This is a genomic window from Streptomyces sp. NPDC090083 (genome assembly GCF_044747445.1).
Lineage (GTDB): Bacteria > Actinomycetota > Actinomycetes > Streptomycetales > Streptomycetaceae > Streptomyces.
The window spans coordinates 400,856-458,526 of sequence record NZ_JBIVED010000001.1 but is presented as its reverse complement, the minus strand read 5'-3'; the positions used below and the strand labels follow the sequence as shown (position 1 = coordinate 458,526).

47 protein-coding genes and 1 pseudogene (2 of these 48 running past the window's edge) are annotated in these 57,671 nt (G+C 72.1%); 31 read left to right on the top strand and 17 right to left on the bottom strand.

Annotated features, from left to right (window positions below; translation table 11 throughout):
- The 7 genes from ACIPTO_RS01915 to fusA form a co-directional block, all read left to right on the top strand.
- Positions 1-372, top strand: partial view of an ABC transporter permease gene (locus tag ACIPTO_RS01915; protein WP_366311424.1) — the final stretch only. Its footprint begins 474 nt before the window's first position; 372 of the gene's 846 nt are visible here — the last part of the coding sequence; the start codon falls outside the window, past its left edge; the stop codon is at positions 370-372.
- A 91-nt stretch (positions 373-463) separates the two neighbouring features.
- Positions 464-1,783: a sensor histidine kinase gene (locus tag ACIPTO_RS01910; RefSeq protein WP_366311422.1), complete on the top strand. Its 1,320-nt coding sequence runs from the start codon at positions 464-466 to the stop codon at positions 1,781-1,783.
- On the top strand, positions 1,780-2,472 hold the full coding sequence (locus ACIPTO_RS01905; RefSeq protein ID WP_401188587.1) for a response regulator: 693 nt from the start codon (positions 1,780-1,782) through the stop codon (positions 2,470-2,472). Before ACIPTO_RS01910 ends, ACIPTO_RS01905 begins: the two co-directional genes overlap by 4 nt.
- Positions 2,473-2,681: 209 nt before the next feature.
- On the top strand, positions 2,682-3,059 hold the full coding sequence (locus tag ACIPTO_RS01900) for a hypothetical protein (RefSeq protein ID WP_366311418.1): 378 nt from the start codon (positions 2,682-2,684) through the stop codon (positions 3,057-3,059).
- 168 nt (positions 3,060-3,227) lie between these two features.
- Positions 3,228-7,094: a helix-turn-helix domain-containing protein gene (locus ACIPTO_RS01895; RefSeq protein ID WP_401188584.1), complete on the top strand. Its 3,867-nt coding sequence runs from the start codon at positions 3,228-3,230 to the stop codon at positions 7,092-7,094.
- Positions 7,095-7,249: 155 nt separating this feature from the next.
- Positions 7,250-8,095: an NlpC/P60 family protein gene (locus ACIPTO_RS01890; protein WP_401188581.1), complete on the top strand. Its 846-nt coding sequence runs from the start codon at positions 7,250-7,252 to the stop codon at positions 8,093-8,095.
- Positions 8,096-8,365: 270 nt separating this feature from the next.
- A complete protein-coding gene (gene fusA / locus ACIPTO_RS01885; protein WP_401188579.1) occupies positions 8,366-10,420 on the top strand; it encodes an elongation factor G in 2,055 nt (684 codons plus the stop codon).
- Positions 10,421-10,541: 121 nt separating this feature from the next.
- Here fusA and ACIPTO_RS01880 read toward each other — a convergent pair whose 3' ends face one another.
- On the bottom strand, positions 10,542-12,314 hold the full coding sequence (locus ACIPTO_RS01880) for a coagulation factor 5/8 type domain-containing protein (RefSeq protein ID WP_401188578.1): 1,773 nt from the start codon (positions 12,312-12,314) through the stop codon (positions 10,542-10,544).
- Between the two features lie 210 nt (positions 12,315-12,524).
- Here ACIPTO_RS01880 and ACIPTO_RS01875 point away from each other — a divergent pair, with 210 nt between their 5' ends.
- The 5 genes from ACIPTO_RS01875 to ACIPTO_RS01855 all read left to right on the top strand — a co-directional run bounded on the left by ACIPTO_RS01875 (position 12,525) and on the right by ACIPTO_RS01855 (position 19,150).
- Entirely contained in the window at positions 12,525-13,841 is a 1,317-nt protein-coding gene (locus tag ACIPTO_RS01875; protein ID WP_366311408.1) for a sugar ABC transporter substrate-binding protein, read from the top strand.
- A gap of 8 nt (positions 13,842-13,849) precedes the next feature.
- Positions 13,850-14,845 carry a carbohydrate ABC transporter permease gene (locus tag ACIPTO_RS01870; RefSeq protein WP_401188576.1) on the top strand — a complete coding sequence of 332 codons (996 nt, stop codon included), beginning with the start codon at positions 13,850-13,852 and terminating at the stop codon, positions 14,843-14,845.
- Positions 14,838-15,707 (top strand): carbohydrate ABC transporter permease, encoded by an 870-nt coding sequence (locus tag ACIPTO_RS01865; protein ID WP_266774173.1) that lies wholly within the window; start codon positions 14,838-14,840, stop codon positions 15,705-15,707. Before ACIPTO_RS01870 ends, ACIPTO_RS01865 begins: the two co-directional genes overlap by 8 nt.
- A gap of 38 nt (positions 15,708-15,745) precedes the next feature.
- Positions 15,746-17,104: a GH1 family beta-glucosidase gene (locus ACIPTO_RS01860; RefSeq protein WP_366311404.1), complete on the top strand. Its 1,359-nt coding sequence runs from the start codon at positions 15,746-15,748 to the stop codon at positions 17,102-17,104.
- Positions 17,105-17,275: 171 nt separating this feature from the next.
- Positions 17,276-19,150: a discoidin domain-containing protein gene (locus ACIPTO_RS01855; protein WP_401188573.1), complete on the top strand. Its 1,875-nt coding sequence runs from the start codon at positions 17,276-17,278 to the stop codon at positions 19,148-19,150.
- A 43-nt stretch (positions 19,151-19,193) separates the two neighbouring features.
- Here the strand turns inward: ACIPTO_RS01855 and ACIPTO_RS01850 are convergent, their stop codons facing one another.
- A complete protein-coding gene (locus ACIPTO_RS01850; protein ID WP_401188571.1) occupies positions 19,194-19,586 on the bottom strand; it encodes an SCO5389 family protein in 393 nt (130 codons plus the stop codon).
- Positions 19,587-19,640: 54 nt separating this feature from the next.
- Complete coding sequence (locus ACIPTO_RS01845; protein ID WP_401188569.1) at positions 19,641-20,588, bottom strand: ATP-binding protein; 948 nt, start codon at positions 20,586-20,588, stop codon at positions 19,641-19,643.
- Between the two features lie 158 nt (positions 20,589-20,746).
- On the opposite strand from ACIPTO_RS01845, the gene ACIPTO_RS01840 reads away from it, so the two are divergent.
- The 6 genes from ACIPTO_RS01840 (at position 20,747) to ACIPTO_RS01815 (ending at position 27,429) form a co-directional block, all read left to right on the top strand.
- Entirely contained in the window at positions 20,747-21,280 is a 534-nt protein-coding gene (locus ACIPTO_RS01840; RefSeq protein ID WP_401188567.1) for a GNAT family N-acetyltransferase, read from the top strand.
- Positions 21,281-21,285: 5 nt separating this feature from the next.
- Positions 21,286-22,842 (top strand): ABC transporter substrate-binding protein, encoded by a 1,557-nt coding sequence (locus ACIPTO_RS01835; protein ID WP_401189670.1) that lies wholly within the window; start codon positions 21,286-21,288, stop codon positions 22,840-22,842.
- Between the two features lie 3 nt (positions 22,843-22,845).
- Positions 22,846-24,639, top strand: a complete 1,794-nt coding sequence (locus ACIPTO_RS01830) for an ABC transporter permease subunit (protein WP_401188564.1) — start codon at positions 22,846-22,848, stop codon at positions 24,637-24,639.
- Positions 24,636-25,874 (top strand): MDR family MFS transporter, encoded by a 1,239-nt coding sequence (locus ACIPTO_RS01825; protein WP_401188561.1) that lies wholly within the window; start codon positions 24,636-24,638, stop codon positions 25,872-25,874. Before ACIPTO_RS01830 ends, ACIPTO_RS01825 begins: the two co-directional genes overlap by 4 nt.
- 130 nt (positions 25,875-26,004) lie before the next feature.
- Positions 26,005-26,619 (top strand): hypothetical protein, encoded by a 615-nt coding sequence (locus ACIPTO_RS01820; protein WP_401188558.1) that lies wholly within the window; start codon positions 26,005-26,007, stop codon positions 26,617-26,619.
- Between the two features lie 39 nt (positions 26,620-26,658).
- Positions 26,659-27,429, top strand: a complete 771-nt coding sequence (locus ACIPTO_RS01815) for a YcnI family protein (protein ID WP_401188555.1) — start codon at positions 26,659-26,661, stop codon at positions 27,427-27,429.
- Positions 27,430-27,515: 86 nt separating this feature from the next.
- Here ACIPTO_RS01815 and ACIPTO_RS01810 read toward each other — a convergent pair whose 3' ends face one another.
- Positions 27,516-28,286, bottom strand: a complete 771-nt coding sequence (locus tag ACIPTO_RS01810; protein WP_366311386.1) for a CDP-alcohol phosphatidyltransferase family protein — start codon at positions 28,284-28,286, stop codon at positions 27,516-27,518.
- A 105-nt stretch (positions 28,287-28,391) separates the two neighbouring features.
- Here ACIPTO_RS01810 and ACIPTO_RS01805 point away from each other — a divergent pair, with 105 nt between their 5' ends.
- The 5 genes and pseudogenes from ACIPTO_RS01805 to ACIPTO_RS01785 all read left to right on the top strand — a co-directional run.
- A complete protein-coding gene (locus tag ACIPTO_RS01805; RefSeq protein ID WP_366311384.1) occupies positions 28,392-29,372 on the top strand; it encodes a zinc-binding alcohol dehydrogenase in 981 nt (326 codons plus the stop codon).
- A 151-nt stretch (positions 29,373-29,523) separates the two neighbouring features.
- Entirely contained in the window at positions 29,524-29,922 is a 399-nt protein-coding gene (locus tag ACIPTO_RS01800; RefSeq protein WP_366311382.1) for a 6-carboxytetrahydropterin synthase, read from the top strand.
- 5 nt (positions 29,923-29,927) lie between these two features.
- Positions 29,928-31,103, top strand: a complete 1,176-nt coding sequence (locus ACIPTO_RS01795) for a glycosyltransferase family 4 protein (protein WP_401189668.1) — start codon at positions 29,928-29,930, stop codon at positions 31,101-31,103.
- Between the two features lie 80 nt (positions 31,104-31,183).
- Complete coding sequence (locus tag ACIPTO_RS01790; protein ID WP_401189667.1) at positions 31,184-32,212, top strand: trans-aconitate methyltransferase; 1,029 nt, start codon at positions 31,184-31,186, stop codon at positions 32,210-32,212.
- Positions 32,209-33,297: pseudogene (locus tag ACIPTO_RS01785) on the top strand (YbhN family protein); the annotation flags it as partial. The gene ACIPTO_RS01790 and the pseudogene ACIPTO_RS01785, both read left to right, overlap by 4 nt.
- Positions 33,298-33,437: 140 nt before the next feature.
- On the opposite strand, the gene ACIPTO_RS01780 reads toward ACIPTO_RS01785, so the two are convergent.
- A complete protein-coding gene (locus ACIPTO_RS01780) occupies positions 33,438-34,193 on the bottom strand; it encodes a creatininase family protein (RefSeq protein WP_401188550.1) in 756 nt (251 codons plus the stop codon).
- A 38-nt stretch (positions 34,194-34,231) separates the two neighbouring features.
- Here ACIPTO_RS01780 and ribA point away from each other — a divergent pair, with 38 nt between their 5' ends.
- Genes ribA through ACIPTO_RS01755 form a run of 5 tightly spaced genes read left to right on the top strand, consistent with a single transcriptional unit; the run spans position 34,232 to position 39,246 of the window.
- Positions 34,232-34,894, top strand: coding sequence for a GTP cyclohydrolase II (ribA, locus tag ACIPTO_RS01775; RefSeq protein ID WP_366311376.1), 663 nt, complete (start codon positions 34,232-34,234; stop codon positions 34,892-34,894).
- 33 nt (positions 34,895-34,927) lie between these two features.
- Positions 34,928-35,899, top strand: a complete 972-nt coding sequence (locus tag ACIPTO_RS01770) for an ornithine cyclodeaminase family protein (RefSeq protein ID WP_401188548.1) — start codon at positions 34,928-34,930, stop codon at positions 35,897-35,899.
- Positions 35,896-37,041, top strand: a complete 1,146-nt coding sequence (locus tag ACIPTO_RS01765; RefSeq protein ID WP_366311373.1) for an FAD-binding oxidoreductase — start codon at positions 35,896-35,898, stop codon at positions 37,039-37,041. The genes ACIPTO_RS01770 and ACIPTO_RS01765 overlap by 4 nt, the downstream gene beginning before the upstream one ends.
- Positions 37,038-38,105, top strand: coding sequence for a saccharopine dehydrogenase (locus tag ACIPTO_RS01760; protein ID WP_401188544.1), 1,068 nt, complete (start codon positions 37,038-37,040; stop codon positions 38,103-38,105). The genes ACIPTO_RS01765 and ACIPTO_RS01760 overlap by 4 nt, the downstream gene beginning before the upstream one ends.
- Positions 38,098-39,246 carry a saccharopine dehydrogenase family protein gene (locus ACIPTO_RS01755; protein ID WP_401188542.1) on the top strand — a complete coding sequence of 383 codons (1,149 nt, stop codon included), beginning with the start codon at positions 38,098-38,100 and terminating at the stop codon, positions 39,244-39,246. Before ACIPTO_RS01760 ends, ACIPTO_RS01755 begins: the two co-directional genes overlap by 8 nt.
- Here ACIPTO_RS01755 and ACIPTO_RS01750 read toward each other — a convergent pair.
- The 3 genes from ACIPTO_RS01750 to ACIPTO_RS01740 form a co-directional block, all read right to left on the bottom strand.
- Complete coding sequence (locus ACIPTO_RS01750) at positions 39,236-40,465, bottom strand: serine hydrolase domain-containing protein (protein ID WP_366311367.1); 1,230 nt, start codon at positions 40,463-40,465, stop codon at positions 39,236-39,238. The genes ACIPTO_RS01755 and ACIPTO_RS01750 overlap by 11 nt on opposite strands.
- A gap of 65 nt (positions 40,466-40,530) precedes the next feature.
- Positions 40,531-41,889, bottom strand: coding sequence for an MFS transporter (locus ACIPTO_RS01745; protein ID WP_401188538.1), 1,359 nt, complete (start codon positions 41,887-41,889; stop codon positions 40,531-40,533).
- Positions 41,886-42,479, bottom strand: coding sequence for a TetR/AcrR family transcriptional regulator (locus ACIPTO_RS01740; protein WP_401188535.1), 594 nt, complete (start codon positions 42,477-42,479; stop codon positions 41,886-41,888). The genes ACIPTO_RS01745 and ACIPTO_RS01740 overlap by 4 nt, the downstream gene beginning before the upstream one ends.
- Before the next feature lie 85 nt (positions 42,480-42,564).
- Here ACIPTO_RS01740 and ACIPTO_RS01735 point away from each other — a divergent pair, with 85 nt between their 5' ends.
- Positions 42,565-43,020: a PPOX class F420-dependent oxidoreductase gene (locus ACIPTO_RS01735; RefSeq protein WP_366311361.1), complete on the top strand. Its 456-nt coding sequence runs from the start codon at positions 42,565-42,567 to the stop codon at positions 43,018-43,020.
- 89 nt (positions 43,021-43,109) lie between these two features.
- Here ACIPTO_RS01735 and ACIPTO_RS01730 read toward each other — a convergent pair whose 3' ends face one another.
- The 3 genes from ACIPTO_RS01730 to ACIPTO_RS01720 form a co-directional block, all read right to left on the bottom strand.
- Positions 43,110-45,140 (bottom strand): glycoside hydrolase family 31 protein, encoded by a 2,031-nt coding sequence (locus ACIPTO_RS01730; protein WP_401189666.1) that lies wholly within the window; start codon positions 45,138-45,140, stop codon positions 43,110-43,112.
- A gap of 294 nt (positions 45,141-45,434) precedes the next feature.
- On the bottom strand, positions 45,435-46,775 hold the full coding sequence (locus ACIPTO_RS01725; RefSeq protein WP_401188531.1) for an MFS transporter: 1,341 nt from the start codon (positions 46,773-46,775) through the stop codon (positions 45,435-45,437).
- Positions 46,776-47,014: 239 nt separating this feature from the next.
- Positions 47,015-47,680 (bottom strand): TetR/AcrR family transcriptional regulator, encoded by a 666-nt coding sequence (locus ACIPTO_RS01720; RefSeq protein WP_366311355.1) that lies wholly within the window; start codon positions 47,678-47,680, stop codon positions 47,015-47,017.
- Between the two features lie 157 nt (positions 47,681-47,837).
- Between ACIPTO_RS01720 and ACIPTO_RS01715 the strand changes: the two genes are divergently transcribed.
- Together ACIPTO_RS01715 and ACIPTO_RS01710 are read left to right on the top strand one after the other, a co-directional pair.
- Positions 47,838-48,785 carry a shikimate dehydrogenase gene (locus ACIPTO_RS01715; protein WP_401188528.1) on the top strand — a complete coding sequence of 316 codons (948 nt, stop codon included), beginning with the start codon at positions 47,838-47,840 and terminating at the stop codon, positions 48,783-48,785.
- A 121-nt stretch (positions 48,786-48,906) separates the two neighbouring features.
- On the top strand, positions 48,907-50,742 hold the full coding sequence (locus tag ACIPTO_RS01710) for a bifunctional sugar phosphate isomerase/epimerase/4-hydroxyphenylpyruvate dioxygenase family protein (RefSeq protein ID WP_401188525.1): 1,836 nt from the start codon (positions 48,907-48,909) through the stop codon (positions 50,740-50,742).
- Here the strand turns inward: ACIPTO_RS01710 and ACIPTO_RS01705 are convergent.
- From ACIPTO_RS01705 to zwf, 6 genes are all read right to left on the bottom strand, one after another.
- Entirely contained in the window at positions 50,729-52,192 is a 1,464-nt protein-coding gene (locus ACIPTO_RS01705; RefSeq protein ID WP_401188522.1) for a membrane-associated oxidoreductase, read from the bottom strand. The genes ACIPTO_RS01710 and ACIPTO_RS01705 overlap by 14 nt on opposite strands.
- Before the next feature lie 100 nt (positions 52,193-52,292).
- A complete protein-coding gene (locus ACIPTO_RS01700; protein ID WP_401188519.1) occupies positions 52,293-52,880 on the bottom strand; it encodes a histidine phosphatase family protein in 588 nt (195 codons plus the stop codon).
- A 7-nt stretch (positions 52,881-52,887) separates the two neighbouring features.
- Positions 52,888-53,763: a phosphogluconate dehydrogenase (NAD(+)-dependent, decarboxylating) gene (gnd, locus tag ACIPTO_RS01695; protein WP_401189664.1), complete on the bottom strand. Its 876-nt coding sequence runs from the start codon at positions 53,761-53,763 to the stop codon at positions 52,888-52,890.
- Between the two features lie 16 nt (positions 53,764-53,779).
- Positions 53,780-55,426 carry a glucose-6-phosphate isomerase gene (gene pgi, locus ACIPTO_RS01690; protein WP_401188516.1) on the bottom strand — a complete coding sequence of 549 codons (1,647 nt, stop codon included), beginning with the start codon at positions 55,424-55,426 and terminating at the stop codon, positions 53,780-53,782.
- A complete protein-coding gene (gene opcA / locus ACIPTO_RS01685) occupies positions 55,419-56,354 on the bottom strand; it encodes a glucose-6-phosphate dehydrogenase assembly protein OpcA (RefSeq protein ID WP_366311343.1) in 936 nt (311 codons plus the stop codon). Before opcA ends, pgi begins: the two co-directional genes overlap by 8 nt.
- Positions 56,351-57,671: the 3' portion of a glucose-6-phosphate dehydrogenase gene (gene zwf / locus ACIPTO_RS01680; protein ID WP_366311341.1), read on the bottom strand. The gene runs 287 nt beyond the window's last position; the window shows 1,321 of its 1,608 coding nt (coding positions 288-1,608); its start codon lies beyond the right edge, outside the window; the stop codon is at positions 56,351-56,353. The genes opcA and zwf overlap by 4 nt, the downstream gene beginning before the upstream one ends.

Below are 57,671 nucleotides of genomic sequence, written 5' to 3'. Positions count from 1 at the left end.
GTCTCCGGCACCCCCGCGGCCCTCTCGTTCTCCCACTCCGGAGTCGTACGGAGCCTGCTCGGCGCCGGTCTCTACCTCGGCCTGGTCGGTGTGATCGGCACCGCGCTGGGGGCGCTGCTGCGCTCGGTGGCCGGGGGCATCTCGGTGCTGGTCGCCTCGCTGATGCTGGTGCCCGGACTGATCTCGCTGCTGCCCAGCTCCTGGCAGGACGACATCAGCCCGTACCTGCCGAGCAACGCCGGCCAGGCGATGTTCGCGCTCACCCACGACGCGACGACCCTGTCGCCCGGCGCCGGACTCCTGGTCTTCCTGGGCTGGACGGCGCTCGCGCTGGCGGGGGCCGCCTACCGGCTGGTCCGGACGGACGCCTGAGCCCTGGGCGCCGGGTGTCCGACGCCCGAACGTCTCGCACCCGGCCCCACAATGAACAGGTGACCTCGATGAACCCGGACCAGTGGCACCGATGAGCCGCGACGACCCGGCTCACGCCCTGTTCGCCGAGACGGGCCTCCCGTGGAGCCACCCCCTGGCCGGCGGGCTGTCCCGGTTCGGCCGCCGGGTCAAGCAGGGCGACCGGCGCCACCCCTGGGTGCTGGACACCGGCCTGATGGCCGTGGTCGCGCTCATGTTCTGCCTGCCGGATCTGGTGGACGACGACCACGGCCGACGGCGCGGCTTCGACAACAGCTTCATCCATCTGCCCTGGCCCGCCACCGTCGCCCTCCAGGCCGGACTGGTGCTGCCGCTGCTGTGGCGGCGCCGCAGACCGACCCTGGCCTTCGCGCTGATCGCCGCGGTGTTCTTCGTCCAGGCCGGTCTCGGCGTCTGGCTGCGCGCCGACGTCGCCCTGCTGATCTCCCTCTACAGCCTCGTCCTGCACGGGCAGTTGAGGCGGCTGCCCGCCGCCTGCGCGGTCACCCTCGCCGCGCTGGGACTGTTCGCGCTGCGGCTGCCGTCCCAAGTGCCGGTGCTGGACGCGCTGTTCGTCCTGTTCAGCACGATCACGGCGGCCGTCGCGCTCGGCCTCGTGGTCCGAATCCGGCGTGCCCAGCTCGCCGTACTGCGCGACCGCGCGGCCCGCCTGGAGATCGAGCGCGACCAGCGCAGCAGACTCGCCGCCGCCGCCGAACGCACCCGGGTGGCACGGGAGATGCACGACATCATCGGCCACAACCTCTCCGTCATCATCACCCTCGCCGACGGGGGCGCCTACGCCACCGACCTCGCCCCCGAGCGCGGCAAGCAGGCCCTGCTCCTCATCGGCGACACCGGCCGCCAGGCGCTCGGTGAACTCCGGCGCATGCTGGGCGTGTTGCGGGTGCAGACCGCCGCGCCGGACGCGCCCGAACTCAGCCCGCAGCCGGGCGTCGCCGACCTCGACGCCCTGTGTTCCCGCATCCGCGCGGCCGGTCCCCAGGTCGTGTACCGCACCGGCGGTGAGCCGGCCGCCCTGGATCGCGGGGTCCAGCTCACCGTGTACCGCATCGTTCAGGAGGCCCTGACCAATGCGCTCAAGCACGCGGGCCACGACACCCGCATCGAACTCGCCGTGGAGGTCGAGGAGTTGAAGGTGCGCATCGACTGCCACGACACCGGCCCGGGCGACACCGCCACCGGCCCCGTGCCCGGCCACGGCGAAGGACACGGACTCGCCGGCATGCGCGAACGCGCCGCCCTCTACGACGGCACCGTCTCCGCGGGCCCCGCCCCGGGCGGCGGCTGGACGGTACGGGCCGTCCTCGACACCACCCCGCTCACCGGGACGACCGGGGGAGCGGCATGACGACCGTGCTCATCGTGGACGACCAGCCCCTCCAGCGCCTGGGATTCCGGATGCTGTTGGAGGCGACCCCCGACACCGAGGTGGTCGGCGAGGCGGGCCACGGCGGCGAGGCGGTCCGGATGGCCGCCGACCTGCGCCCCGACGTGATCCTGATGGACGTACGGATGCCCGGCACGGACGGCATCGAGGCCACCCGCCGGATCGTCGCGGCCGGCGACCGCTCCCGTGTCCTCATCCTGACCACCTTCGACCTCGACGAGTACGCCCACGAGGCACTGCGCGCGGGAGCCAGCGGCTTCCTCCTCAAGGACGCCCACCCCGAGGAACTCCTCGCCGGCATCCGCGCGGTGGCCTCCGGCGACGCCGTCATCGCACCCGCGCTCACCCGCCGCCTGCTCGACGCCTACGCCCGGCATCTGCCGAGGAGTTCCCCCGAGGGGCCCGCGACCGGTCCCGCGACGGACGACCCCCGCCTCCGCCCCCTCACCGAACGCGAACGCGAGATCCTCGTCGCCATCGGCCACGGGTGGACCAACGGCGAGATCGCCGAACGCCTGTTCCTCTCCGAGTCCACGGTCAAGACCCACGTCGGCCGCGTCCTCGCGAAGGTCGGCGCCCGCGACCGCATCCAGGCGGTGATCCTCGCCTACGACCTGGGCCTGGCCCGCCCCAACTCGCCCGACCGGTAGGCGGGGGAGGGTGTCCGCCGGTTAGGCCGGACGAGTGCCCCGCCGGTTGCCCGCCGAACCGCGAAACCCCTGCTCACACCCGGTTTCCCACCCGATCCCCCGACGGGCAACAGGAAACCCGTCGACCCCCTGACGGCCCCGGGACAGGCTGATCCCCGTCCGTACGAAGCACGTCCTGCGACGACGCAGGAGATCCGACAGGGAGACACATGCGCACGATGCTGGGTGCCGCCGCCGCGTTCGCCACCGCCGCCGTCACGGTGGTCGCGATGAGCGGAGCGGCCCAGGCGAAGCCCGCCGACGGGACCCCGTGGGACGGGTGTCCGTCCGGAGCGGTCTGCATCTACGGCGAGGGAGTCGTCCCCGCGAACAACCCGCACCCGACCGACGTGTACTACAGCTACGGCGCCCACAACCTCAGCAACCAGGTCGGCCAGCACTGGATCCTCAACAACCAGACCGGCGGCGCGTCCGTGAGCCTGTGCAACGGCTACAACGGCACGAACTGCACCGAGACGATCGCCCAGGACAACGGCCTCCTCCGCAACTTCACCCCCATCAACTCCATCGTCCTCAACCGCCCGTAGCCGGACTCCTCACCACGGGGAAGCGCTGCCGGGACCGGACCCCACACCGGTCCCGGCAGTCCCGCGTTCGTCTCTCCGGGTGAAAGTCCTGTCTCCGTGTCCGACCCCCGCAGTAGCCTGGGCATCCGCCGTCTCACGATCCGGGCAGGCCATGCCAGGGGGGACGCCTTGGGGGATCAGCACCACGACCACGCGGACACCGACCGGTCCGACCAACCGGCAGGCACCGCACAGGCCACACCGTCCTTTCCCGCGCAGCTGAGACGGCTGCGCAGGGAGCGCGGACTGTCGCTGGCCGATCTCGCACGCCGGACGCACTACAGCAAGGGCTATCTCAGCAAGATCGAGACCGGCGCCAAGCGGGCCACCGTCGACGTGGCCCGCCAGTGCGACCAGATCCTGCGCGCCGACGGCGCGTTGCTCCGCCTGGTGCGGGAGGCGGGGTCCGCCGAGCGCGGCGCCGGTGCGGCCGCCGACACCGCCGCGCCCGCCTGTCCGTATCGCGGACTGTCCGCCTTCACCCCGCAGGACGCGGCCTGGTTCTTCGGCCGGGAACGGTCCACGGCCGCGCTCGTCGAGCGGGTGTTCCAACGCGTCGGCGGCGGACCGCTGTTACTCGTCGCCCCGTCCGGCGCAGGCAAGTCCTCGCTCCTGAACGCCGGTCTCGTCCCGGCGCTGCGGCGCCCCGGCGGCTTCCCGATGCCCGGTGCCGAGCGCTGGCCGGTGGTCGCCCTGACCCCCACCGTCCATCCGCTGGACGAACTCCTCGAACGGACGGCGAAGGTCCTCGGCAGCGATCTCCGCCTCACCGCACGGGAGTTGACCGAACGGCCCGAGGCCCTGCTGGAAGCGGTCCGGGCCCGCTCCGACGGCGCCCCGCCCGGGCCCGACGGGCGCCGCCCGCCGCCGGTCCGGCCGGTGCTGCTGGTCGACCAGTTCGAGGAACTCTTCACCCTCTGCACCGACGAGAGCGAGCGACGGGCCTTCGTCCGGGTGCTGCGCGCGCTGTCCACCGGCGGCCCGGACCCCGCCGTCGTCGTGCTCGGCGTACGCGCCGACTTCACCGGCCGCTGCCTCGAACTCCCCGAACTGGCACCGGTGTTCACCGACGGTTTGTTCGTCCTGCTGCCCATGTCCGTGGCGGAACTGCGCGAGTCCATCACCCGCCCCGCCGAACTCGCCGGCGTCACCCTCGAACCCGGCCTGGTCCCCCTCCTCCTGCGCGACGCGGGCCTGCGCGACGAACCCGGCACCGGGCCGCACACCGCCACCCCCGACACCACCCCGTCCGGCGCCCTGCCCCTCGTCTCGCACGCCCTCCTCGCCACCTGGCAGCAGCGCGAGGGCACCACCCTCACCGTCGCCGGGTACGAGCGCACCGGCGGCATCCAGGGCGCCGTCGCCCGCACCGCCGAGACCGTGTTCGCCCAGCTGTACCCGGCCGAACAGCGCACCATCCGGCGGGTGTTGTCCCGCCTCGTCCATGTCTCCGACGAGGACACCGCCGCGACCCGCCGCCGCGTCGGCCGCGGCGCCCTGATGGAACAGCTCGCCGACGCGGACGCCGCCTCGGCCGCCCTCGACGTCTTCGTCCGGGCCCGGCTCGTCACCGTCGACCGTGACACCGTGGAGATCACCCACGAGGCGCTGCTGCACGCCTGGCCCCGGCTGCGCGACTGGATCCACGCCGACCGCGCCGGACTCCTCATCCACCAGCAACTCGCCCACGCCGCCGCCGAATGGGAGCGCGAGAACCACGACCCGTCCGCCCTCTACCGCGGCACCCGCCTCGACACGGTCCGCTCCTGGGCCGACGACCTCGACGGCCGCAGCCGCCTCGGCCCCCGCGAGGTCGCCTTCCTCAAGGCCGGCCAAGCCGAGGAGGACGCCCGCCGACAGCTGGCGAGACGTCAGATCCGGTTCCGCCAGGCCCTGTTCGCGACCCTCGCCGTCCTTCTCGGCCTCGCGGTGACCGCCGGAGGCCTCGCCTACCAGCAGCGCGCAGGCGCCCTGGACCAGGAGCGTGTCGCCCGCTCCCAGGCCCTCGCCGTGCAGTCCACCTCCCTGGCCGGCGGCCGGCCCGAGGCGTCCATGCTGCTCGCGGAGGAGGCCTACCGCACCGACCGCACCCCCGAGGCCCGCGGCGCCCTGCTGAGCACCCAGGCCCAGGCGTTCTCCGCCCGCCTCGTCGGCCGGCACGGGCCGGTCAACGCCGTCGCCTTCGCACCCGACGGCCGCCTCCTCGCGACCGGCGGCTCGTACGGCGCCGTACAACTGCGCCGTATCGCCGACCGCCGGACGACCGCCACGCTCCCGGTGCCCGGACGGGTCCGCGCGGTCGCCTTCGGTCCCGACGCGTCGACCCTCGCGGCGACCTCGTCGGACGGTCCGGTACGGATCTGGGGCACCGCCGACCACCGGCTGCGGACCCTGCTGCCCGCCGCGACCGCCGGCGCCCGCGCGCTCGCCTTCGACCCGCGCGGCCGTACCCTCGCGGTCGCCGGGGACGACGGAACGGTCCGGCTGTGGGACCTCGGCGCCGGCCACCCCACCGCGGTGCGGCTCGCCGGGCACACCGGCCGGGTCAACGCGCTGGCCTACGCCCCGGACGGCCGGACCCTCGTCTCGGGCGGCTCCGACCGGACCGTACGCCTGTGGGACACCGACCGGGGACGGCCGCTCGCCGTGCTCAGGGGGCACACCGACGAAGTGCTCGGAGTGGCCTTCGCGCCGGACGGCCGGAGCGTGGCCTCCGGGGGCGTCGACCGGACCGTACGCCTGTGGGACGTGGCCTCGGACCGGTCCACGGCGACACTGACCGGCCACAGCGACGACATCAACGCGGTCACCTTCACACCGGACGGCACGACGGTCGTCAGCGCGGGCGGCGACGGCACGACCCGCCTGTGGGACGTGCGGACGGGCCGGCCCGTCGCGGTCCTCGCCGGGCACACCGACTACGTGATGTCCGTCGCCGTGGACTCCACCGGGACGACGCTCGCCACCGGCGGCTTCGACCAGTCGGTGGTGCTGTGGGACCTGCGCGGCCCGGTGCTGACGGCCCGTCCCTTCACCGAGGTCTCGCAGTCCGCGTACAGCCCCGACGGCAAGCTCCTCGCGACCGCCGACGCCGACCACACCGTACGGCTGTGGGACGTGGCCGGGCGCCGGCTCGTCACCACGTTCAAGGGCCATCGCGAGAGCGTGTTCTCGGTGGCGTTCTCACCGGACGGTCGGACGCTCGCGTCGGCGGGTTCGGACGGCACGGTCCGGCTGTGGGACGTCCGGTCGCACCGCGCGCTCGCGACCCTCACCGGCCACACCGGCGACGTGTTCTCGGTGGCGTTCGCGCCCGACGGCCGCACCCTCGCCTCGGCGGGCTCCGACCGCACGGTCCGCCTCTGGGACCTCGCGGGCCGCCGTCAACTCGCCGTCCTCCACGGCCATACGGACTCCGCCAACGATGTCACGTTCAGCCCCGACGGCCGCACCCTGGCCAGCGCGGGTGACGACCTGACCGTCCGCCTCTGGGACACCGCGGCCCACCGCCCGCTCGCCACCCTCACCGGCCATACCGGCGCGGTGCGGGGCGTGGCCTTCAGCCCCGACGGCCGCACCCTCGCGAGCAGCGGCAACGACGGCGCCGTCCGCCTGTGGGACGTCCGCCACCGCCGCTTCGAGACCTCCCTCACCGGCCACACCGGCTCCGTGCGCGGTCTCGCCTTCTCGCCGGACGGCACGCTCCTCGCGAGCAGCGGCAGCGACCGCACGGTACGGCTCTGGGACGTCGCAGGACGGCGGCCGTGGGCCACCCTCACCGGGCACACGAACGCGGTGTGGGGCGTCGCGTTCGCCCCCGGCGGAGGGACCCTCGCGAGCAGCAGCAACGACGGGACCGTACGCCTGTGGGACCTCGACCCGGCCGCCCAGCTCACCCGGATCTGCCGGCTGCGCGGGGCGATCGGCCCCGAGGAGCGCAGGACGCTCATGCCGGGTCTGCCCGCGAACCCCGGCCCCGCGTGTGTGAAGCCGTGAGCGCCGACCGCCGGATGCCGCTGGTGGGAGCGGGTTTCCCAGGGGTTTCCCGTTGCCTCTCGGGGTGGGGTGACGCCGGGTCCTCGACCGGTCGGGCGGGGGTCGGCAGGCTGGTGCACGACCACGTACGGACCACAGAAATCGGGGGTCCCGGCATGCTCCGGCGGACCGGAATCATCGGCACACTCATCGGACTACTCGCCCTCGTCCTCTGGGCACCCTCGGCCGTCGCGGCTCCGGCCGCCGACGGCTGCGGTGTCCTCGCACCGGGCGCCTCGGCCGCCGCGCAGAGCGCGATCGCCGCGGCCTGCGCCCAGGTCGACGCGGGCACCTGGTACACGTGGGGCGGCGGCCACGGCGACACGCCGGGCGCCACCCTCGGCCACTACGACGGCGTGGACGAGGCCAGCAGGCACGACGGCGAGCGGGTCGGCTTCGACTGCTCGGGCCTGGTCCGCTACGCCTACGCGCGGGCCGCGGGCTCCGACATCCTCAACGGCGACGCGAGCGGGCAGTACTACACCACCCGCGCCGCCGCCCGCTTCACCGCGGCCCAGGGCCTCGCCCCGCTGCTCCCCGGCGATCTGCTCGCCTACGGCGACTCGGCGGACCTGCACCACATCGCGATCTACCTCGGCGCGGGCAGGATGGTCGAGGCCCGGCAGTCCGGCACGCATCTGATGGTCAGTGATGTCCGGCTGGGCGGCGACTACTTCGGAGCCGTCCGCGTCGACACCGGCGCCGTCACCGGCCATGTCTTCCGGACCTGGGGCACCGGCGTCTGGACGAAGACCGCACCCTCCGTCAGCGCCACCCGCGTGTACGCCTTCCCCGGTCCGACCAGCATCCGCGTCGAGTGCCAGAAGCACGCCGAGACCGTCACCTCCGACGGCTACACCAACGACGCCTGGGCCTATCTGCCCGACTACAAGGCATGGATGACCAACATCTACATCCAGGGCCCGGCCTGGCTGGACGGCGTCCCCACCTGCACCACCTGATAAATACCGTGCTCCGCGCCCCGGGCTTCCCTACACTCGCCCCATCCGATGACGAGTGAGGGGAGCCCGGCCGTGTGTCACACCACCGCTGGCGTCGCTCCCCGCTCCCGGTACGAGGTGATCCTCGTGTCTTTCGCCCTCCGGTGCCCGCCGCGCGGCCGGCCCCGGAACACCCGTGACGTGACAGCTTTCTGACGCTCCGTCAACTGCACTGTTCCGCACGGGAATCGCGCTGCCCTGCATGGAATCAATCTCGAAAGGCCACGGGCCGTGCGCACCGAACGCCCTCTCACCACACCGCTCTCCGCCGTCCGCAACCTGGGCATCCTCGCCCACGTCGACGCCGGCAAGACCACCGTCACCGAGCGGTTCCTCTACCTCACCGGCACCACCCACAGGCGCGGTGAGGTCCACGACGGCACCACCGTCACCGACTTCGACCCCCAGGAGCGCGACCGTGGGATCACCATCTTCGCCGCGGCCGTCACCTGCGCCTGGGACGGTCACCGGATCAACCTGATCGACACCCCGGGCCACGTCGACTTCGCCGACGAGGTGGAACGGTCCCTGCGCGTCCTCGACGGCGCCGTCGCCGTGTTCGACGCCGTCGCGGGCGTCGAGCCGCAGAGCGAGTCGGTGTGGCGCCAGGCCGACCGGTACGGCGTCCCGCGCATCGCCTTCGTCAACAAGCTGGACCGCACGGGCGCCGACCTCGACACGGCCGTCGCCTCCCTCCGCGAACGGCTCCATCCGGCGCCGCTCGTGGTGCAGCTGCCGATCGGCACGGAGGCAGGTTTCACCGGCGTCGTCGACCTGCTGCGGATGCGGGCCCTGGTGTGGACCGACGGCGACGACACGGCACAGGAACTCCCGGTGCCGGACGACCTGTTGGAGGAGGCGGGCCGGCGCAGACGACTGCTGGAGGAGGCGGTGGCGGAGCTGCATCCGGGCGCGCTGGAGGAGTTCTACGACGGATCGGCCCTGTCCGCCGAGACGTTGAGGGCCGCCCTGCGCGACCTCACCCGCACCGGCGAGGGCGTCGTCGTGCTGTGCGGCTCGGCCTACCGCAACCGCGGCATCGAACCGCTGCTGGACGCCGTGGTGGCGTATCTGCCGTCGCCGTCGGACGTCCCGGCGGTGCGGGGCATGTACGACGGCGGTGCGCAGGAGCGGGCGGCCGATCCTCAACTGCCGTTCTCGGCACTCGCGTTCAAGGTGAGCGCGACCGCGACCGGGCGGCTGACGTATCTGCGGGTCTATTCGGGCACGATCGAGAAGGGGGACACGGTGTGGGACCCGGGCGCGCGGCGCACCGAGCGGATCGGGCGCATCCTGCGGGTGCAGGCCGACCGGCACGAGCGGCTCGACCGTGCGGTCGCCGGGGACATCGTCGCGGTGATCGGACTCAGGTCGGCCCGCGCGGGCTCGACCCTGTGCGCGCCGGACGCCCCGCTCGTCCTCGAACCGCCCGCCGTCGCCGACCCGGTGGTCTCGGTGGCGGTCGAGGCCCGCAGGAGCACCGACACCGACCGGCTGACCTCGGCACTGGCCCGACTGGCCGAGGAGGACCCGTCGTTGACCGTACGCACCGATGGCGAGACCGGGCAGACGGTCCTGTCCGGCATGGGCGAACTGCACCTGGAGGTCGCGGTGGAGAAGATCCGCCGGGCCACCGGTGTGGAGGTCGCCGTCGGCCGGCCCAGGGTCGCCCACCGCGAAACCGTCGTGCGCGGGGTGTCCGGACACGTCTTCCGGCACGTCAAACAGGACGGCGGAGCGGGCCAGTTCGCGCACGTCGTGCTCGACGTCGAACCGCTGGACGGGCCCGGGTTCGAGTTCCGCTCGGCGGTCGTCGGCGGGCGGGTGCCGCAGGAGTACGTCCGCTCGGTGGAGGCCGGGTGCCGTGACGCCCTCACCGAGGGGCCGATCGGCGGCTTCCCGGTGACCGGGCTGCGCGTCACGCTGACCGACGGGGCGACCCATGTGAAGGACTCCTCGGAGCAGGCGTTCCGCACCGCGGGCCGCCTGGGCCTGCGGGAAGCCCTCCGCGCGTGTACGACGGTGCTGCTCGAACCGGTCGTCGAGGTCACCGTCACCGTGCCCGAGGACGCGGTCGGCGGTGTGCTCGGCGACCTCGCCGCCCGGCGCGGACGGGTCACCGGCTCGACCGCCCGGACGGGTTCGGCGACCGTCACGGCGACCGTGCCGCTGGCCGAACTCTTCGGCTACGCGACGCGGTTGAGGAGCCGGACGCAGGGCCGGGGCACGTTCACCGCCCGGCCGACGGGCTACGCGCCCGCGCCGGCAGCGGTGACCGTCCGGTGACGGTGGCGGGTGCGGACCGAAGGGGGAGCTTCGGCCCGCACCCGCCACGTACGCGGGACTCCGGGGGTGTCAGGGACCCCCGGAGTCTCAGTGCCCCCGGAGTCTCAGTGCCCCCGGAGTCTCAGGGGTACGAGACCACCGTGGACGGCACGGTCGACGTGCCCGAAGTGGGCGCGCCCGTCTCGTTGATGACGTGTTCGTACTGGCCCTGTCCGCCGAGCGAGACGACCAGCAGGTCGTGGAACTTCACGCCCGAACGGTTCGGCGCCGCGAAGCCGTTGTGCTGCACGATCGACGGGTTGACGTTGTAGTAGCAGTAGCTGCCCAGACCCCAGCCCTCGTGCGCGGTCACGTTGTCGGCGACCTTGTAGGCGGCGTAGCCCTTGACCGAACCGTTCTGGATCGCGGCCTGGTTGGGCGCGTCGTACGCCTTCTCGTTCTGGAAGAAGATCGTGCGCCCGCGCTCGCCGTTCCACTGCACGTCGTACTTGTTGAAGTGCTCCACGAACAGGCCGGTGGCCAGCACGTCCGCGCCGTTGACGACGAGGCCGTAGTCGGCCCGGTTGGTGTCCCAGCCGATGCCCGAGCCGTGGTCGGCACGCCAGAGCCAGGTGTGGTCGACGATGGTGTGCCGGTTGTTGATGACCATGCTGGTGGTCGCCTTGCCGGCGCCCGCGCCGCCGATGCGGACGAAGACGTCCTGCACGGTGGTCGGGTTCGCGGAGTGGTCCGTCGTCGTGCCCGACGGGCCGACCTCCAGCAGGGTGGCCGAGTTGACCGAGCCCGCGTCGATCAGGAAGCCCGCGAGGCGCACGCCGTCGACGTCGGCCGTCTTCAGCGCCGTGACTCCGTTGTCCGGGACCAGCGTCGCGTAACCCAGGCCCAGGACGACGGTGTTGGCGCGGTTCACCTGGATCGGCTGGTTCAGGTGGTAGATGCCCGGGGTCAGCAGGAGGTGGAGTCCCTGCGCGAGCGCCTGGTTGAGGGTCGCGGCCGTGACGCCCGGCTTCGCGACGTAGAACTGCGACAGCGGCAGCGAGGTGCCGCGCGGGGTGCCGTTGCCCCAGGTCACGCCGCTCGCGTTGGTGCGCTTCTCCGGGAGGAAGACGCGGTACTCGGAGCCGTTCAGGTACAGGAAGGGCTTCTCGCGGGAGACCGGGGTGGTGGCGAGGGTGGTGTACACCGGGTTCGGGAAGCCCTGCGCCGGAGCGCCCTGGACGCCCGAGAAGACCATGTTCCAGACGCCGTTGAGCCAGCCGCCGATCGCGCTGTCGCGGGTGTACCACTGCTGCTGCGAGTACGGCTGGACCTGGCCGTCGATCCGGCTGTCGGCGATGTAGCCGCCGCTGGCCCAACCGTAGCCGTTCGGGGCGAGGTTGAGGTTTCCGCGCACGTGCATCCGGCGGAAGGGGGCCGCCTGAGCCACGGCCCACCTGTTGGTGCCGCTCACGGGGACCAGGGCGAGGTTCTCCGCCGAACGCCAGAAGTTCTGGGTGGCGTTGCCGTTGAACCAGCCGGCGTCGACCGTGACGTCACCGTTGATGGTGGTGTCGTCGGGGGAGAGGCCGAGACCCGCGATCGAGGTGTAGAAGCCGAGTTGGGCGTTGAGCCCGGAGTAGGTGCCGGGCTTGAAGAAGACGGCGTAGCGGCCGGTGCCGAACTGGGCCGTCTCCTGCTGGGCGAAGATCTGGTCCAGCCTCGCCTGGATGCCCGAGGTCGAGGGGTCGAAGACGATGACGTTCGGGCCGAGGTCGCCGCCGCCGGGCAGCGCGCGCGGGGTCACCGCGGTGGTGGAGGTGGGGGTGGCGGCGGCGGAGGCGGGCGTCGGCAGCCCGGCCAGGGCGGACACCGCGGCGGCGGCTCCGAGGACGGCTCTGCGGGGAACTGAGGACATATGGCGGCTCTCCTTGTTCATGAAATGAACGCGGGTGGGGATGGGAGCGCTCTCTCGCGGGGGAATGCTTCAGGTCCGTGAACGCGGACGTCAAGAGGTGCGACCGAGTTCGACGAGTGGCGTCCAAACTCTTGACGCGTCTGACTTCCGAGGTTTAACTCACGTCCTAAATTAAGTCGTGAGTGCATTCCCTGAAGGGACACCCGGAGTATGCGCAGCATCCGAGCCGCGGCCGTAGGCGCCGTCACCATGTCACTCGCCCTAGCGGCCACGGCCTGCGGAGGCGGTTCGTCCACGGGTGGGGGATCCAACGACTCGCCCAAGACGCTCACCTACTGGGCCTCCAACCAGGGCGCCAGCATCGCCATCGACAAGAAGGTCCTGCAGCCCGAACTCGACAAGTTCAAGAAGCAGACCGGCATCACGGTGAAGCTGGAGGTCGTGCCCTGGTCCGACCTCCTCAACCGCATCCTCACCGCGACCACGTCGGGACAGGGCCCCGACGTCCTGAACATCGGCAACACCTGGAGCGCCTCCCTCCAGGCCACCGGCGCCTTCCTGCCGTGGACCTCGGCCAACTTCGCGAAGATCGGCGGCAAGGACCGCTTCGTCGACTCCGCGCTCGGCTCCACCGGAGCCACCGGCAAGGACCCGGCCGCCGTCCCGCTGTACTCGATGGCCTACGCGCTCTACTACAACAAGCAGATCTTCGCCGACGCCGGCATCTCCCAGCCGCCCGCCACCTGGGACGAGCTGGTCGCCGACGGGAAGAAGATCCAGGCGAAGGGCAAGCAGGTCCTCGGTGCCGAGGGCGCCAACGTCTCCGAGAACATCCACCACACCTTCGTCTTCGCCAAGCAGCACGGCGCCGACTTCTTCACCGCCGACGGCAAGGCCGACTTCACCAACGACGGCGTCGTGGCGGCCGTCAAGCAGTACGTCGACCTGATGGCCAAGGACAAGGCCATCCCGGTCGGCAACGCCGAGTACGCGCAGAACCAGTCCGTCAGCGACTTCGCCAAGGGCAAGACCGCGATGCTGATGTGGCAGTCGGCGTCCGCCAACCTCAAGTCCCAGGGCATGAGCGACAGTTCGTACGGCATCGCGCCGATCCCCGTGCAGTCCGGCACCCCGGGCACCGGCGCGCAGACCAACTCGATGGTGGCCGGCATCAACCTGGCCGTCTTCAAGAACACGAACAACCTGGACGGTGCCACCAAGTTCGTGAAGTTCATGACCAGCGACGCCGAGCAGAAGATCCTCAACACGGCGTACAGCTCCATCCCGCCGGTGAAGACCGCGCAGGAGGACACCGCGTTCAACACCCCCGCGAACGCCGTCCTCAAGGACACCCTCGCGAAGAGCGCCGCCGCGCTCCCGCAGGTCGCCGACGAGTCCCAGTTCGAGACGGCGGTCGGCACGGCCGTCAAGGACCTGTTCGCCGACGCCGCCGCCGGACGAGCGGTCACCACCGCGTCCGTCAAGGCGGAGCTCCAGAAGGCCCAGCAGCAGATGCCGGCGAAGTGAGTGCGACTGTGACGAGCACTGTCACCCCGGAGGCCGCCGTGCGGAAGGACTCTTCCGCCACGGCGGCCCCCGGGCCGCGCCGCCGCCGTACCGACCGGATCCGCCGCATCGGACTGCCGTACCTGCTCCTCCTGCCCGCGCTGATCCTCGAACTCCTGGTCCACCTGGTGCCGATGGTCATCGGCATCGTCATGAGCTTCAAGGAGCTCACCCAGTTCTACATCCGCGACTGGGGCACCGCGCCCTGGTCCGGCTTCGGCAACTACAAGGTCTCGGTGGACTTCAGCGCCCCGGTGGGCAAGGCGCTGCTGCACTCCTTCTTCGTCACGGTGGTCTTCACCCTGCTGTCGGTCGCCTTCTGCTGGCTGCTCGGCACGGTCACCGCGATCTACATGCAGGACAACTTCCGCGGCCGGGGCATCCTGAGAGCGCTCTTCCTCATCCCGTACGCGCTGCCGGTCTACGCGGCCGTCATCACCTGGGTCTTCATGTTCCAGCACGACAACGGCCTGGTGAACCACGTCCTGCACGACCAGCTCCACCTCACCGACAAGCCGTCGTTCTGGCTGATCGGCGACAACAGCTTCTACGCACTGCTCATCGTGCACGTGTGGAAGGGCTGGCCGTTCGCGTTCCTCATCGTCATGGCCGGCCTGCAGAACATCCCCAAGGAGCTGTACGAGGCCGCGTCCATCGACGGCGCGGGCATGCTGCAGCAGATCCGCCGCATCACCCTGCCGTCGCTGCGCCCGGTCAACCAGGTGCTGGTCCTGGTGCTGTTCCTGTGGACGTTCAACGACTTCAACACGCCGTACGTCCTGTTCGGCAGGTCGGCGCCCGAGGCCGCGGACCTCATCTCGGTGCACATCTACCAAGCCTCGTTCGTGACCTGGAACTTCGGCACCGGCTCGGCGATGTCGGTCCTGCTGCTGCTGTTCCTGCTCGTCGTCACCGGCGTGTACCTGGTGGTCACCTCACGCGGAAGGAAGGCGGCCCATGGCTAGCTCCTCGCTCTCCAGGTCGCCGATGGCGCCGCCCCGCTCGTTCCTCTGGTCGCGGCGGATCTTCCTCACCCTGCTCGCCGGCTTCGTCCTGGTGCCGGTGTACGTCATGCTCTCCAGCTCGCTGAAACCGCTCTCGGACGTCACGGGCAAGTTCCGCTGGCTGCCGAGCGGTCTCACGATCCGCCCGTACATCGACATCTGGTCGACGGTCCCGCTCGCGAAGTACTTCATGAACTCGCTGATCGTGTCCGTCTCGGCCACGCTCTGCTCGGTGGTCATCGCGGTCTTCGCCGCCTACGGCGTCAGCCGCTACGAGTTCCGCGGCAAGCGCGTCTTCACGGTCACCGTCCTGTCCACCCAGATGTTCCCGGGCATCCTGTTCCTCCTCCCGCTGTTCCTCCTCTACGTCAACATCGGCAACGCCACGGGCATCGCCCTGTTCGGCTCGCGCGGCGGCCTGATCCTGACGTATCTCACCTTCTCGCTCCCCTTCTCCATCTGGATGCTGATCGGCTACTTCGACTCCGTGCCGCGGGACTTGGACGAAGCCGCGCTGGTCGACGGCTGCGGACCGCTCGGCGCGCTGCTGCGCGTCGTCGTCCCCGCGGCGATCCCCGGCATCGTCGCGGTCGCCGTCTACGCCTTCATGACCGCGTGGGGAGAAGTCCTCTTCGCCTCGGTCATGACGAACGACTCGACCCGCACGCTCGCCGTCGGACTCCAGGGCTACTCCACGCTCAACGACGTGTACTGGAACCAGATCATGGCCGCCTCGCTGGTCGTCAGCGTGCCCGTGGTCGCCGGCTTCCTGCTGCTGCAGCGCTATCTCGTCGCCGGGCTGACGGCGGGCGCCGTCAAGTGACCGACCCGACCAACTCAGCTGACTGTGAAGGAACTTCAGTGACCATCGATTTCGCCGCACTCCCGCACGACTTCCTGTGGGGCACGGCCACCGCGGCGTACCAGATCGAGGGAGCCGTCGCCGAGGACGGGCGTTCGCCGTCGATCTGGGACACCTTCTCGCACACTCCCGGAAAGATCGAGAACGACGACAACGGCGACGTCGCCTGCGACCACTACCACCGCTGGCGCGAGGACATCGGCCTCATGCGCCGACTCGGCGCCAACGCCTACCGGTTGTCGGTCGCCTGGCCCCGGGTGATCCCCGGCGGCGACGGCCCGGTCAACCCCAAGGGCCTCGCGTTCTACGACGAGTTGGTGGACGGACTCCTCGAAGCCGGCATCACTCCCTCCGTCACCCTCTACCACTGGGACCTGCCCCAGGCCCTCCAGGACCGCGGCGGCTGGCCCGAGCGCGCGACGGCCGAGCACTTCGCCGCGTACGCCTCGGTCGTGGCCGAACGCCTCGGCGACCGCGTCACCCACTGGGCGACCCTCAACGAGCCGTCCTGCTCGGCCTGGATCGGCCACCTCGAAGGCAAGATGGCTCCCGGCTGGACCGATCTGACGGCTGCCGTCCGCGCCTCGTACCACCTGTTGCTGGGCCACGGCCTGGCCGCGCAGGCGATCCGCGCCGCCGCCCCGGACGCCCAGGTCGGCATCGTCAACAACCTCTCCACGGTGTTCCCGGCCTCCGACCGCGACGAGGACGTCCGGGCGGCCCGCCGGCAGGACGGCCACGTCAACCGCTGGTGGCTCGACCCGATCCACGGCCGCGGCTTCCCGGCCGACATGGTCGAGACGTACGGCGTCGAACTCCCGGAACAGCCGGGCGACCTGGAGACCATCGCGACCCCGCTGGACTGGCTCGGCCTGAACTACTACTTCCCGGCGACCGTCGCCGACGACCCCGACGGGCCGGCCCCCTTCACCCGCGCCGTGCGCCGCTCCGGCGTCCCGCGCACCGGCATGGACTGGGAGATCGACGCGTCGGGCATCGAGACCCTGCTGCTCCGCCTCACCGAGGAGTACGGCCCCCGCCGGATCTACGTCACCGAGAACGGCTCCGCGTTCCCCGACGTCGTACGCCCCGACGGCACCGTCGACGACCCGGAGCGCCAGGACTACCTGGTCCAGCACCTCGCCGCGTGCGCCTCGGCGGCCCGCAGGGGCGCCCCGCTGGCGGGCTACTTCGCCTGGTCGCTGCTCGACAACTTCGAGTGGGCGTACGGCTACGAGAAGCGGTTCGGACTGGTCCACGTGGACTACGACACCCAGGTCCGCACGATCAAGGGCGCCGGCCACCGGTACGCGGACATCATCCGCGACCACCGCGGCCGGGCGCGACGCGCGGCCTGACCGAGACCGTTCCGGTGGGTGCGGGCGGGGGAGCCCGCATCCACCGGAACACCGACAGCCCTCCTGCCCCAGCCGTCCCATCCATTCCGTCGGCCTCGAATCTGTCATGCGCACGTCAACAAGATCGGCACGTCCATCGCTCCTTCCGCCACCTCCTGCAAGGAGACCCGCATGCCGTCCCGCACCCTGCTCACCGCACTCGCCACGCTCACCACCGCGGCCCTGCTCTCCGCGGGCCCCGCCCTGGCCGCCCCCGCCCCGCGGGCCGCGGCCGCCGCGGCCTGGGACACCGACCGGGCGGCAGCCGCCTACGCCGCGAACCCGGCCGCGGTCACCGCCTCCGGGAGCGAGAACGCCGGCACCGCCCCCGGCCTCGCCTTCGACGGCAACGGCACGACCCGCTGGTCCAGCAACTTCGCCGACGACGCCTGGATCCGTCTCGACCTCGGCACCACCCTCCGCGTCGACCGCGTCACCCTCGACTGGGAAGCGGCCTACGGCAAGAGGTACGTCCTGGAGATCTCGAGGAACGGCACCGACTGGACCCCGTTCTACACGGAGACCGCGGGCACCGGAGGCTCGGTCACCACGAGCACGTACCCCCAGGAGGTGACGGGCCGCTACGTCCGCCTGCGCGGGGTGGAACGTGCCACGCCCTACGGCTACTCGCTCTACTCCTTCAAGGTCTACGGCGGCGAACCGGCGCCCGCGTCCACCACCCGCACCAACCTCGCCCTGAACCACCCGGCGTACTCCAACTACTACCAGCACAACGGCAATTCACCCGCGTACGTCACCGACGGCGGCTGGCCCGCCAACCTCAAGGACGACGCGAGCCGGTGGTCGAGCGACTGGAACGCGGACCGCTGGGTCTCGGTCGACCTGGGCGCGAGCTCGACGATCTCCACGGTCGACCTCTACTGGGAATCGGCCTACGCCGTCGACTACCTGCTCCAGGTCTCGGACGACAACTCCACCTGGCGCACGGTCTACGAGCCCTCGGCCGCCGACATCGCCGCCCGCCGGGCCGACGTCCAGTCCCCGGCCGACGCCACGGGCCGCCACGACACGGTGACCCTGCCCCAGCCGGTCACCGGCCGCTACGTCCGCATGCTCGGCAAGGAACGCCGCTCCTTCTACAACCCGGCGCCCTCCACGGCCCAATTCGGCTACTCGCTCTACGAGTTCCAGGTCTGGGGCACCGGCGGCAGCGCGGCGGCGGCCTACCCCGCCCTCCCCGGTGACCAGTCGGGCACCTACCAGACGACGTTCTTCGACGACTTCACGTCCGCCGCGCTGGACCGTTCCAAGTGGCGGGTGGTCAGGACCGGCATCGAGATGGGCTCGGTCAACGGCGAGTCCCAGGCGTACGTCGACTCCACGAACAACGTCCGTACGCAGAACGGCGAGTTGATCCTCGCGGCGAAGTACTGCAAGGGCTGCACCCAGGCGGGCGGCGGCACCTACGACTTCACGTCCGGCCGCATAGACACCCACACCCACTACGACTTCACGTACGGCAGGGTCAGCGCGCGGATGAAACTGCCGGTCGGCGACGGCTTCTGGCCCGCCTTCTGGCTGCTCGGCAGCAACGTCGACGACCCGTCCGTGTCCTGGCCCGCCTCCGGCGAGACCGACATCATGGAGAACATCGGCTACCCGACCTGGACGAGCACGGCCCTGCACGGCCCCGGCTACTCCGCCGACGGCAACATCGGCGCCCGCCAGACCTACCCGAACGGCGGCACCGCCGACCAGTGGCACACCTACGCCGTCGAATGGACCCCGACCGCGATGCGCTTCTACGTCGACGACAGCCTCGTCCAGGAGACCACCCGCAACAAACTGGAATCCACCCGCGGCGCCTGGGTCTTCGGCCACAACCAGTACGTCATCCTCAACCTCGCCCTGGGCGGCGCGTACCCGGCCGGCTGGAACCAGGCGACGACCCCGTACTGGGGGTTGCCGCAGTCGAGCGTCGACAAGGTGGCGGGCGACGGAGTACAGGCCGAGGTGGACTGGGTCCGGGTGGAGCAGAAGCGCTGAGAGCAGGACCGGCCCGGAGCGCGGAACCGGGCCGGTCCGCAGGTCAGCAGTCCCTGAACTCCGGTGACTGGTTCAGTACTTGGGCCCGCACCGACGTGAACCGCGCATAGGTCTCCCCTTCCAGGGCGGCCGGGCGGAACGCCGCCACCCGGTGGCAGTTCTGGAAGGCCAGGGCTACGCCGAAGTGGCGTTCCAGGCTGCCCCGGATCGCGTCGCTGGCCAGGGCGCGGAGGAGCTGGCCGCGTTCCTGTTCGGACGGGGGCGGGGTCTGGTTGTCGGTGAACTCCCTGGTGCCGTCGTTGAGTTCGGTGACGAGGCCCGCGATGAGGTCGTAGGCGTAGGGGAGGGACGTGCGGACCGTGTCCACGAAGTCCGCCTCGCGGATGTCACCGTGCTCGGCTTCGGCGAGGAGCTTCGGGGAGACGTCGAGAGACATGAAAAGGGGTGTCCTGTCCGGTGGTTGGGGTGGGAGGTGGGGAGTGGGCCGTCGTCAGGGGCGTCGTGTCGGGCCCGGTACGTAGTCCGGGTCGACCTGTGCCGCCAGGTTCAGGCCCGTCGCCCTGTCCGCCCAGGCCTGGGCGTTGCGCAGGTGCAACTCGACCGCGTGGCGGTGCAGGGTCGGCCAGTCGCGGGGACGGGCGTCGACCGTTTCGCGGAGGACGTTCAGGGCGTGGCGGTTGTGCGGTTCCAACTCGCCCTGTGCGCGGCCCTGTTCGGCGGCCCGGACCCAGGGGGACTGGACCAGGTGGGTCAGGAGGTCGTCTCCTGTCTCCTCCTTGAGGAAGAGGAGGTCGTCCTCGCCGGTGACCTTGTTGCCGATCACGGCGAGGCGGATGCCGAACTCCCGGGCGTGGTCGCGGTACTGGCGGTAGACGGAGACGCCCTTGCGGGTGGGTTCGGCCACCAGGAACGTGATGTCGAAGCGGGTGAACAGGCCCGAGGCGAAGGCGTCGGCGCCCGCTGTCATGTCGACCACGACGTATTCGCCGGAGGTGTCGGCGAGGTGGTTCAGGTACAGCTCCACCGCGCCGAGTTTGGAGTGGTAGCAGGCCACCCCGAGGTCGCTCTCCTCGAACGCGCCCGTCACCATCAGCGGAACATCACCCGCCCGGCCCACGTGCCGGGCGTGCACCTCGTCGTCGCCGAGCAGGCGGAGCAGCCGTGAGCCGCCTCCCGGTGGCGTGGTCTTGATCATGGCCTCGGCGGAGGCGATGCGCGGGTTGGTGCCGCGGAGGAAGTCCTTCAGTTCGGTCAGGTGGGCGGCCAGGGGCGGGGCGACGGCCGCTTCCGTGTCGGGGGCCAGGGCCTCGGCGAGGTGCTGGTTGATGTCGCCGTCGATGGCGAGCACGGGGGCGCCGGAGCGTGCCAGGTGGCGGGCGAAGAGGGCCGACAGCGTGGTCTTTCCGCTGCCGCCCTTGCCGACGAACGCGACGCGCACTACCGGTCCGCCGCCTTCGCCGTTTTGAAAATGAATGTCATGTGGGTAGGTTTTAGGGGCTGGCCGCGAGGCTGTCAAATCCAGTGGATCAAGGGTGATCCCGGGGGCTGCGTGCAGGGTGATCAAGGTTCGGGAGACTTAATGCATATGATGTGCAAGTGCTTGACTACTGCATCAGGGCGGCAGGCCCGGACGATGTCGACGGTGCGCGTGCCGTGATGCTCGACACCGTCTACCGCGACTTCGGGACCGGCTACGTGCCCCGCTGGCACGGCGACATCGTCGACCCGTCCGCCGCCTACCTCGCCCCGGACCGCCACACCCTCCTCGTGGCGCTCGACCCCGCCGACGGCACGGTCGTGGCGACCGCCGCCCTCGACTCGCGCGGACCGGCCCACCCGCCGAACCCGCGCGACCTCGCCGAGCGCTACCCCTCCGGTGGGACCGCGCAGCTGCGCCGCGTCTACGTCCGCCCCGCGCACCGCCGCCGCGGCCTCGCCCGGCGTCTCGTCGCCGACCTCCTCGCGTTCGCCGCGGCCGACGGCGGCTACCGCGCCGTATATCTGCACACCGATCCCGCCGTGCCCGGCGCGGAAGCGTTCTGGCGGTCGCTCGGGAAGGTCGTGCACGACGAGCGCGACGATCCCGGCGGCCAGGGCATCGTGCACTTCGAACTGGCGATGGAGCGATGACCGCGATGCGATTCCGGCGCTCGAACCCCGGCACAAGTGGGCCCGTCCAAAGGCGAGTCGGGTCGCTGCGGCGGTCCCGGCCGCTGCTCGCCCTCGTGCTCGCGCCGGTCCTCACCGGCTGCTTCGCCTCCGCCGGCGAGGAGACCGGGGAAGGCGCCGGGGACGGGAGGCCCGGTCTCCGGCTGCGGGTGGCGCTCGCGTTCCCGCCCGCCGAGAACCTCTCCCCGTACGGCGCCGACGCCACGATCCTCAGCCGCCTCGGTGTCACCGAGGGGCTGACCTCACTGGACGCCAATGGGTCCGCCGCACCCGCGCTGGCCCGGTCCTGGCAGCGGGAGAACGACCGGAGCTGGCTGTTCACCCTGCGCGAGGCGAGCTTCCAGGACGGAACCGATGTCACCCCCGGCCGGGTGGCCGCCGCCCTCGGTCACGCCGCCGAGGCGAAGCCCGCTCCCGCCGCTCTCTCGGGTGTCGCCCTCACCGCCGAGCCCGCGGGCGCCGACCGACTGCGCATCACCACCGACTCACCTGATCCCGTACTGCCGTTGAGGCTCGCCGGGCCAGCCCTCGCCGTGCTCTCCCCGAAGGCCTACGAGGGCAAGGGGCGCGTCGATCCGGTCGGCACCGGCACCGGTCCCTTCGAGCTGACGCACGTCACCGGTGCCACCTCGGCCACCCTCGACCGCTTCGACGACTACTGGGGCGGCCTCGCCCAAGCCCCCGGAATCGACGCACGGTTCATCGCGGACGGCACCGCCCGCACCAACGCGCTGCGCACCGGACAGGTCGACATCGCCGAGGCGATACCCGTCGCCCAGGCCGCCACCCTCGACGCGGACACCCGCCGCGAGACCGCCACCACCCGCACCACGAGCCTCCAACTCAACACCAGAAGCGGCGCGTTCAAGGACCCGAAGCTCCGCGCCGCCGCCCGCGCGGCCGTCGACACCGCCGCACTCGCCAAGGGTGTCTACGAGGGGCACGCCGACGCCGGCACGGGTGTCTACGGCCCCGCCGTCACCTGGGCCGCGGGCAAGCGCGAGCGACCGGCCGGGCGGGCCGGGGCCGCGGCGCCCGGCGGGCGGACCGTCACCCTCGCGACCTACGACAACCGGCCCGAACTCCCCGAAGCCGCCCAGGTGTTGAAGCAACAGCTCGAACAGGCCGGATTCAAGGTCGACCTGGAGGTGCGCGAGTACTCGCGGATCGAGAGCGACGCGCTGGCCGGAAAGTTCGACGCGTTCGTCGTCGCCCGCAACACCCTGGTGGACACGGGGGACCCGGTGGCCGTGCTCGCCAGCGACTACACCTGCGACGGCGGCTACAACCTCGCCCTGCTGTGCGACAAGGACGTGGACCGGGCCGTGGCGAAGGCCGAGGGCACCGCCGACACCTCCGCACGGCAGAGCGCGGCGATGGCGGCCGAGGCCGAGATCCTGGGCGCCGACGCCGTCGTGCCGCTCGTGCACCAACGGGTCGTCACCGGCGTCGGTCCGTCCGTGGAGGGCGTGCTCCTCGACCCGTACGAGCGCACCCTCGTCGGCCCCGGAACCCGGCGCTGACCCATGCCCCACCGCACGGCCACGCTCCTGTGGCGCGCCCTCCTCGCGGCTGCCCTGGTGTGTGCCGTGGGCCTGCTGCCCTGGCTCTCCCGCACCGACCCGGCGCTCACCGTCCTCAAGGCGCGGTCGGCGGAACGCGACCCCGACCCCGAAGTACTCGCCGCCGTCCGCGGCCAACTGGGCCTCGACGAAGGCCCGTTGCACCTCCTCGGCCAGTGGCTCTCCGGTCTGCCCCGCGGTGACGCCGGACGCTCCTGGATCTCCGGCGCCGAGGTCATGCCGGGTCTGCTCCAAGCGCTGGGCGCCTCCCTGCTGTTGATGAGCGCGGCGGCACTGGTGGCCGTCGTCACCGCAGGGGCTGTGTGCGCGCGGACGCTGCGGCGGGGCGGTCGTTCGGTGGAGTCGCCCGGCGCGCGGCCGGGGCGCCTGGCCCGCCGTCGATCCGCCCTCCCCGTGGAGGACGCCGGAGGCAGCGGCTCCGCCGTACTCGCCGCGCTCCCCGAGTTCCTGACCGCCTCCGTGCTCGCCACCGTCGTCGGGGTGCAGCTCGGGTGGCTGCCGGCACTCGGCTGGTACGGGCCGCGCTGGACGGTGTTGCCGGCGCTCGCGCTCGGGCTGCCCGCCGGGGCCGTGCTCGGGCGGCTGCTGGATGATCTGCTGCCGGGAGCGTTCGGCGAGCCGTGGGTGCGGGCCGCGGCGGCGCGGGGGCTGTCCGGGCGGCGGATCGCCCGGCAGGCTCTACGGCGGTGTCTGCCCGGACTGCTGCCCACCACGGGGCTGTTCGTCGTCGGGCTGACCGGCGGCGCCGTCGCCGTCGAGCAGATCTTCGACATCCCGGGACTCGGACGGACCACCCTCCAGGCGGCCCTGGCCCAGGACCTGCCCGTGCTCCAGGCCGGTACCCTCGCCCTCCTTCTCCTCGCCGCCGTCGCCGCCGGACTCACCCGGCTCGCGGCCCGGCTCCTCATCGGCCCCGCGCTCCGCGCCGACGCCCTCCCGTCCCTGCACGGCCCCTCCGCATCAACCGGCCGACGCACCCTGCCCGTTGTCCACGGAGCACTCCTCCTCGGCGTCGTCGCGCTCGGCCTGCCCCGCGATCCGCTCGCCCTCGACACCGGGATGCGGCTCCACCACCCCACCTGGGCCCACCCGTTCGGCACCGACGCGCTCGGCCGGGACCTCCTCGCCCGGGTCGCCCACGGTGCCGTCGACACCCTGGTACCGGCCCTCGCGATCAGCGCCGTCGCGCTCGGCACCGGTGTACTGCTCGGGCTGCTGCCCCGGATATCGGGGCCGCTCGTCGACACGGTGAACGCCGTACCGCCGGTCCTGGCCGCGCTGTTGGTCACCGCCGTCGCGGGCAGCGGGGCGGCGACCCCGGCCCTCGCCGTCGCCGCACTCGCCTGGACACCCCTCGCGGCACACACCTCCGCACTGCTCCGCCAGGAACGCGCCACCCTGCATGTGACCGCCACCCGGGCTCTGGGCGCGGGCCGTTGGCACATCCTGAGGCACGCACTCCTGCCCGCCGTGCTGCCGCCCGTCACCCGGCACGCGCTGCTCCGCCTGCCCGGTGTCGCCCTCGCGCTCGCCTCGCTCGGCTTCCTCGGCCTCGGCGCGCAACCGCCCGCCCCGGAATGGGGCCTTCTCCTCGCCGAGAACCAGCCCTACGCCGAACGCGCGCCCTGGGCCGTCCTCGCCCCCGCCGCCGTCCTCGCCCTCCTCGGAGCGCTGGCCGTCAGCGCGGCGCGAGGCGGGCAAGGGGCCAAGCGGAAACGGGAGGTGGCCGTCCGGTGACCTCCGCGACCCTCGCGCGGACCCCGCTCCCGGCCTTGCTCCGGCTGCTGATCCTCACCCAACTCGCCTTCAACATCGGGTTCTTCGCCGTCCTGCCGTTCCTCGCCGAGCACTTGGCGGAGGCGATCGGCATGGCGGGGTGGCTGGTCGGGCTCGTGCTGGGGCTCAGGACCTTCAGCCAGCAGGGGCTGTTCGTGGTGGGCGGGGCCCTCGCCGACCGATACGGCGTGCGGCCCGTGGTGCTCGCGGGATGCGCCCTGCGGATCGCCGGGTTCGGCTGGCTCGGGTACGCGGCGGACACCTGGTCCGTCGTCGGGGCCGTCCTCCTCATCGGGTTCGCCGCCGCGCTGTTCTCACCGGCGGTTGAGTCGGAGGTGGCACGGCAGGCCGTCGAGTGGGAGGCGGCGGGCGGGGGTTCACGCACCCGCGTGCTCGCCCTGTTCACCGTCTCCGGTCAAGTCGGCGCGTTCGTCGGCCCGTTGCTCGGGGCGCTGCTGCTCGCGGTGGACTTCCGGGTGGCCTGCCTGGCCGGGGCCGGGGTCTTCGTGCTCGTGCTCGCGGGGCACGCGCGGCTGTTGCCGCAGCACATTCCCGGGCGGTCGCGCGTAAGGGAGAGGGGCGGTGTACGGGCCCTGCTGCGCAACCGGCCCTTCCTGGCGCTGTGCTGTGCCTACGGCGCCTACCTCCTCGCGTACAACCAGCTCTACCTGGCGCTCCCCGACGAGGTGGAGCGCGCGGCGGGCTCGCAGGCGCCGCTGGCCTGGCTGTTCGCGCTGTCCTCGCTGCTGGTGGTGACCACGCAACTGCCGGTCACCCGGTGGGCGGGGGAGCGGCTCGACCCGCGCCGGTCCATGACGGCCGGGCTGTCGCTGATCGCCGTCGGGTTCGCGGTCGTCGCGCTGGCCCGGCCCGCCGAACTCGGCGGTGTCGCCGGGGTGTTGCCCGCGGCCGGCTTCGTCGTCCTGCTCACCCTCGGCCAGATGCTCATCGCCCCCGTCGCCCGCGCCTGGGTCCCCGACCTCGCCGAACCCGGCCGCCTCGGCCTCTACACCGGAGCCCTGTCCTCCGTCTCCGGCCTGATCGTCCTCCTCGGCAGCGCGGCCACCGGCACCCTCCTCGACACGGGGCTGCCGGCGGCCGTTCCCTGGCTGGTGCTGGCGGCCGTACCGATGGCGGCGGTCGCGCTGCTGCCCCGCCGGCCCCGCTCACCCCACCCGCCACCCCGCTCCCGCTGAACACCCCACCCCGTTCCCGCTGAACACCCCGCCCGTCACCCCCGTACCAACCCATGAACCGGATATGAGCTGCCCCCTAAACCGCCATCGGCGGCAACGGCGGCAGCGGCGCGTGGGAGGATCCGTCACCATGAGCGCTTCCCCGGCGGTTCGGAGTCTGCGCGCCGCGGTGTTCGCCGCGGTGTGTGTGCTGCTGGCCGCCGCCGGGCACGGGCTGGCCACCGGGGCCGTGCCGCCCTGGTGGGCGGACGGTGCCGGGTTCCTCGTCGTGTTCGTGATGGGGTGGCTGCTCGGCGCGCGGGAGCGGTCCCTGCCCGGTATCGGGGCCGCGATGCTCGCCACCCAGGCCGGACTCCACCTCGGGTTCGACGCCACCAGGCCCAGCGCGGGCGGCGGTATGGCGATGGCCGGGATGGCCCACATGTCGGGGCACGCCATGGCCCCCATGCGGCAGTCGCAGGCGATGACCCCGCACGCCGTGGCGGCGCACGTCGTCGCCGCGCTCGTCGCGTCCTGGTGGCTGCGGCGCGGGGAGGCCGCGCTGTGGTCGCTGCTGCGCTGGGCGGCCGTCGCCCTCGTCCCCGGACTCGCCGCCTGGTGGCGCGACGCCCCCGCACCCCAGCCCGCCCGCTCCACCGGCCGCCCCGGACGCACCACCGCCGACGCGGCCCCCCTGCGCCAGCTCCTCCTGCGGCACGCCGTCAGCCGCAGAGGACCACCGAGCGCGATCCCGTACCCGGCCTGATCACCCATCTTCCTTTTCCCGTACGGAGATCGCCTCACCATGTCCGCTCACCGCACCACCCTGCGCCGCGCAGGCACCGTCGCCGCGCTCGCCACCGCCGGAGTCCTGGCCGCCGCCGGGGTCGCCTCCGCGCACGTCACCGTCCACCCCGACAGCTACGCCAAGGGAGCCACGGACGGCGTGCTGACCTTCCGTGTCCCCAACGAGGAGGACAAGGCCGCCACCACCAAGGTCCAGGTCTATCTGCCCACCGACCACCCGGTCCTCGGAGTCCTGGTCACCCCGCAGGACGGCTGGACCGCGAAGGTCACCACCAGCAAGCTGAAGACGCCGGTCAAGACCGACGACGGCACCATCACCGACGCCGTCTCCCAGATCACCTGGACCGGCGGGAGGATCGGCGCCGGACAGTACGAGGACTTCAACGTCGCCTTCGGTCAACTGCCGGACGACACCGACCAGTTGTCGTTCAAGACGCTCCAGACGTACTCGAACGGCGATGTCGTCCGCTGGATCGAGGAGGCCGCGGCGGGCGACGACGAGCCGGAGAACCCGGCGCCCGTCCTCAAGCTCACCGCCAAGGAGAGCGAGGACGGCGACGGGACCCCGGCCGCCTCGGCCTCGGCGGCGGCCGGCTCCACGAAGTCCGACTCCGACTCCGACTCCGACTCCGCTTCCTCCTCGTCGAGCAGCGCGTCGAGCAGCGACTCGACCGCCCGCGGGCTCGGCATCGCCGGGCTGGTCGTCGGCGTCCTCGGCCTCGCGGCCGGCGCGTTCGCGATCGTGCGCAGCCGGACCCCGCGGTCGTAGCGGAGCAGCCCTGATTGCCGCGTAGTGCGCGGCACGCCAAAAGGCCCGGATCATCTCGTGATCCGGGCCCTTCGGCGCAACCGTCCCTACTGCGGGACGAGTTCCCGCAGCTTCTCCTCCGCCGGGATCTCCTCGACGCGACAGGTGCGCGAGGTGCGCCGGAGCCAGAGGATGTCGCGGCCGAAGGACCACACGAGCGTGCCGAGCGCGAGGGCCACCACGGCGAGGTTCGCCGCGTAGGGCAGCAGGTTCGAGCCCGCGAGGAGGAGCAGGACGCCCTGCGTGGCGGCGACCGTCTTGCGGGCGGTGCTCGGCGGCAGAGGAGCGTTGAGCCACGGCCAGACGCGGGCCGCGGCGACGAACGCGTAGCGCATCGCGCCGATCAGCAGCACCCACGGGCCGAGCCGGGTGGAGACGTAGACGCTGAGGACGAGGATCAGGAACGCGTCGACCTCCATGTCGAAGCGCGCGCCCAGCGCGGTGGAGGTGCCCGTGCGCCGGGCGACCTTGCCGTCGACGCCGTCCAGGATCAGGGCCACCGCCGTCAGTCCGACGAACAGGGTGACCGGCGGCGAGCTCTCGAAGGAGTCCGCGACCAGCGCGGTCACCCCGCCGACCAGGATCGCCCGGCCGAGGGTGACGCGGTTGGCCGGGCCGAAGGAACGGGTCCGGGTCCGGTGCAGGGCCTTGGACAGCACGGCCCAGGTGGCGACGGCGAACGCCAGGCCGGTCAGCCAGCCCGCCGGGCCCATCCCGATCGCCGTGCCGAGCAACGCCAGCAACAGGATCTGGACGCCCGCTCCCACAGCGGTCTCCTGCTGGACCAGCCTTGCTTCGTATGTGTTGTTCAGGGCCACCGCACACCCTCCGGCCGTATGACAGAGTCGATCAACGCCGCGTACTGTGCGCGGCCTGTGGTTACCCGTACGTGAACAGCTTCCCGATCGTTCAGGAGGATCCCGATGAAGCGCACCGCGAGGGCGTTCTGGATCGGTCCGCCCGGTCACGGCGAGATACGCGACGTCGTCCTGCCGGACCCCGCCGAGGGCGAGGTGGTGGTCCGTTCCCTGTGGTCGGGCGTGAGCCGCGGCACCGAGACGCTGGTCTTCCGCGGCGGCGTCCCCGAGAACCAGCACGCGATCATGCGGGCGCCCTTCCAGGAGGGCGACTTCCCGGGCCCGGTGAAGTACGGCTACCTCAACGTGGGAGTGGTGGAGGAGGGACCGGACGCGCTGGCCGGCCGTACCGTCTTCTGCCTCTATCCGCATCAGACGCGCTACGTCGTTCCCGCGAGCGCCGTGACACCGGTGCCGGAATCGGTGCCCGCCGGGCGGGCCGTGCTCGCCGGGACCGTGGAGACCGCCGTGAACGCGCTGTGGGACGCGGCGCCGCTGGTCGGTGACCGGATCGCGGTGGTCGGCGGCGGGATGGTGGGCTGCTCGGTGGCCGCGCTGCTGGCCCGTTTCCCGGGCGTACGCGTCCAGCTGGTGGACGCCGACCCGGCGCGCGCGAAGACCGCCGAGGCGCTCGGCGTCGGCTTCGCGCTGCCGGCGGACGCGCTCGGCGACTGCGACCTCGTCGTGCACGCCAGCGCCACCGAGCAGGGCCTCGCCCGAGCGCTGGACCTCCTCACGCCCGAGGGCACCGTCCTCGAACTCAGCTGGTACGGCGACCGGAAGGTCAGCCTCCCGCTCGGCGAGGCCTTCCACTCCCGCCGCCTGGTGATCCGCAGCAGCCAGGTCGGCACCGTCTCCCCGGCCCGCGCGAACCGCAGCTACGCCGACCGGCTCGCGCTCGCCCTCGACCTCCTCGCCGACCCCGCGCTGGACGCGCTCGTCACCGGGGAGAGCGACTTCGAGGAACTGCCCCGGCTGCTGCCGAGGCTCGCCTCGGGGGAGATCCCGGCGCTGTGCCACCGGGTGCGTTACGCCGACATCGGCTGAGAACCGTTCAATTCCGTACGAGCAAGCGCGTCTGACCTGAGAAAAGAGTGAGAGTGGGCTGAACAGGGGGAGGCGTGCAGCCGTACTACACGGCATCCCCCGGCAGGGTTCAGCCGGGGGACCAGACGCGCCGCACCTGGAGGGTCGTCCGTTGTTCAGCATCACCGTCCGCGATCACATCATGATCGCCCACAGCTTCCACGGCGAAGTGTTCGGTCCCGCGCAGCGGTTGCACGGAGCCACGTTCCTGGTGGACGCCACCTTCCGGCGCGAGCAGCTGGACGACGACAACATCGTCGTCGACATCGGACTGGCCACCCAGGAGCTCGGTGCCGTCGTCAGCGAGCTGAACTACAGAAACCTCGACAACGAGCCCGACTTCGCCGGGATCAACACCTCGACGGAGTTCCTCGCGAAGGTCATCGCCGACCGGCTCGCCGAACGGATCCAGAAGGGCGCGCTCGGTGACGGCGCCCGGGGTCTGACCGGACTCCAGGTCACCCTGCACGAGTCGCACGTCGCCTGGGCGAGTTACGAGCGTGCCCTGTGAGCGACATGACCATCGACCGCGCCCCCTCGCTGGGTTTCCTGCCCGCACAGCGCACGGCCTCCCGGAATGCCGAGATCATCCCCATGTCCCTGCGCACCGTGCACTTCGTGATGCCGGGCGGTGTCGACGACCCGGCCGCGCCGAGCGGCGGAAACGCCTACGACCGCCGCGTCAGCCTGGACCTGCCCGGCTTCGGCTGGCAGGTCGTCAAGCACGCCGTGGACGGCGAGTGGCCCCGGCCCGGAGCAGCCGCCCGCACCGAACTCGCCCGCGTGCTGCGCGAGTTCCCGGACGGCGCCGCCGTACTCCTGGACGGGATCGTGGCCTGCGGGGTCCCCGAGATCGTCGTCCCGGAGGCCGACCGGCTGAGCCTGGCCGTCCTCGTCCACCTCCCGCTCGGTGACGAGACCGGCCTCGACGCCTCCGTCGCCGCCGAACTGGACGCCAAGGAGCGCACGGTCCTGCGCGCGGTGCCCGCCGTCATCGGCACCAGCGAGTGGGCGGTCCGCCGCCTCGTCTCGCACCACGGCCTGGCCCCCGACCGCGTCCATGTCGCCACCCCCGGCGCCGACATCGCGCCCCTCGCCTCCGGCACCGACGGCGTTTCCCGCCTGCTGTGCGTCGCCGCCGTCACCCCGCGCAAGGGACAGCACCGGCTGGTCGAGTCGCTGGCCGCCGCGGCCGACCTGCCGTGGACCTGCGTCTGCGTCGGCGGCCTCGGCCACGACCCGGAGTACGTCGACCACCTGCGCGGCCTCATCAAGCGGTACGGCCTCCAGGACCGCCTGCACCTCGCCGGCCCGCAGGCCGGCGCCGAACTCGACGCGAGCTACGCCTCCGCCGACCTCATGGTCCTCATGTCGTACGCCGAGACCTACGGCATGGCCGTCACCGAGGCCCTCGCCCGCGGCATCCCCGTGCTGGCCACCGATGTCGGCGGGCTGCCCGAGGCCGTCGGCCGCGCCCCCGACGGAGGCGTGCCCGGCATCCTCGTCCCGCCGGAGGACCCGGCGGCCCTCGCCGCCGAACTGCGCGGCTGGTTCGGCGAGGCCGACGTACGGCGGCGGCTCAAGGCGGCGGCCCGGGGCCGGCGCGCGGCCCTCGACGGATGGGCCACCACGGCCCGCAGCCTGGCCGGCGTCCTCACCCGCCTGCCCAGCGAACCCCGGAGGGCGGCATGACGAACACGCAGTCCGCGGGGGCCACGGCACAGGCCGGACGGATCCCGGCGCAGCCGGGCCCCAGGGGCGTGCCGCTGGGCATGCTGGTCGCCCCGGCGCAGGCCGACGCGAAGGACCTGACGGCTGGAGGACAGCCGGGGCCGGAGGACACCATGGGCGGAACGGTCCGAAAGGACGCCGTCGAGCAGGCGGAGCCGGGTTCCGTGATCCCCGGCGCCGGACCCGCGAACCGGCCCGGCGAGCGGGCCACCGTACGGCTGCGGGACGTCGGCCCCGACGATCCGCCGCGCTACGCGCCCGAGTGGCTGGAGCTGCGGGAGGGCGCCGACGCCGTCGCGCGGGCGGGCGACCTGCTCGACCCGCTGCGCATCCGGCTCGCCAACCTCCCCGGGCGCTCCGGGGTCGTCATCCACGACCTGGGCTGCGGCACCGGCTCGATGGGACGCTGGCTCGCGCCCCGCCTGGACGGCCCCCAGCACTGGATCCTGCACGACCGCGACCCCTACCTCCTCCACTTCGCCGCCGTCGCCTCCCCGCGCGCCGCCGCCGACGGCAGCCGCGTCACGGTCGAGACCCGGCGCGGCGACGTGGCCCGGCTGACCCCGGACGCACTGGTCGGCGCCTCCCTGGTGACGGCCTCCGCGCTCCTGGACGTCCTCACCCGCGAGGAGGTCGAGGCCCTCGTCACCGCCTGCGTCGGCGCCGGCTGCCCGGCGCTGCTCACGCTGTCGGTGGCGGGCCGGGTCGAACTCACCCCGGCCGACCCGATGGACGAGGAGATCGCCGACGCGTTCAACGCCCACCAGCGGCGCGACGGACTCCTCGGCCCCGACGCCGTCACCGTCACCTGCGAGGCCTTCGCCGCGCACGGCGCCACGGTCCGCGTCCACCCGAGCGCCTGGCGGCTCGGCGCCGACGAGGCCGCGCTGACCGCCGAGTGGCTGCGCGGCTGGGTCGGTGCCGCCGTCGAGGAACGCCCCGAGCTGAAGGAGCGCGCCGACCGCTACCTCCGCGACCGCCTGGAGGCCTGCGCGGCAGGGGAGCTGAGCGTGCTCGTCCACCACAGCGATCTGCTGGCACTGGCCCGGCCGACGGGGGGCACACGATGAGCGTGGAGACGATGAGGACGGTCGCGCCGAGGCCCGGCACCCGCACCCGCAGGGTGCGCGCGGGCCGCTCCGCGCCGGTCGCGCCCGGCCTGCGCGCCGGGACCGCCGTGGAGGAGGTGCGATTGCGTCCCGGGCACGCCCCGGCGCTGCACAGTTCGGCCGTCTCCGGCGACCGTATCGGCGTGATCGTCGCCGCTCCGCGCTCCGGCGGCGACCGCGCCTCCGGTGCCCGGCGCGTGCTGCGCGCGATCCTGACCCGGGTGAACTCCCGCGCCGTACGCACCCACTTCGGCACCGTCGCCGGCACCGCCATCCTCGGCGTCCTCCTCTGGCGCCTCGGCACGGGCGTCTTCCTGGACGGCCTGCGCCGCATCGACGCGCCGACCCTGCTGATCGGGCTCGCCATCGGCGTGGTCACCACGGTGTTCAGCGCCTGGCGCTGGGCCCTGGTCGCGCGGGGCCTGCGCATCACGCTGCCGCTCGGTCCGGCCGTCGCCGACTACTACCGCGCCCTGTTCCTCAACGCGGCCCTGCCCGGCGGCATCCTCGGTGACGTGCATCGCGCGGTGCGCCACGGGCAGAGCGCGGGCGACATGGGCCGCGCCGTCCGCGCCGTCGTCCTGGAACGCGTCGCCGGACAGCTCGCGCTGGCCGTCGTCGGGGTGACGATCCTGCTCGGTCTGGACTCCCCGGTGATGTCCGAGGTCCGTAGCATCGCCCCGCTCGTCGTGCTCGCCGCCCTCGGAGCGCTGGCCGTGGTGGCCGCCGTCCGTATGAACCGCCCGGCAGCCGCCGCCCGCCGGGGCCGTGCCCTGCGCGCCACCCTCGACGAGGCCCGCGCCGGACTGTTCTCCCGCGCCAACTGGCCCGGCGTCACGGTCTCCTCGCTCGTCATCCTCGCCGGCCACCTCGCGATGTTCGTGGTCGCCGCCCGCGCCGCCGGATCCGCCGCCACCGTGGCCCAACTGCTGCCCATCGCGGTCCTCGCGCTGGTCGCCATGGGCCTGCCGCTGAACGTCGGCGGCTGGGGACCCCGCGAGGGCGTCACCGCCTGGGCGTTCGGCGCCGCGGGCCTCGGCGCGAGCAGCGGCCTGTCCGTCTCGGTGATCTACGGCGTGCTCAGTTTCGTCGCCGCGCTGCCCGGCCTGGCCGTGCTGATCGTCCGCTGGGGCGCGGGACTGCGCGCCGCCGGGTCCGGCACCGGCGTACCGGACCCGGCGTCCGCTCAGGCCTCTGCGGTCAGCACCGAGAAATACGCGCCGAAGGAATCGGCGAGGCTCGCCAGCAGTGCCTTCCCCTTTTCCGCCGAGCCGAGGGACGGGCGCCCGATGACGCCCGACTCGGTATAGCCGGACATACCGAGCGTCAGGAGATGGCGACGGTCGTCGGCGACGAAATCGGAGGTCTCATATCCGGGACGGATCAATTCGGGATGAGCGTGCAGGAGAATGGAGGTCTCGATTTCCCCCGCGTGCATATCGGTGAGCAGCGAGGTCAGCACCCCGGCCCGCTCCAGCGCCGTCTCCCAGTCCTCGGCGGCCGGGAACAGCGCCATCCGCTCGCCGCGCGCCGAGGACTCCTGAACGACGTTGCCCAGTACGTAGTTTCCGCCGTGACCGTTGACCACCACGAGGGTCTCGACCCCCGACCGGCGGAGAGAGTCCGCGATGTCCCGCACCACCGCATGAAGGGTCACGGAAGAGATGCTGACGGTCCCCGGCCAGGCCGCGTGCTCGTGCGAGCAGGCCATCGTCACCGGAGGGAGGAGATGCACCGGGTATGCCGCGGCGATCTCCCGGGCCACGGCACAGGCGACCAACGTGTCGGTCGCCAGCGGGAGATACGGGCCGTGCTGCTCGAAACTGCCGACCGGAAGGACGGCCACCTGTGCCGTGACCTCAGCCCCCCTGGCCCGCACGTCCTCCGTGGTGTCCGCCGGCACCAGTCCGTATGCCGCCGTCCGTGAGCCCGAACCATTCATTGTTTCACGGCCTTTCGTCTCTGCTTAGGAACCAGATCATGACAGAAAACATTGGCGTACTCGGCAAGAAGAAGTCTCCACAGCCCACCGGCGTGGAACGCGTCGTGAATGCTCCCTTGCCCACCGTGTACGGCAAATTCCAGGCGATCGGTTACCTGGACCACGACCGCGGTGACGAGCAAGTGGCCCTGGTCTACGGCGAGATCGGCACGGACGAGGTGCTCACCCGGCTGCACTCCGAGTGCCTGACGGGCGATGCCTTCGGCTCCCAGCACTGCGAGTGCGGCGACCAGCTGGACGCCGCGCTGCGTGCCGTGGTCACCGAAGGCCGGGGCATAGTCGTCTACTTGAGAGGCCACGAGGGCCGGGGCATAGGCCTGCTCGCCAAGCTGCGCGCGATGGCCCTCCAGGCGGAGGGCCTCGACACCGTGGAGGCGAACCTCGCCCTCGGCCTGCCCGTCGACGCCCGCGACTACGGCGTGGCCGCCGGGATCCTGCACGACCTGGGCGTTTCGAGCGTCCGGCTGATGTCCAACAACCCTCGCAAACGCGAGTCGTTGATCGAGCACGGCATCCAAGTCGTCGAAGAGGTGCCGCTGTTGATCGAGCCCTGCGAGAACAACATCACCTACCTCCGCACCAAACGGGAGCGGCTCGACCACCGGCTGCCCCATCTGGACGCGGTGGCGCACTGGTCCTGATTCCGGTGAGCGGAGTCCGGATAGGAAGAGGGAATGACCGACGACGTCCTCTTCCTCTCCGGCGACCGGGTCACGGACCTGCTCGACGCCGACGCGGCCATCGCCTCGCAGCGCGCGGCCTTCACCGCGCTCGGTGACGGCACCGCCGATCTGCCCGGCAAGATCATGCACCCGAGCCGCTTCGACGACAGCGTTGTCTTCGCCTACGTCTCCCGGCTGTCGGCGGACACCGGGGCGGTGGCGAAGTTCGGCAGCGTCAACCCGGCCAACGCGCGGACCCGACTGCCCACGATCCACGCGGTGATCAACGCCCTGGACCCGGTCACCGGGCAGTTGACCGCGGTCATGGACGGCACCGCGGTGACGACCCTGCGCACCGCCGCGGGCAGCGCCGTCGCCGTCGACGCCCTGGCCGCCCCCGACGCAGGCCGCCTCGCCGTCCTCGGCTCCGGCACCCAGGCCCTCGCCCACGTCCGCGCGATCTCCCGGGTCCGGGACCTGGCCTCCGTCCACCTGTGGAGCCCGAACCCCGGGCGGCGCACCCGTGCCGCCGAGACGCTGGCCGCCGAACTGCCCTGCCCCGTCGAGCCGTCGGCCACCGCCCGGGAGGCCGTCACGGGTGCCTCCGTCGTGGCGGCCTGCACGCTCAGCACCACCCCCGTGGTGCACGGCGAGTGGCTCGCCCCCGGCTGCACGGTCGTCAGCGTCGGCTCCTTCGAACCCACCCGCAGCGAGGTCGACCCGGACGTCCTGCGGCGCTCCGCGGCCATCGTGGTCGACGACCCCGAGACCGCCGCCGAGCACGCGGGACCGATCGTCGGCGCCCTGCGCGAGGGCCTGGTGGCCCCCGGCGACCTGATCCCGCTCGGCGCCGTCCTCACCGGCCGCCGCGCGGCCCGTACCCGACCCGACGACATCGTCTACTACAACAGCGTCGGCCTCGGCATCCAGGACGCGGCCGCGGCCTGGGCCGTCATCGACGCGGCCAAGAAGGAGCGCCCGTGAACCGTCAGGCAGAGGTCGTCGTCATCGGCGGCGGGGTCATCGGCACCAGCATCGCCTACCACCTGGCCCGCGCCGGCGTCCGGGACGTCGTCCTCGTCGAACGGGACGAACTCGCCGCGGGATCCACCTCCAAGGCGGCCGGCGGAGTCCGGGCCCAGTTCTCCGACGTCCTCAACGTGCAGCTCGGCGCCCGCAGCCTGGAGGCCTTCGCCCGGTTCGAGGAGGACACCGGGCACGACATCGGGTTGCACCGCGTCGGCTACCTGTTCCTGCTCTCCACCGCCGAGGACGTCGCGTCCTTCGAGACGGGCGTCCGGCTGCAGAACTCCCTCGGCGTGCCCAGCCGCATGATCGACCCCGCCGAGGCCCGCCGCCTCTCCCCGCTGATCAGCACCGAAGGCCTCCTCGCCGCCGCCTACTCACCCGACGACGGCCACTGCACCCCCGAGGCCGTCGTCCACGGCTACGCCTCCGCGGCCCGCGCCCACGGCGCGACGATCCTGCGCCACACCGACGTCACCGGCATCGAGACCCGCGGCGACCGCGTCACCGCCGTGGTCACGACCCTCGGCCGCATCGACACCCGCACGGTGGTCTGCGCGGCCGGCGCCTGGTCCAGGGCGATCGGCGCCATGGCGGGCGTGGACCTCCCCGTGCAGCCGCTGCGCCGCCAGATCGCGGTCACCGAACCGGTGACGGGACTGCCGCCGAACCTCCCCATGACGATCGACTTCACCACCAGCCTCTACTTCCACGCCGAGGGCCCCGGCCTCCTCGTCGGCATGTCCGACCCCGACGAGCGACCCGGCTACGCCACCGACACCCACGACCGCTGGATCCCCCGCCTCGCCGACGCCATGCACCGCCGCGCCCCCGACCTCCTGTCCCTGCGCCGCACCGGCGGCTGGGCGGGCCTGTACGAGAACACGCCGGACCACAACGCCCTGATCGGCGAGGCGACTTCGGTCTCCCGCTTCCTCTACGCCACCGGCTTCTCCGGCCACGGTTTCCTCCAGGGACCGGCCGTCGGCGAGGTCGTCCGCGACCTGTACCTCGGCCACGTACCCTTCGTGGACGTCAGCCCCCTGAGCGCCGGCCGGTTCGCGGCCGACGCCCCGCGTCCGGAGGTCAACCTGGTATGACCGAGCTCCAGCTGTGGCTCCGCCACGAGGTCCGCACGACCGAACGCCGTACCCCGGTGGTCCCCTCCGACGCCCGACGCCTCGTCGAGCACGGGGTGACCCTCACGGTCGAGGAGTCCCCGCAACGGATCTTCCCGATCGAGGACTACGAGGCGATCGGCGCCCGCGTGGCCCCCGCGGGCTCGTGGACGTCGGCGCCGCGGGACGCGGTGATCCTCGGCCTCAAGGAACTCCCGGACGATCCCGCCGAGTTGACCCACCGCCACATCTACTTCGGGCACGCCTACAAGGGCCAGCCCGGTGCGAGCGACCTGCTGAGCCGGTTCGCGGCCGGGGGCGGGGCACTGCTCGACCTCGAATACCTGGTGGACGACGACGGCCGCCGCCTCGCCGCGTTCGGCTTCTGGGCGGGCTACCTGGGCGCGGCCCTCGCCGTCCTCCAGCAGCGGGGCCGACTGGTCGCGCCGTTGACACCCACGTCGAAGGAGGAGCTGGACCGGACGCTCCGACCCGCCGCCGGTGACGCGGAGTTCGGCGCCGTGGTGATCGGCGCGCTGGGCCGCAGCGGACGCGGAGCACGCGGCGCGTTCGCCACGGCGGGGATCGACCCGACCTGCTGGGACGTCGCCGAGACCCAGGACCTCGACCGCGCGGCCCTGTTGGCCCATGACGTCCTGGTCAACTGCGTCCTGGCCACGACCCCCGTCCCGCCCTTCCTCCGCGCACCGGACCTCGACGACCCGGCCCGCCGCCTCCGCACCGTCTCCGACGTCACCTGCGACGTCGGCTCACCCCTCAACGTCCTGCCGGTCTACGACCGCACCACCGAATGGGACGCCCCGGTACGGCGGTTGCACACGAGCCCGCCGCTCGACCTGATCGCCATCGACAACCTGCCGTCCCTTCTCCCGAGGGAGGCCAGCACCGACTTCTCGGCCGCGCTGCTGCCCCACCTCCTGGACTTCGGGACCGGCGCGGCGTGGCGACGCGACCTCGACCTGTTCCGCACGACGTCCCGTGACCTCGGACTCGCCGTCGACGAAGGGGAGTTGGGACATGTCTGACGTGGTGCGCGCGAGCGGCACCGTCCACTGGATCGGCGCCGGACTGTCCACGGGCAGCGGACTCGGCCTGCTGTGCGACACCGCCGAGCGGGTGCGGCTGTGGCACCGCACCGAGGAGCGCGCGGCGCGGGCCGTCGAGCACCTGGGCCTGGCCGGGCGTGCCGAGCCGCGGGCGTTCGGACTCGACGCGCTCAGGGCCGAGTTGGCGCCGGGCGACGTCGTCGTCTCCATGCTGCCCGCACCCGAACACGCGGCGCTGCTGGCGGTCTGCGTGCGGCGGCGGGCCCACTTCGCCTGCTCCAGCTATGTGTCGGACGCCGTCCTGGAACAGGTGCCGGCGGCCGAGCGGGCCGGGATCGTCGTCCTCACCGAGGCCGGTCTCGACCCCGGCATCGACCACCTCTTCGCCCACAGCCTCGTCGCCCGCGCCCGGGAGGCGATCGGCGACGCGGCCTCGTACAGTCTCACCTCGTACTGCGGCGGGGTGCCCGCGGTGCCCAATGACTTCCGGTACCGGTTCAGTTGGGCCCCGGCCGGGGTGCTGGGCGCGCTGCGCTCACCGGCGCGGTACCTGGAGGACGGCGAGGAGACCACGGCCGAGCGCCCCTGGGAGGCGACCCGGCCGCATGTCGTCGACGGCGAGACCTTCGAGGTCTATCCGAACCGGGACAGCGTGCCGTTCATCGAGCAGTACGGCCTGCCCGCGGGCTGGCGTCCCCGGACCTTCGTGCGCGGCACCCTGCGACTGGACGGCTGGCTGCGGGCCTGGGACGCGGTGTTCGAGGAGCTGAAGGCGGGCGACGACGCCCGGATCGCCGGGCTGGCACGGGAGTTGGCGACCGCCTACCCCACCACCGACGCCGACCGCGACCGGGTCGTCCTCGCGGTGTCCCTGGACGTCAGGGGCGACACGGGCGAGACCTGGTCCGGCGGTTACCTGCTCGACCTGGTCGGCGACGAGGAGGAGAGCGCGATGGCCCGCTGCGTCTCCCGTCCCCTCTCCCTCGCCGTCCGCCACATCCTGTCCGACGACCTGCCGTCCGGGCTGAACCGGGCTGCGGAGACGGCGGAACGGTCACGGGAGTGGCTGGGCGAACTGGCGGGGGAGGGGCTGGAGTTCACGCTGACGGTCAGTCCGTGACCGCCTCGTGCATCAGCTGCTTCAGCTCGGGGATGATCTTCAGGGAGTGCTTCGGCCGCAGCTGGGTCATGAACTGCACGGTGAGGTCACGGCGCGGGTCCACCCAGAACGTCGTGGTCGCCGCGCCGCTCCACCCGAACGCGCCCCGTCCCATGGGGGTCTGGGTGCGCTCGGGGTCGATCACGACGGAGACGCTGAGGCCGAAGCCCATGCCGTCGTTGCCCGGCTCCTGGTGCGTCGGGCTGCCGAAGGCGCGCATGTCGGCGCCGCCGGGAAGGTGGTTGCTGGCCATGAGGTCGACCGTCTCGGGCGACAGCAGCCGTGTGCCGTCGAGTTCGCCCCGGCGGCGCAGGAACTCCGTGAACCGGTGCACGTCGTACGGGCTCGCCGCCATCCCGCCGCTTCCCGACAGGAACCGCGGCAGACCGCCCCGCAGCGGCAGCCCGGCGATCGGCTCGATCCCGCCGCCGTCGGCGTCGCCGTACAACTCCGAGAGCCGGTCGGCCTTTTCGTCCGGGACCTGGAAACCGGCGTCCGGCATCCCGAGCGGTCGGAAGATCCGCTCGGCGAAGAACTCGTCGAGCCGCTGCCCGGAGACCACCTCGATGACCCGGCCGAGCACGTTCGAGGAGACGGAGTAGTTCCACTGCGTGCCCGGCTCGAACTGCAGCGGCAGGCTCGCGTAGATGTCGGTCGCCTCGGCGAGGTTGGCGCCGGGCGGCACGGACGACTCCAGGTGCGCGTCCCGGTACAGGGCGTCGACCGGGTGCGCGTGGTAGAACGCGAAGGTCATGCCCGAGGTGTGGGTCATCAGATGCCGCACCAGCATCGGCTGCTCGACCGGCCGCGTCCTGAGATCGGCGCCGGAGCCGCTGTCGTAGACCCGCATGTCCGCGAAGGCCGGCAGATGGCGGCCGACCGGGTCGTCCAGGGAGAGCTTGCCCTCCTCCACGAGGATCAGCGCGGCGACCGCGGTGACCGGCTTGGTCATGGAGTAGATCCGGTACAACGTGTCGGACGTGACCGGGAGTCGGGCCGCGACATCGCGGTGCCCGTGCGCGGTGAGGTGGGCGACGCGACCGCCGCGGGCCACGGACACCAGGAAGCCGGGCAGGCGCTCCACGTCGACGTAGTGGGCGAAGTGCTGGTCCAGGCGGTCCAGCGCCTTCGGGTCCAGTCCGACCTCGCCCGGGTCGACTTCTTGTCGCAGTTGTGCCATGGCTCTCCTCCGAATTGCGTTCACGAGGTGGGGTCCCGCATACCCGGCCCCGGACACCTCGGAACTCATCGTCGCGCAGGAACACCTGTGCGGTCTGCCGTAACGGGGGGATGTGTGAGCGACGCGACTGTCCGCCCGGGCAGCACGAGACAGGTGAGGGCGCCGGTCAGGGCCAGCGCGGCGAGCGTTCCGAGCGCCGGTTCCCGGCCGCCGGCGGCCATCAGCGCGCTGCCCGCGGCGACCCCGAGCGCCGGCCCCACGTTCACCGCGGTCTGCTTGAGCCCGCCCGCCACCCCGGCCGACGCCACGTCCGCCTCCCGCACGACCACATGGGTCCCGGCCACCATGACCGTCCCGAACCCGGCCCCGAGCAGGGCGAAACCCGCGCACACCGCGACGGTGCCGGACGCCGCGGACAGCGCGAGCACGGCCAGGGCCACGACCACCATCGCCACGCCGGCCGTACGGCGGGCCCCGAACCGCCGCAGCAGCACGGCGGTAGCCGGTGCCGCGAGCACCATGGCGGCGGCCAACGGCAGCCCCCGCAGGGCGCTGTGGAACGGTCCGAGGCCCAGGGTGTCCTGGAGGAAATAGGTGACGACGAACAGCGTCCCGGAGAACGCGGCGGAGGCCGCCAGCAGCATCCCGAGCGCCCCGCGGATCGCCGCCGAGCCGACGACGTCCGGCGGCAGGAGGGGATGCGCGGTACGGCGTTCGTGCCGGACGAAGGCGAGGGCCGCGAGCGCGGACACCGCTAGCCCGGCGGCCGAACCGGGGAGATCCACCAGGGCCTGGACGAGCGAGGCGAGGGAGAGCGCGAGCAGCAGGGCACCCGGCAGGTCGAAGGGGACCGCCGCTGCCCGGTCCCGGTGCGGTTCCCCTGCGGTGAGGGCGAGCACGCCGAACAGCAGCGAGGGTCCGACGTGGAGGAAGAACACGGCCCGCCAGCCCACCGCCGCGGCCAGCGCGCCGCCCACCAGCGGCCCGGCGGCGGCCGCCACTCCGATCACGCTCGTCCGTACGGCGATCGGCATGCCGAGCCGGTCGGGCGGGAACGCGGCGCGCAGCATGCCGAGCGTGGCCGGTTGCAGCAGGGCCCCGAACACCCCCTGCACGACCCGGAGCCCGATCACCCATCCCACGCCGGGCGCGAGTCCGATCCCGGCCGAGGCGACGCCGAAACCGAGCATCCCGTACCCGAACACCCGCTGATGCCCGTACCGGTCCCCGGTCCGCCCGGCCGACACCAGCAGGCTCGCCACGGCGACGAGATAGGCGGTGCCGGTCCACTGGACCTGCGCGAGCGAGGCCCCCAACTCCCGCTGCAGAGTGGGCTGTACGACGGTGAGCACGGTCCCGTCCAGCGCGACGATCGCCGCCCCCGCCGCACTGCTCGCCAGCACGATCCGCCGGTGCGCCGTCATACGGCTGCCTCCGGGCCGAGGTGGGCGTCGAGAGCCGAGTGCAGCAGCAGGGTGAAGTCGTCGGCTCCGGTGGCGAGTTGGAGGCTTCCCCAGCGCCAGAGCTGGGCGATGCCGTGCAGGTTCGCCCACAGCGCGCCCGCGACCAGGCGGGCGTCGACGCCGGGACGGGCCCGACCGACCAGCTCCACCAGGACCCCGAACAGCGGCAGGCTGGTGTCCCGCAGCCCCAAGTGCCCGCTCTCCAGCAGGTCGTGACGGAACATCAGTTCGTACATGCCGGGATTGTCGTGCGCGAACTCCAGGTAGACGCGGCCCAGAGCCGTCAGCCGCGCGCGGGGCAGCGCCCCGGTGTCCGCCAGGGTCTCCGCCGCCCGCTCGCCCAGCTGGGCGAAACCGCGCCGGGCGATGGCGGACAGCAGCTCCAGATGGGTGGGGAAGTGGCGGCGGGGCGCCCCGTGCGAGACCCCGGCCCGCCGGGCGATCTCACGCAGGGTGAGGGCCTGCGCGCCTTCCCTCGTGACCAGGTCGACGCCGACGTCGACGAGGTGCTCGCGGAGTCCCGCTGCTTCCGATGCTTCCGAGTCAGGCATGGACACTGTCTACCAGCCTGCGGTAGACAGTGTCTACGGCCTGCCCGCCGGGGAATGGCGGATGCGTCGGGCCCGTTGAACCGATATGACCGAGAACACGGCACAAGACGACGCGGCACTCCTCCGGCTGCTCTCCGAAGGCCATGGCGGGGTGCTGGTGACCCTCAAGAGAGACGGCCGCCCCCAGCTGTCCAACGTCAGCCACGCCTACTACCCGGACGAGCGGATCATCCGGGTCTCCCTCACCGACGACCGCGCCAAGACCCGCAACCTGCGCCGCGACCCTCGCGCCTCCTACCACGTGACCAGCGCCGACCGCTGGGCCTACACGGTCGCCGAGGGCACCGCCGACCTCACCCCGGTCGCCGCCGACCCGAACGACGACACGGTCGAGGAACTCGTCCGCGTCTACCGCGACGTCCTCGGCGAGCATCCCGACTGGGACGACTACCGCGCGGCGATGGTGCGGGACCGGCGGCTGGTGCTCCGGTTGCGGGTGGACCGGGCCTACGGGATTCCGGTGGCGGACCGGCCGAGCTGACCCGCGCACGGTGGGCCGGGCGACGACGGCCGGCCCCGGGCCCGCGTGCACCGGCCGCCCCTGAAATCGGCCGGGGCACGCGGAGACCCCTATGGGTGGCGCAGGGCGGTGAGCGCCTTGGCGGCACCCTGCGCACGCAGGTTCACGAAGGCCGGTGTCACCGACAGTGGTGTCGCGTAGGACTTCAGTGTCACCGGGCCCTTGACGGTCCTACCCCGGTTGACGTCGTACCACGTGCCCGCGGGGAGACGGATGTCCCGTGACGCCGACCCGGTGAGGTTCGGTGCCGCGAGGACCGCCGGGCCCAGCATCCACTCGTCGTCGACCGTGTAACTCGGCCTGTCCTGGGGGAAGTCGAAGAACAGCGGTCGCACGATCGGGTCACCGGTCGTCCGCGCCCGCCGGACCTGGTCCCAGATGTACGGTGCGAGCCGCTCGTGCCGGGTGATCGCCTCGCGGTACAGGGCGACCGTCCGGTCGTCGTACGGCACCTGCTGACCGGTCGTCACATCCGTGGTGCCCGCCGGTGACGTCGACGCGTACATCAGCGGCATGTACGACGAGGACTGCGCCCAGCGCACCAACACGTCCTTCGCCGGCGCGGGTTGGCCCAGTGAGCCGCCGATCATGTCGGTCTCGACGAAGGGGTAGCCGATGGTGGACAGGGCGAGGTTCTGCGAGACGGACGCCTGGAGCGAGTTCCAGCCGGTGCCCTTGTCCACCTGCCGGACGACGAACCCGGCCTCGTGCGCCGCGCTGCCCCAGTGGACGCGGATGCCCGCGCCCTGGAGGTCGTAGGAGTCGGCGAGTTGTGAGCCGAGGCGCTGGTAGTCGGCGCGGGTGTATCCGGCGCGCGGGGCGCACCGGTCGTCGAAGAAGCGGGTGTCGAACTTCAGGCCGTCGACGCCGTAGGTGTCCATCAGGGTCTTCAGGTTGCCCTGGTACCAGGCCTTCGCGGCCGGGTTGCCGAGGTCGACGATGCCGGCGGTGCCGTTCCACCAGGTGACCGTGCACGGCTTCGTCGGGTCGGCCGCGTCGTGGAGGAGGTAGTCGTGGTCGGCCGCGTACTGGTAGTTGGTGGAGTCGAGGTTGATCCAGAGGGTGACCCAGAGGCCGAAGTCGTAGCCCAGGGCGTGGATCCGCGCGGACATCGCCTTGGGGTCGGGGTAGGCCTTCGGGTCGAAGGTCATGTTGCCGTAGTTGGACTCCCACTTGTCGTCGAGCTGGATGGTGTGGCCGTCAAGTCCCTCGTCGTGCAGGGCGGTTGCGTAGGCGAGGAGCTTCTCCTGGCTCACGTCGGTGTAGAACTGCGCCCACGAGTTCCACAGCGGCTTCTCGTACTGCTCGTACGGGGCGTCGCTCTGGCGCGGGGTGCCGACGACGCCGATGTAGTCGTCGTAGACCGCGCGCGGTGTCGACTCGACGAACACCGTGGCCCGGTAGGTGCCGCCCGAGTACACGCCGAAGCGGCCCAGGCCGTCCTGGCCGGCGTTGAGGGAGACGTCCATCGTGTCGCCGGTGTCGACGTACAGCCCGGCCGAACTCTCCGTGTACCAGAAGGGATCGACCATCTCGTAGGACGCCGGTCCGAAGTCCGGCTGCTCGACCTGCCCGGCGTCCAGCGGCCACGGCTGGTCGGTGTACGGGCCGCCGGACGGGGTGGTCGTCTCGCCGTGGCCGTACCAGTGGCCGGAGGCGGAGAGGCCGTAGACGAGGCTCAGTTCCGCCGCCTCGGCCCCCGTGACGTCCCAGTCGAGTCGGTAGCGGTCGGCGGCGGGGGTCAGGCGGGCCTCGACGCGCACGCCGGGGAGGGTCGTGGCGGCCGTCAGGGTGAGCACGCCGGCGTGCCAGTTCCAGCCGGTGAGGGTGGTCGCGTGCTGCCAGCCGGAGGGCGAACCGGCCCTGAAGCGGAGGGAGTCGGCGGCCGTCGCGAGGACCGTGCGGCCCGATCGTCGTGTGGTGAGGGCGAGTCGGCCGTGGGTCGGCACGGTGACGGAGTAGCCGGGAGCGTCGGCTGACGGCGGGACGTTCAGCGCCAGCGCGGCCGGGGAGGCGGAGACGGTCGGGCGGCCCGGGGTGTTCGCCGGGGTGCCGTGGGCCGTCGAGGGGAGGAACGCCATGGTCAGGGCGGTCGCGAGGAGGCAGCCGAACTTGCGGGAAAAGATGCGCACCACTCATGTCCTTCTGTGGGGGACGGGAGAGTCATGGGGTCGCCGTGCAGCAGCGCTGTTCTTTTCTGCTCGTTTTGGCCGATGTTCTTGCGTGAAACGTCATCTGTCAACGGCTGCGACCCCGCCCGCGGAGACCTGGCCCACGGCTTCACGTGCGTCGCCGCGTCCCGAGAGGCAGCAAGCCGAAACCCCCGGGCGCCGTCGTGAACGGCGCCCGGGGGCAGGGTGGTTGGGGAGCGAGGGTCAGGCCGTCACGGTCTCCGGGCGCGATGCCTCGCGGGGAGCACGGGTGCCGAGCAGTTCCGTCGGGACCCTGTGGGTCTCGCGCGCCGAGACCGCCGCGATGACCGGCGGGACGCAGAGGGCCGCCGTGAACAGTGCCACCGACGACCAGTCCGTGCCGTCAGGACCCGCGATCCGCGCGGCGAAGGTGACCGCGAACCCGGCCACGGCGAAGCCGATCTGGGTGCCGATCGCCACGCCGGACAGCCGGACGCGGGTCGAGAACATCTCGCCGTAGAAGGAGGGCCAGACGCCGTTCGCGGCGCTGTAGACCACGCCGAAGGCGACGATGCCGAGGATCAGGGTGAGGGCGTAGGAGCCGGTCGAGATCGCCCAGAGGTAGAGGAACATCGTGAGGGCGCTGCCGACCGCGCCGATCAGATAGACCGGGCGGCGGCCGATGCGGTCGGAGAGCGCGGCCCACAGGGGGATCGCGGCCAGCGCCACGAGGTTGGCGAGCGCGCCCACCCACAGCATGGACGAGCGGGACATGCCGACGGAGTCACTGGTCGCGTAGGCCAGCGCCCACACCGTGAAGATCGTGGAGACCGAGGCGATGAGCGCGCCCGCGATCACCCGCAGGACGTCCGCCCAGTGCTCGCGCAGCAGGACCACGAGGGGCAGTGCGACGACGCCCTCGGTCGCGGCCTGTTCGGCGAAGGCCGGGGTCTCCTGGAGGCTGCGGCGGATGAAGTAGCCCGCGACCGCGACCAGCACGCTCGCCCAGAAGGGGACGCGCCAGCCCCACGACAGCAGCTGGCTGTCCGGGAGTTGGGCCACGGCGAGGAACACGAGCGTGGCGATCAGCTGGCCGCCCTGGGTGCCGCCCAGGGTGAAACTGGTGAAGAAGCCACGCCGGCCCGGCGGCGCGTGCTCCAGCGTCATCGAACTCGCGCTGGCCTGCTCGCCCGCCGCCGAGATCCCCTGGAGGACCCGGCACAGCACGAGCAGCACCGGGGCCAGGCCGCCCACCTGGGCCCGGGTGGGCAGACAGCCGATGAGGAACGTCGACAGGCCCATCAGCAGCAGCGTGAAGATCATGATCTTCTTGCGGCCGACCCGGTCGCCGAAGTGCCCGAGGAACAGCGCGCCGACCGGCCGGGCCGCGTAGGCGACACCGAAGGTCGCGAGCGAGAGCAGGGTCGCGGTGGCAGGGTCCGAGTCGTCGAAGAAGACCTTCGGAAAGATCAGGGCGGCTGCGCTGCCGTAGATGAAGAAGTCGTAGTACTCCAGGGCGCTGCCGATCCAGGCGGCGGTGGCCGCCTTCTTCGGCTGCCCGACGGCGGTGGCGGGGACGGACACGGCTTGCTCCTTCGGGGGAACTCCACCGTGGGCGGAGTGAGCGGAGGCGGGGAGTGTGCGGCGGGGGACGCGGGGCGGGGCGATGGTGTGAGGGGAGTGGGGAGAGCAGGGGGCGCGGAGAGAGCGGGGGGAGCGGTGGCGCCGGGGCGTGGTTAATTAACCCACTGGGTAGTTAGTCTCGGTGGGTAGGGATGTTGCGCTCCCGTTTCGCGGGTGTCAAGAGGGGGCGTCCGGCGACTTCAGTCGGTCGCGCGCTCCGCCGTGAGGTAGGCGATCACCATGTCGCCCAGCATGGTCCGGTAGTGCTCGCGCTGCGCCGGAGCCACCAGGTCGCGGCCGAACAGGGCGCCGAAGGTGTGCCGGTTGGCGACCCGGAAGAAGCAGAAGGAACTGATCATCGCGTGCAGGTCGACGGCGTCCACGTCGGCCGTGAACAGGCCGGACCGCTGCCCCGCCTCCAGGATGCGGCGGATCACGTCGAGGGCGGGCGAGCCGATCCTGCCGAGCTTCTCGGAGGCGGCGATGTGCTCGGCGCCGTGGATGTTCTCGATGGACACCAGGCGGATGAAGTCCGGGTGCTGCTCGTGGTGGTCGAAGGTCAGCTCGGCGAGCCGGCGGATGGCCGCGACCGGGTCCAGGTGCTCGACGTCCAGGCCGCGTTCGGCCTCGCGGATCACGCCGTAGGACCGTTCCAGGACGGCGGTGAAGAGCTGTTCCTTGCCGCCGAAGTAGTAGTAGATCATCCGCTTGGTGGTGCGGGTGCGGGCGGCGATCTCGTCGACGCGGGCGCCGTCGTAGCCGGCCCGGGCGAACTCGTGGGTCGCCACGTCGAGGATCTCGGCCTTGGTGCGGGCGGCGTCGCGGATCCGCCCGTTCGGTCGTGCCGGTTCTTCGACGCTGGTCATCGGGTTCCTTCGGGCGAGGGGCCAGTGCCGGTGATTCTAGAAGCCGGTTGTCCGCGGGCGGACGCCGAGTCGGCCGCCGGGGCTTCCCGTGGGGCGGCGATGCTGATATAGCTAACATACTAGTTCGTACATTAGTGAGCCACTCAGGAGGGCCGCCGTGGCCGATGTCTTCAAGGACTCGTACGACGCCGAGGGCACGGCCGGCTCCGGGGCCGGAGGCGCGGACGGGTCCGGGCGGTCGTATCTCGTCGGGCTGATCGGTTCCGGTATCGGGCCCTCCCTCAGCCCGGCCCTGCACGAGCGAGAGGCCGACCGCCAGGGGCTGCGCTACGTGTACCGGCTCATCGACATCGACAAGCTCCGAGCGGGACCGGAGGTGGTGGGCGAACTGGTGCGTGCCGCCCGCGACCTGGGCTTCGACGGGCTCAACATCACGCACCCGTGCAAGCAGCTCGTCATCGACCACCTCGACGGACTCGCCCCGCAGGCCGAGGCGCTGGGCGCGGTCAACACCGTGGTCTTCGAGGCCGACGGCCGCGCGACCGGCCACAACACCGACGTCACCGGTTTCGCCGCGTCGTTCGCGCGGGGCCTGCCCGACGCACCCATGGAGCGGGTCGTCCAGCTCGGCGCGGGCGGCGCGGGCGCGGCCGTCGCGCATGCCACGCTCACCCTGGGCGCCGGGCGCGTCACCGTCGTGGACGCGCTGCCCGAACGCGCCACGGCCCTCGCCGCCGCCCTGAACCGTCACTTCGGCCCGGACCGCGCGACCGGCGCCACCCCCGACCGGCTGCCCGAACTGCTCGCCGCCGCCGACGGCATCGTCCACGCCACACCCACCGGCATGGCCGCCCACCCCGGACTCCCCTTCCCCGCCCGGCTGTTGCACTCCGGGCTGTGGGTCGCCGAGGTGGTCTACCGCCCGCTGGAGACCCAACTCCTCGCCACAGCGCGCGCGTTGGGCTGCGCCACCCTCGACGGCGGCGGCATGGCGGTCTTCCAGGCGGCGGACGCGTTCCGCCTGTTCACCGGCCGGGAACCCGACAGCGCGCGGATGCTCGCGCACATCGCGGAACTGGCCGGCGCCGTGCCCGCGCCCAAGTAGGGCCCTGTCCGGGCCGGGACGGATCGCCGTCCGCGCCGGACAGCAACCCGACCGGGCCGCACCCGGAGCGAGCCAGGACCCAGCCAGGACCGAGTCAGGACCCGATCAGCGAGGTACTCCGATGCGTACGTCCATTGCCACCGTCTCCCTCAGCGGCTCCCTGACCGAGAAGCTCACCGCCGCCTCACGGGCCGGATTCGACGGCGTCGAGATCTTCGAAAACGACCTCCTCGCCAGCCCGCTCACCCCCGAGGAGATCCGCGCCCGGTGCGCCGACCTCGGCCTGACCATCGACCTCTACCAGCCGATGCGGGACGTGGAGGCCGTGCCCGAGGCCGAGTTCGCGCGGAACCTGCGCCGCGCCCGGCACAAGTTCGAGCTGATGCGCAGGCTCGGCACCGACACCGTCCTCGTCTGCTCCAGCGTCTCCCCGCTCGCCGCGGACGACGACGCGCTCGCCGCCGCCCAGCTCGGCCGACTCGCCGACCTCGCCCAGGAGTTCGGGGTCCGGGTCGCGTACGAGGCACTCGCCTGGGGCCGGCACGTCAGCACGTACGACCACGCCTGGCGGATCGTCGAGGCCGCCGGGCATCCCGCCCTCGGAACCTGTCTCGACAGCTTCCACATCCTGTCCCGGGGCTCCGACCCGAAGGGCATCGCCGACATCCCCGGCGAGAAGATCTTCTTCCTCCAGCTCGCCGACGCCCCGCTGCTCGCGATGGACGTCCTGCAGTGGAGCCGCCACTACCGCTGCTTCCCGGGACAGGGCGGCTTCGACGTCGCCGGACTCGTGCGCCACGTCCTGAGCACCGGGTACGACGGGCCGCTCTCGCTGGAGATCTTCAACGACGTGTTCCGGCAGGCGGAGGCGGGCCCGACGGCGGTCGATGCCCAGCGCTCGCTGCTGGTCCTCCAGGAGACCGTCGGCCTGTCGCAGCCGCCCGCCCCGGTCGTCCCCACGGGCATCGCCTTCGCCGAACTCGTCACCTCCGACGCGGAACCCGTGACCGGGCTGCTCGCCGCCCTCGGCTTCACCCGCACCGCCCGCCACCACGGCAAACCGGTGGACCTGTGGCAGCAGGGCGAGGCCCGCATCCTGGTCAACACCGGCCCCGCCCTGCGCAGGGACGGCACCGCTCTCGCCGCGATCGGCCTGGAGTCACCGGACCCGGAGGGCGCCGCCCGCCGCGCCGAGGCCCTCCTCGCACCGGTCCTGCCCCGCCGCCGTACCCCCGAGGACGCCCGGCTCGACGCCGTGGCCGCACCCGACGGCACGGAACTCTTCTTCTGCGCACCGGACACCCCCGAACACCCGGGCTGGCGCGCCGACTTCGCCGACACCCAGGGCCAACTCCCGCAGGAGACAGGCCTCCGGCACCCCACCCTCGCTCAACGGCCCGCGGCCGTCCGGCGCATCGACCACCTCGCCCTCACCCAGCCCTGGCACCACTTCGACGAGGCGACCCTCTTCCACCGCGCCGTCCTGGGGCTCCGGGCACAGGAGAGCGTCGACGTCGCCGACCCCTACGGCCTGTTGCGCAGCCGTGCCGTCACCACCCCCGACGGCGGCGTCCGGATCGCGCTGAGCGTCGGCGCGGCCCCGGGCGAGGACGGCGCCCACGCCCAGCACATCGCCCTCGCGACCGACGACGTGGTCGCCGCGGCCCGCCGCTTCATCGACTCAGGCGGCCGGACGCTGCGCATCCCCGCGAACTACTACGACGACCTCGCGGCCCGATTCGACTTCGCCGAGGGCGAGTTGGAGACGTACCAGGACCTCGGCATCCTCTACGACCGGGACGCCGGCGGCGAGTTCCGGCACTGCTACACGCGGACCGTCGGCCGGGTCTTCTTCGAACTCGTCCAGCGCGAGCCGGGCTACCGGGGCTACGGCGCGCAGAACGCGCCGGTGCGGCTGGCCGCCCAGCACACCGCGAAGCGCCTCACTGGCGGCTGACGGTCCTGGTCACGCCGGTGACCACCGTCGTGGCGAGGATCCAGCCGGTGATGATCAGGGCGTAGGCGAGGTACTGGTACCAGCCGTCCGGCGCGAACGCCTCCTCCTGCCCGAAGGAGATCACCGGCAGCAGCAGGTCGAGGGTGTAGAACACCGGGTTGAAGTGCGGGGCCTCGGACGCCTTCAGGGCGTGCGGATGATGCAGACCGTAGGCGACGGAGCCGATCGCCAGCAGCGACAGCAGCCAGGCGCAGGCGCGCAGCGGGCGGAAGCCGTAGCCGACGGTGGCGTCCTGGACGTAGCCCCACACGCGGCCGTACCAGGGGCGGGTGCCGCGGAACCGGCGCTGCTTGGCGAGTTGGACCCGCCGGGCGGCCTGGTCGTCGCCGACGCGGCGGTAGGCGGCGGCCAACTCCTCGTAGGCGTGCGGTACATAGCCGTCGCCGTCGCGTTCCAGCATGGTCAGGCGGCGCTCGGCGGGCTCGTGCGGGATGAGCGAGGTGTAGGCGAGACTGGTGAGGTAGACCCGCTCCGGGAGGACCCGCGGCTCCAGCAGCAGCACGTCGATCTGGGCGTTGCGCAGCACCACTCCGCCCCGGACGGGCGGGCTCTCGCGCAGCCAGAGTTCGCCCATGGTGGTGCTGGACGCCAGCAGCGCGGAACCGCCGGGGTTGGACAGGCTCGTGTACGACAGGTCCAGCCGGCCCGAGATGCGTGCGCCGCGCAGGCCGACCCAGCCCTCCACCCGGGCCTCCCGCAGCAGGAAGTTGCCCTCCACGGCGAGGACTTCGGCGTCGACGGCCGAGCCCCCGGGGTTGCGGAAGTCCACCGTGTTGAAGTGGACGGACCCGGCGACGCTCGCGCCGCTGAGCCGTATCTGTCCCCGGGTGCGCAGCCCCGTCGCCCGCAGATCGTCGCCCACGGCGGCCTGGTTGAGCTGGAGCACCGGCTCCTCCGCGGCCGGGGCGATGATCTCCGCGCCCTCCATGAACAGGCTCCCGGCGATCTTCGCCCCGGCCAGCCGCACCACTCCGCGGAACCGCGACCGGGTCAGCCGCAGGACGCCGTCGACCCGCATCGCGTGGGCGGTGAGACCGGGCAGCACCGAGTCGCCGAAGTTGAGTTCACGCAGGCGGGAGGCGTAGAAGCGGGGCACGTCGTCGAAGTGGCAGTACCGCAGCCGGACGGGCTGGTCGATCGTCGCGTACTGGAGGTCGAGCCTGCCGGTGATCCGGGCGCCCGCCAGGCTCAGCGACGCTATCTCCCCGGCTTCCCTGGGCCCGTTGAGCACCAGGGCCCGCAACACGTGGGCGCGGATGGTCCGTTCGGGCCCCCAGCCGTCGCCGAGGGCCACGTCCTCGTCGTCCGCCGTGCGGAAGTCGACGGACTCGCCCAACGGGAAGGCCCGCCAGACCTGTTCCTCGGCCGGTGTCAGATCGGTGATCTCCATCAGGCGGGACTCTAGCCGGGGCGGGCGTGCGGGCACAGAGGACGGCGACGGCCCGGACCGCACGCCAACGCGCGGTCCGGGCCGTGGAGTTGTGCCGTCGCTACGGCCGGGTGTTCCACTCCGCGATCACCGGGCGGTCGTGCTCGGTGGACAGCCGGCTGACCGTGCCGGTGGCCAGCTGGAACAGGCGGCCGTCCGCCGCGGGCAGTCCCAGCCGCCGGGCGGTGAGGACGCGCAGGAAGTGCGCGTGGGCCACGAGGATCACGTCACCGTCCACCAGTGAGGCGTCCACCCGCTTCAGGACCTGGTCGGCGCGGGCGCCGATCTCGTCCGGGGACTCGCCCGGGTGCCCGGCGGGGCCCGGCGGCACCCCGTCGGTCCACAGGTACCAGTCGGGGCGGGTGCGGTGGATGTCGGCGGTGGTGACGCCCTCGTAGGCGCCGTAGTCCCACTCGTGCAGGTCGGGGTCGGGTGCGGCCCCGGTGATGCCCGCGAGTTCGGCGGTGCGTATCGCACGGCCGAGCGGACTGGTCAGTGCGAGAGCGAAGGCCCGGCCCGAGAGGAGCGGAGCGAGGGACGTGGCCTGTCCCTCGCCGTGCTCGGTGAGGGGCAGGTCGGTCCAGCTGGTGTGCTGGCCCGACACGCTCCACTCCGTCTCGCCGTGGCGGACCAGCAGAAGATCCCCCACGGCGCGCCTACTTGGACTCGACGGCGTGGCCGCCGAACTGGTTGCGCAGTGCGGCGACCATCTTCATCTGCGGTGAGTCGTCCTGGCGTGAGGCGAACCGGGCGAACAGGGAGGCGGTGATCGCGGGCAGCGGCACGGCGTTGTCGATGGCGGCCTCGACGGTCCAGCGGCCCTCGCCGGAGTCCTCGGCGTAGCCCTTGAGCTTGTCCAGGTGCTCGTCGTCGTCGAGGGCGTTGACGGCCAGGTCCAGCAGCCAGGAACGGATGACCGTGCCCTCCTGCCAGGAGCGGAAGACCTCGCGGACGTCGGTGACGGAGTGGACCTTCTCCAGCAGTTCCCAGCCCTCGGCGTAGGCCTGCATCATGGCGTACTCGATGCCGTTGTGGACCATCTTGGAGAAGTGGCCCGCGCCGACCTTGCCGGCGTGGACGAAGCCGAAGTCGCCCTCGGGCTTGAGGGCGTCGAAGACCGGCTGGACCTTGGCGATGTTCTCGGCGTCGCCGCCGACCATCAGGGCGTAGCCGTTCTTCAGGCCCCAGACGCCGCCCGAGACGCCCGCGTCGACGAACCCGATGCCCTTGGCGCCCAGTTCTTCGGCGTGCTTCTCGTCGTCCGTCCAGCGGGAGTTGCCGCCGTCCACGATGACGTCGCCGGCCTCGAGCAGGTCGCCCAGCTCGTCGATGACCGACTGGGTCGGGGCGCCGGCCGGGACCATCACCCAGACCGTGCGCGGAGCTTCGAGCTTGCCGACCAGTTCGGCCAGGTCGCTCACGTCGGAGACCTCGGGGTTGCGGTCGTAGCCGATGACGGTGTGGCCCGCGCGGCGGATGCGCTCGCGCATGTTGCCGCCCATCTTGCCGAGACCGATGAGGCCCAACTTCATCGCAGTCATGTCAGTTTCACTTCTTCCGGAGAGTGCGGTAGGCGGCCACGAGGGCGGCGGTGGAGGAGTCGAGCCCGGGGACGTCGGCGCCGTCGGTGAGGGCGGGTTCGACGCGCTTGGCGAGGACCTTGCCGAGCTCGACACCCCACTGGTCGAAGGAGTCGATGTTCCAGACCGCGCCCTGGACGAACACCTTGTGCTCGTAGAGGGCGATCAGCTGGCCGAGCACGGAGGGGGTCAGCTCGCGGGCGAGGATGGTCGTCGTGGGGTGGTTGCCCTTGAACGTCTTGTGCGGCACCAGTTCCTCGGGCACGCCCTCCGCGCGCACCTCGTCGGGCGTCTTGCCGAACGCCAACGCCTGCGTCTGCGCGAAGAAGTTGGCCATCAACAGGTCGTGCTGCGCCGTGAGCCCGTCACTCAGCTCGCCGACCGGGTTGACGAAGCCGATGAAGTCGGCCGGGATCAACTTCGTGCCCTGGTGGATGAGTTGGTAGTACGCGTGCTGACCGTTGGTGCCGGGTGTGCCCCACACCACCGGGCCGGTCTGCCACTCCACCGGATTCCCGTCCCGGTCCACGGACTTGCCGTTGGACTCCATGTCCAGCTGCTGCAAGTAGGCCGTGAACTTGGAGAGGTAGTGCGAGTACGGCAGTACGGCGTGCGACTGGGCGTCGTGGAAGTTGCCGTACCAGACGCCCAACAGACCCAGCAGCAACGGCACGTTGGACTCGGCGGGTGCGGTGCGGAAGTGCTCGTCGACGAGGTGGAAGCCGTCGAGCATCTCGCGGAAGCGGTCCGGGCCGATGGCGATCATCAGGGAGAGACCGATCGCCGAGTCGTACGAGTAGCGTCCGCCGACCCAGTCCCAGAACTCGAACATGTTGTCCGTGTCGATGCCGAAGTCCGACACCTTCCCGGCGTTCGTCGACAGCGCCACGAAGTGCTTGGCGACGGCGTCCTGACCGGCCTTCAGCTCGGTGAGGAGCCAGTCGCGGGCGGAGGTCGCGTTGGTGATCGTCTCGATGGTGGTGAACGTCTTCGAGGCGATGATGAACAGCGTCTCCGCCGCGTCGAGGTCGCGGGTCGCCTCGTGCAGGTCGGCGCCGTCCACGTTCGACACGAACCGGACCGTCAGACCGCGGTCCGTGAAGCTGCGCAGCGCCTCGTAGGCCATCGCCGGACCGAGGTCGGAGCCGCCGATCCCGATGTTGACGACGTTCCTGATGCGCCTGCCGGTGTGGCCGGTCCACTCGCCGGAGCGGACCCGGTCCGCGAAGCCGGCCATCTTGTCGAGCACCGCGTGGACCTGCGGCACCACGTTCTCGCCGTCGACCTCGATCACCGCGTCACGCGGCGCGCGCAGAGCGGTGTGCAGGACCGCGCGGTCCTCGGTCACGTTGATCTTCTCACCGCGGAACATGGCGTCCCGGAGACCGAACACGCCGGTGGCGGTGGCGAGTTCCTGGAGCAGGGCGAGGGTCTCGTCCGTGATCAGGTGCTTGGAGTAGTCGATGCGCAGATCGCCGACGGTGACGACGTACCGCTCCGCGCGCTCCGGGTCCGCGGCGAACAACTCACGCAGCTGCGGGCTCAGACCGGCCGCGCGGTGGTCCTCCAGCGCGACCCACTCCGGGCGCCGGGTGAGCTTGGGGGAGTCAGGCATGACGGGCGGTCTCCTTGGTGCCCTCGGCCCGCAGGGCGATGGCGTACATCTCGTCGGCGTCGAGGCGCCGCAGCTCCTCGGCGATCAGTTCGGAGGTGGTGCGGACCTTCAGCGCGAGGGTGCGGGAGGGCTGTCCGGGAAGGGTCAGCGTGGCCAGCGGGCCGTCGGGGCGGTCGATGACGACCTCGCCGCCCGCCGTGCCCAGCCGGACGGCCGTGACGACCGGTCCCGCCGTGACCACGCGCTCGATCTTCACCTTGAGGCGGGCCTCCAGCCAGCGGGCCAGCAGCTCGGCGGCCGGGTTGTCGGCCTCGCTCTCCACGGCACCCGAGGTGATCTTGGACTTGGCCTGGTCGAGGGCCGCCGCCAGCATCGAGCGCCACGGCGTCAGCCGGGTCCAGGCGAGGTCGGTGTCGCCGGGCGCGTAGGAACGGGCCCGGGAGTCCAGCGCCACCAGCGGGTCCGCCGCCGCGTACAGGTCGGTGATCCGGCGCTGCGCGAGGGCGCCCAGCGGGTCCTTCGCCGGGACCTCGGGGGCGTCCCCGGGCCACCAGACGACGACCGGCGCGTCCGGCAGCAGCAGCGGCAGCACCACGGAGTCGGCGTGGTCGGACACCTCGCCGTAGGTCCGCAGCACGACCGTCTCGCCGGTGCCGGCGTCGGCGCCCACCCGGACCTCGGCGTCGAGGTGCGAGTTGGTGCGGTCGCGCGGGGTGCGCGCGTGCCGCTTGATGACGACCAGGGTGCGCGAGGGGTGCTCGTGCGAGGCCTCCTCGGCCGCCTTGATCGAGTCGTAGGCGTTCTCCTCGTCCGTGACGATGACCATCGTCAGGACCATGCCCACGGCAGGGGTGCCGATGTCGCGGCGACCCTGCACCAGCGCCTTGTTGATCTTGCTTGCCGTGGTGTCGCTCAGGTCGATCTTCATGGCCTGCGCCAGCTCCGTCCGTCTCGTGCGAGCATCTCGTCCGCCTCCTCGGGACCCCAGCTGCCCGAGGAGTACTGCGCGGGCCTGCCGTTCTGTGCCCAGTACTCCTCGATCGGGTCGAGGATCTTCCAGGACTCTTCCACTTCCTGGTGGCGCGGGAACAGGTTGGCGTCGCCGAGCAGCACATCCAGGATGAGCCGCTCGTACGCCTCGGGGCTCGACTCCGTGAACGACTCGCCGTAGGCGAAGTCCATGGACACGTCCCGGATCTCCATCGAGGTGCCGGGCACCTTCGAGCCGAAGCGGACCGTCATGCCCTCGTCGGGCTGGACCCGGATGACGATCGCGTTCTGGCCCAGCTCCTCGGTGGCGCTGGAGTCGAAGGGGGAGTGCGGGGCGCGCTTGAAGACGACCGCGATCTCCGTGACGCGCCGGCCCAGGCGCTTGCCGGTGCGCAGATAGAAGGGGACGCCCGCCCAACGGCGGTTGTCGACCTCCAGCTTGACGGCCGCGAAGGTGTCGGTCTTCGACTGCGGGTCGATGCCGTCCTCCTGGAGGTAGCCGACGACCTTCTCGCCGCCCTGCCAGCCCTCCGCGTACTGCCCGAACACCGTGTGCTCGCCCAGTTCCTCCGGCAGCCGCACCGACTTCAGCACCTTGAGCTTCTCGGTGAGCAGCGCCTCCTCGTCGAAGGCGATCGGCTCCTCCATGGCGGTGAGCGCCATCAGCTGCAGCAGGTGGTTCTGGATGACGTCACGGGCCGAACCGATGCCGTCGTAGTACCCGGCGCGCCCGCCGATGCCGATGTCCTCGGCCATCGTGATCTGGATGTGGTCGACGTACGACCGGTTCCAGATCGGCTCGTACATCTGGTTGGCGAAGCGCAGCGCCAGGATGTTCTGGACGGTCTCCTTGCCGAGGTAGTGGTCGATGCGGAACACCTGGTCCGGGTCGAACACCTCGTGCACGATCTTGTTCAGCTCGCGCGCGCTCTTCAGGTCGCGGCCGAACGGCTTCTCGATGACCGCGCGCCGCCAGGAACCCTCGGGCGCGTCCGCGAGGCCGTGCTTCTTCAGCTGCTGGACGACCTTCGGGAAGAACTTCGGCGGTACGGAGAGGTAGAACGCGTAGTTGCCGCTGGTGCCGCGCGAGGTGTCCAGCTCGTCGACGGCCGCGCGCAGTTGCTTGAACGCGGTGTCGTCGTCGAAGTCGCCGGGGATGAACCGCATGCCCTCGGCGAGCTGCTGCCAGACCTCCTCGCGGAACTCGGTCCGCGCGTGCTCGCGCACCGAGTCGTGGACCACCTGCGCGAAGTCC

Excerpts from the sequence above, each read along its gene's own strand:
- ACIPTO_RS01910 (WP_366311422.1), top strand. The coding sequence starts at position 464 with ATGAGCCGCGACGACCCGGCTCACGCCCTGTTCGCCGAGACGGGCCTC.
- ACIPTO_RS01905 (WP_401188587.1), top strand. The coding sequence starts at position 1,780 with ATGACGACCGTGCTCATCGTGGACGACCAGCCCCTCCAGCGCCTGGGA.
- ACIPTO_RS01900 (WP_366311418.1), top strand. The coding sequence starts at position 2,682 with ATGCGCACGATGCTGGGTGCCGCCGCCGCGTTCGCCACCGCCGCCGTC.
- ACIPTO_RS01890 (WP_401188581.1), top strand. The coding sequence starts at position 7,250 with ATGCTCCGGCGGACCGGAATCATCGGCACACTCATCGGACTACTCGCC.
- ACIPTO_RS01880 (WP_401188578.1), bottom strand. The coding sequence starts at position 12,314 with ATGTCCTCAGTTCCCCGCAGAGCCGTCCTCGGAGCCGCCGCCGCGGTG.
- ACIPTO_RS01875 (WP_366311408.1), top strand. The coding sequence starts at position 12,525 with ATGCGCAGCATCCGAGCCGCGGCCGTAGGCGCCGTCACCATGTCACTC.
- ACIPTO_RS01865 (WP_266774173.1), top strand. The coding sequence starts at position 14,838 with ATGGCTAGCTCCTCGCTCTCCAGGTCGCCGATGGCGCCGCCCCGCTCG.
- ACIPTO_RS01855 (WP_401188573.1), top strand. The coding sequence starts at position 17,276 with ATGCCGTCCCGCACCCTGCTCACCGCACTCGCCACGCTCACCACCGCG.
- ACIPTO_RS01850 (WP_401188571.1), bottom strand. The coding sequence starts at position 19,586 with ATGTCTCTCGACGTCTCCCCGAAGCTCCTCGCCGAAGCCGAGCACGGT.
- ACIPTO_RS01835 (WP_401189670.1), top strand. The coding sequence starts at position 21,286 with ATGCGATTCCGGCGCTCGAACCCCGGCACAAGTGGGCCCGTCCAAAGG.
- ACIPTO_RS01830 (WP_401188564.1), top strand. The coding sequence starts at position 22,846 with ATGCCCCACCGCACGGCCACGCTCCTGTGGCGCGCCCTCCTCGCGGCT.
- ACIPTO_RS01820 (WP_401188558.1), top strand. The coding sequence starts at position 26,005 with ATGAGCGCTTCCCCGGCGGTTCGGAGTCTGCGCGCCGCGGTGTTCGCC.
- ACIPTO_RS01815 (WP_401188555.1), top strand. The coding sequence starts at position 26,659 with ATGTCCGCTCACCGCACCACCCTGCGCCGCGCAGGCACCGTCGCCGCG.
- ACIPTO_RS01805 (WP_366311384.1), top strand. The coding sequence starts at position 28,392 with ATGAAGCGCACCGCGAGGGCGTTCTGGATCGGTCCGCCCGGTCACGGC.
- ACIPTO_RS01795 (WP_401189668.1), top strand. The coding sequence starts at position 29,928 with ATGACCATCGACCGCGCCCCCTCGCTGGGTTTCCTGCCCGCACAGCGC.
- ACIPTO_RS01790 (WP_401189667.1), top strand. The coding sequence starts at position 31,184 with ATGCTGGTCGCCCCGGCGCAGGCCGACGCGAAGGACCTGACGGCTGGA.
- ACIPTO_RS01780 (WP_401188550.1), bottom strand. The coding sequence starts at position 34,193 with ATGAATGGTTCGGGCTCACGGACGGCGGCATACGGACTGGTGCCGGCG.
- ribA (WP_366311376.1), top strand. The coding sequence starts at position 34,232 with ATGACAGAAAACATTGGCGTACTCGGCAAGAAGAAGTCTCCACAGCCC.
- ACIPTO_RS01770 (WP_401188548.1), top strand. The coding sequence starts at position 34,928 with ATGACCGACGACGTCCTCTTCCTCTCCGGCGACCGGGTCACGGACCTG.
- ACIPTO_RS01760 (WP_401188544.1), top strand. The coding sequence starts at position 37,038 with ATGACCGAGCTCCAGCTGTGGCTCCGCCACGAGGTCCGCACGACCGAA.
- ACIPTO_RS01755 (WP_401188542.1), top strand. The coding sequence starts at position 38,098 with ATGTCTGACGTGGTGCGCGCGAGCGGCACCGTCCACTGGATCGGCGCC.
- ACIPTO_RS01750 (WP_366311367.1), bottom strand. The coding sequence starts at position 40,465 with ATGGCACAACTGCGACAAGAAGTCGACCCGGGCGAGGTCGGACTGGAC.
- ACIPTO_RS01745 (WP_401188538.1), bottom strand. The coding sequence starts at position 41,889 with ATGACGGCGCACCGGCGGATCGTGCTGGCGAGCAGTGCGGCGGGGGCG.
- ACIPTO_RS01740 (WP_401188535.1), bottom strand. The coding sequence starts at position 42,479 with ATGCCTGACTCGGAAGCATCGGAAGCAGCGGGACTCCGCGAGCACCTC.
- ACIPTO_RS01735 (WP_366311361.1), top strand. The coding sequence starts at position 42,565 with ATGACCGAGAACACGGCACAAGACGACGCGGCACTCCTCCGGCTGCTC.
- ACIPTO_RS01730 (WP_401189666.1), bottom strand. The coding sequence starts at position 45,140 with ATGGCGTTCCTCCCCTCGACGGCCCACGGCACCCCGGCGAACACCCCG.
- ACIPTO_RS01720 (WP_366311355.1), bottom strand. The coding sequence starts at position 47,680 with ATGACCAGCGTCGAAGAACCGGCACGACCGAACGGGCGGATCCGCGAC.
- ACIPTO_RS01710 (WP_401188525.1), top strand. The coding sequence starts at position 48,907 with ATGCGTACGTCCATTGCCACCGTCTCCCTCAGCGGCTCCCTGACCGAG.
- ACIPTO_RS01705 (WP_401188522.1), bottom strand. The coding sequence starts at position 52,192 with ATGGAGATCACCGATCTGACACCGGCCGAGGAACAGGTCTGGCGGGCC.
- gnd (WP_401189664.1), bottom strand. The coding sequence starts at position 53,763 with ATGAAGTTGGGCCTCATCGGTCTCGGCAAGATGGGCGGCAACATGCGC.
- pgi (WP_401188516.1), bottom strand. The coding sequence starts at position 55,426 with ATGCCTGACTCCCCCAAGCTCACCCGGCGCCCGGAGTGGGTCGCGCTG.
- opcA (WP_366311343.1), bottom strand. The coding sequence starts at position 56,354 with ATGAAGATCGACCTGAGCGACACCACGGCAAGCAAGATCAACAAGGCG.